A 45,543-nucleotide genomic window follows, 5' to 3' on the forward strand; every position below is an offset into this window, starting at 1 on the left:
GGACCTGTACACCCGGCCCGCCCACCCCTACACCCGCGGGCTGCTGGCATCGGTGCCGCGCCTCGACCGGCGCGGCGGGCCGCTCGTCCCGATCAAGGGCGCGCCGCCGGACCCGGCCGCGCTGCCGCCCGGCTGCCCGTTCCGGCCGCGCTGCCCGCGCGCGGAGGCGGTCTGCGCGGCGGAGGCGCCGCCGCTCGCCGCCGTCGCGCCCGGCCACGCCGCCGCCTGCCACTTCGCCGCGGAGGTCCACGGTGCCGCACTCTGACGAGGCCCCGATCCTGCGGGCGGAGGGGCTCGCCAAGCACTACCCGGTGACCCGCGGCGTCGTGCTGAAACGCACCGTGGGCCTGGTCAAGGCCGTGGACGGCGTCGACCTGGAGCTGCGCCGGGGCGAGACCCTCGGCGTCGTCGGCGAGTCCGGCTGCGGGAAGTCGACGCTGGCCCGGCTGCTGCTCGCCGCCGAGCGCCCCACGGCCGGGACGGTCCGCTTCGCCGGGCGCGACGTGTTCGCGCTGCCGAAACCCGAGCTGCGGGCGCTGCGCCGCCGCATCCAGATCGTGCTGCAGGACCCCTACTCGTCCCTCAACCCCCGCATGACGGTCGGGGACATCGTGGGCGAGCCGTTCGCGATCCACCCGGACGCCGTGCCGAAGGGGGCGCGGCGGGCGCGGGTGCGGGAACTGCTGGAGCTCGTCGGCCTGGACCCCGGCCACGCCGACCGGTACCCGCACCAGTTCTCCGGCGGGCAGCGCCAGCGCGTCGGGATCGCCCGCGCCCTGGCGCTGCGCCCCGACGTCCTCGTGTGCGACGAGCCGGTGTCGGCGCTGGACGTCTCCGTCCAGGCCCAGGTCCTGAACCTGCTCGGCGACCTGCGGCGGGAGCTGGGCCTGGCGCAGGTGTTCATCGCGCACGACCTCGCCGCCGTCCGGCACATCTCGGACCGGGTCGCCGTCATGTACCTGGGCAAGGTCGTCGAGACCGGCGGCGCGCCGCAGATCTACGAGCACCCGACCCACCCGTACACGCAGGCGCTGCTGTCGGCCGTCCCCGTGCCCGACCCGGACGCGCCCGGCTGGACGGACCGGGCCGGGCTGGAGGGGGAGCCGCCGTCGCCGCTGGCCCCGCCGTCCGGCTGCGGGTTCCGCACCCGCTGCCGGAAGGCCCGCGACGTGTGCGCCGAGCGGGAGCCCGCGCTGGTGGAGCGGGACGGCTCCGCGCATCCCAGCGCCTGCCACTTCGCCGCCGGGGAAGCCCCCACCGGACGGACCTGACGTCCGGCGGGCGCGCCGGCCGGGGTTCCGTAGGGTGGGGGCATGGCGCGCAAGGGCAGGCGGGACCCCCGGCCGAACGTCCACCGGGTCGACGGCGGCGAGGCCGAACTCCTCCGCGACGCCGACCGCGACGGCGGCTGGATGCTGCTCGTCGGCGGCGTGCCGCAGTCCTACGTGAACCTGTCCGACCCCACCTACCTCGACTTCGAGTACATGCGGCTCATGGGCGACGTCGTCGACGCGCTCGGGCTCGACGGCGAGGCGTTCGACGCCGTCCACATCGGCGGCGCCGGCTGCACGCTGCCCCGCTACATCGCCGCGACCCGGCCGGGGTCGCGGCAGATCGTCCTGGAACCGGACGCGGAACTGGTGCGGCTCGTCCGCGAGCGGCTGCCGGTCAAGGGCATCCCGGGCCTGCGGATCCGGATCATCGACGGGCGCTCGGGCATCGCCGCGCTCGCCGACGACGCCGACGACCTCGTCGTGATGGACGCGTTCGCCGAAGCGTCCATGCCGCCCGAGCTCGCCACCCGCGAGTTCGTGCAGGACGCCGCGCGCGTCCTGCGGCCCGGCGGCGTGTACATGGCCAACGTCGCCGACGGGTTCCGGCTGCCGTTCGCCCGCAGGGTCGCCGCCACCGTGCGGTCGGTGTTCCCGCACACGCTGCTGATGGCCGACCCGGGCGTGCTGCGCGGCCGCCGGTTCGGCAACCTCATCGTGGCCGGGTCCCCGGCACCGCTGCCGGTGGCCGAGCTGACCCGCAAGGCGGCGGGCGGTATCGTCCGGGCCCGGCTGCTGGCGGACGGCGACCTCGCCGCCTTCTGCGCCGGCGCGGCGCCGCTGCGCGACGGCGAGGAGATCGTCGCGCCCGTCCCGCCGCCGCAGGTCTTCGGAAGTTCCTGACCCGGCGGCGGCATGGCGGAGTAGCGGCAGAGGCGCGGCGGAGTCGCGAAGGAGGAATTTCCGGATGACCGCGACGCTGGAACACGGGCGACGGAATTCCCCGGCGGTTTCCCCCGCCGTATCGGCCGCACGCGGGCCCGCGATGTCCCATAATCGAGCGATGGAGTCGTCCACCCGAATTCTGATTCTCGGCATGGATTCGTCGGGGAGAATACTCCAGTTCGACCGCAACGCCGCCGCAGTTCTCGCCCCGGACGGCGACGACCTGCGCGGTGCCGACCTGGACGAGTTGATCCCCGGTGCGCGGGACCCGCTGCTGGAGGCCATCAAGGCCGGCCGGGAGCGGACCGCGATGCTCGCCGTGGACAACCCCGAGGGCGGCATGCTCGACGCGGTCGTCACCGTCCACCCGATGAACGGCGGCGGGCCCGACGTCGTCGCCCTCGCCGTCGTCCGGGTCCCGGTGCCGCTCGCCGACCGGTTCGTCGACCCGGCCGTGATCCGCCGGGCGCTGCTGGACGACGCGCTCCCGCGGATCGGCTCCACCCTCGACCTGGAGATGCTGGCGCGCGGCCTGATGGACGTGCTCGTCCCGCACTTCTGCAACTCCGGCGCCCTGCTGCTGGTCGAGAGCCACATCGACGCCGACGAGCCGCCAGACGGGCCCGAGGGCCCGCAGATGCGCCGGATGGCGATCGGCTTCGACGACGACGACCCGGCCTGGGACGCGACGTTCCCCACCGGCGAGTCCCTCGTCTACCCGGAGGGCACCCCCTACGCGCTGTGCATGGCCTCGGGCGAGCCGGTACTGCGCTCCCTCGGCCGCGACGGCGCCGCCCGGCTCGCGGCGGCCTGGCGCCGGCCGCCGGTCGCCGACCTGCTCAAGGGCGCCTCGATGCTGCTGCTGCCGATCACGTCCGCGGCGGGCGTCCTCGGCTTCTTCGTCTGCACCCGCAACGCCGCGCACCGCCCGTTCGACGCCTACGACGTCGAGATCGGGATGGACTTCGCCAACCGGGCGTCCATCTTCATCGAGAGCGCGCGGCAGTACTCGCGGGAGCGCGCCACCGCCCTCACCCTGCAGCGCAGCCTGCTGCCGACCGGGCTGTCCGCGCCGTCCACGGTCGAGGTGCACCACCGCTACCTGCCGGGCAGCCGGCTGATCGAGGTGGGCGGCGACTGGTACGAGTCGATCGCGCTGCCCGGCGCGCGGGTCGCGCTGGTCGTCGGCGACGTCGCCGGGCACGGCGTGAAGGCCGCCGTCACGATGGGGCGGCTCCGCACCGCCATCCACACCCTCGCCGGGCTCGAACTGCCGCCCGCCGAGGCCCTGGAGCGGCTCGACTCGCTGATGCGGACGCTCGGCGAGCGCGAGCCGCACTTCGCCACCTGCGCCTACGTCGTCTACGACGCGGTCAGCGGCCGCTGCGAGGTCGCCAGCGCCGGGCACCTGCCGCCGCTGCTCGCCCCGCCCGGAGCCGACTCGGAGTACCTGCCGGTGCCGCCCGCGCCGCCGCTCGGCGTCGGCGGCGACGGCCCCATCGTCAGCCGCGAGTTCACCGTCGAGGACGGGACGCTCCTGTTCCTCTACACCGACGGGCTCGTGGAGAACCGGGCCCGCGACATCGACGACGGCCTCGCCCGCCTGCAGGCCACGTTCGGGCCGGGCGCCGCCGCCCGGCCGCTGGAGGACCTGTGCCAGGCGGCGCTCGACGGCGTCTACGACGACCAGCACCGCGACGACATCGCGATGCTCGTGGCGCGGCTGGCGCGCATCCCCGCCGACCACCACGCGACCTGGGAGCTGCCCGCCGAGCCCGCCGCGGTCCGCCGGGCCCGCGGGCTCGTCCGCGACCGGCTCGCCCGCTGGGGCCTCGACGACATGGCCCACTCCACGATGCTGCTGGTGTCGGAGCTCGTCACCAACGCGATCCGGCACGCGGGCGGCCGGCTCACGCTGCGGCTCGTGCGCGAGGGCGGCCTGGTCTGCGAGGTCTTCGACTCGGCCGACGGCCGGCCCCGCATCCGCCACCACGACGACGAGGACGAGATGACCGAGTCCGGCCGGGGCCTGCACGTCGTGGGCCGGCTGGCGCAGCGCTGGGGCGTGCGCCGCACCGCCGGCGGCAAGGTCGTCTGGTGCGAGCAGGAACTGCCCTGACGGAGCCGCCCTGACAGAGCCGCCCTGGCCTGCCCCCCTGGGGCGCGCTAGCGCAGCACCGAGACGTGCACGTGGTCGTAGTGGTTCTGCGTGAGGCTCCCGCGGTCGGCCATCGGGCGCCAGCCGCCGCCCCGCACGTTCCAGATGTGCTGCCGCCAGATGACGTAGGAGACCCCGAGCCGCCGCGCGTGCTGGACGATGTACGCGGCGACCTGGTCGCCGTGCCGCATCGCCCCGTCGCTCGGCATGCGGCCGCCGGTGCTCTCCATGAAGTCGCAGGCGCGGCCGTGCCCGTGGTCCTGCGCGTCGGCGTTGCTGCGGTAGCAGCCGATCACCGGGAAGGGCCCGAACAGGCGGGCGATCTCCAGCACGAGCGCCCGCATGGTGGGCGTCATCCGGTTGCCGGTGATCGGGGTCGAGGCGCCCGTGACGCCGTCGGGCCGCCCGGTCAGCCGCACGCGGCCCCCGCGCCCGTCCTGCCGCTCCTGCTCGGCCGGCCGCCGCGCGGGCTTGGCCGGGGCGAGCGCCGCGACCTTCGTGCCGCGCGGGAGGATCTTCTTCAGCCGCGCGGCCAGCTTCGCGGTGTCGGTCTTCGGGGCGCTGATGATCAGCGCGTTGCCCGCGGGCAGGCCGAGCTCCCTGGCCCGCTCGCGGGACACGACCGCGTCGACGTCCCCGATGCCCATCGAGGCGTAGGCGCCGACGCGCACCCGGCCGGCGCGCTCGCTGCTGCCGGCCGGGACGACCGCGCCCAGCGGCAGCGCCCCGTCCTGGCCGTGCTCGAACGACACGGCGAGGCCGCCGGCCGCGATCGTTCGCCACAGCTGGTCGGACTCGGCCGTCGCCTCCGGTGCGAACGCCCGGAACTTCGACGGGTCGACGCCGAGCACCCCCATCCGGCGCCCGCCGACCCTGGCGCGCGCGGCGTCCACGACGGTGACCCCGGCGACCCCCTTGAGGCCCCGGGCGCGCTCGACGGCCTGGGGCGGCAGCGACGACGTCCCGGCGACCAGCAGGTGCGGGGTGTGGCGGCGGGTCAGCGGCGCGACCGACGGCGCCAGCGGCGCCTCGCCCTGGTCGACCGACACGAGGTCGTCGGTGCCGGAGTCCTCGCCGAGGTGCCCCGAGACGAGAACGGTGACGTCGGCCGCCAGCGTGAGCCCTACGGCTATCGCGATGACGGCGGGCAGCGCGCGTCCGCGCCTTCTCAGTACCACGGGCTCAATCCCACCAGAAGGACCAGTTGGTCTTGCCGCGGATCTCCTCGGCGTAGCCGGTGAGGGTCCCCGGCCCCTGGAACAGGATGTCAGGGCAGAACGCCCAGTGCTCGGCCGCGACGTGGACGGCGTGCCGGGTGGTGACCGGGGGAGCGGCGACGCTCAGCTCCAGCGTGTTGAAGCCGAGCCCGACGACCCGCGCGCCGAAGCGGTCCTCCCAGCTGCGCAGGACGGCGGCGAGCGGCGCCGTCCACTCGTTGTGGTTGAGGGCGCCCTGCCAGCCGGCGACGGCCGGCGCGTCCGCGCCGCGCTCCACCGCGACCAGGCCGAGCGGCATGCCGCGGGCGGCGAGCACGCGGGCGTACCGGTCGGCCATGGCATCGGGGTCGTCGAGCGGGACGCCGGGCGGGGCGAGCCCCGGGCAGTGGCGGCCGAAGGGGGCGAGGTCGGCGTGGTCGTCCTCGGCGGCCTGCTCGGCCCAGTCGGCCCACACCTCGGACATGAACGCGTGCGGGTGGTAGTTGCCGATCTCGGCCGCCGGCTCGGGCGCGATCTGCCCGGACGCCCAGGGCTGGTCGGTCTCGTCCATCAGCAGCGGCCACAGCCCCGACCGGGGGTGCTCGGCGCGGAGCCTGCACCACAGCTCGCCGTGGACGGGCTCGTCGCTCAGCCAGAACGCGGGACGCATGAGCAGCAGCCGCTGCGGGTAGCCCGGGTCGGGCCAGACGAGGTCACCCTCGGGCAGCGGCACCGACAGCGTCCGCCCGGCGGCACCGTCGGCGCCGTCGTCGAACAGCCGCGGCAGCTCGCCCGGCAGGTGCCGGACCTCCACATCATCCATTTCACGCCGTTCCGGTACAGAGCATGCCAACAGGATCTTGGCACTGGTGATGGTAACGGCGGAGGGGCCGCCGAGGGGACGAGCCGTACGGTTCGGTCGTTCCCGGGCGGGCGTCCATGGCGAAACGGCCCCGGCGGGCGATGCGGGTGCGGGACGATGGCGGGGTCCTCGCCGGCCGTCCGGAAACGTGAGGGGCCCGAACCCGTGAACGCGACTCCCCGGCTGCGGCGTACCGCGCGGGCCCTTCTGCTGGACGGCGACGAGCTCGTGCTGCTCCGGCGCACGAGGCCCGGCCGTCCCGTCTACTGGATCACCCCCGGCGGCGGGGTCGAGCCGGAGGACGCCTCCCCGGAGGCGGCGCTGCGGCGGGAGCTGGACGAGGAGCTGGGCGCCACCGCGGGACCCGTCCGGCAGGTTTTCGCCTGCGGTGAGCAGAGCCCCGGCGTGTACCGCCTCAGCACCTTCTACGTGTGCCGCCTGCTGTCGATGGACCTGTCCCGCAGGCACGGCCCGGAGTTCGACGACCCGGACAGCGGGCGCCACGACGTCGAGCGCGTGGCCTGCACCGCGGCCGCGCTGGCGTCCATCGACCTCTTCCCCTGGACGCTGGCCGCCTACCTCGGCGACCACGCCGCCGACCTCCCCGGATTGCTCCCCTGATCGCGAGGGCTTGTCAGATTCGTCGGTATATGCGAATTTTGCGGAGCCGCTGTGATCAAGGAGCCGCAATGTCGCGCCATCTCCCGCGTTCGGCCGGAACCGCCGCCTTCGGGGCCGTCCTCGGCGCCGTCCTTTTGACGCCCGTTCCCGCCTCCGCCGCCACCGAATTGCGTTCCGAACGCGGCATGTCGGCCACCATTCGCTACACCGAGTACGGCATTCCGCACATCACCGCGAAGGATTACGCCGGCCTCGGCTACGGCACCGGATACGCCGCGGCGAAGGACAACGTCTGCCTGATCGCGCAGGGTGTCGTCACCCTCAGCGGGGAACGCTCCAAGTACTTCGGGCCCGAGGCCGCCCCGGACGGCTCGCTGTCCTCGGCGTCGACGAACCTGGCCAGCGACGTGTTCTTCACGTCCGTCAACGACAGCGGCATCGTCGAGAAACTGATCGCCGCGCCCGCGCCCTACGGCCCCGCGGCCGAGGTGCGCGAGATGAGCCGCGGATGGGCGGCCGGGTACAACCGGTTCCTGCGCGAAGGAGAGATCACCGACCCGGCGTGCAAGGACGCCGCCTGGGTGCGCCCCGTCACCGAACTGGACGTCCACCGCCGCGGCTATGCGCTCGCCATGCTCGGCGCCTCGGGCAGGAGCACCGACCAGATCGTGGCCGCCGCCCCACCGGGCGATGAAACGGTGAGACGCAGCACGCAGTCGCCGCAGGAGGCCGCCGAGGCCGCCCGGAACCTGATTGCGGACAACGCCATGGGCAGCAACGCGATCGCCGTGGGGAGCGAGGCCACCGCGAACGGCCGCGGGATCCTCCTCGGCAACCCGCACTACCCCTGGCACAACGGTCGCCGTTTCTGGCAGGTGCACCAGACGATCCCCGGCAAGCTCGACGTCAGCGGCGCCGGACTCCTCGGCTCGCCCGCGATCAACATCGGCCACACCGCCACCTTCGCGTGGAGCCACACCGTCGCCACCGGCGTGCCGTTCAGCCTGACGGAACTGCGCCTGGTGCCCGGCGACCCGACGTCCTACTTCGTGGACGGCAAGAAGGAGAAGATGACCGAGCGGCGGGTCACCGTCCAGGTCAAGCAGGAGGACGGCTCCCTCAAGCCGGTGACGAAGACGCAGTGGCGCAGCCGCTACGGCCCCATCGTCACGAGCGTCCCGCCCGTCGACCTGCCGTGGACGACGTGGAACGCCTACGCGCTCACCGACCCGAACGCCACCAACGTCCGCCTCGCCAACACCTCGCTCGCCCTGAGCAGGGCCCGCACCACCGACGACGCAGTCCGCGCGCTGAAGCAGACCCAGGGCCTGCCGTGGGTCAACACGATCGCCGCCGACTCGCGCGGCAGCGCCCTGTTCGCGCAGATCCAGGTCCTCCCGAACGTCACCGACGAGTTCGCGGACCGCTGCAACAGCCTTCTCGGCCACCTGACGTTCCGCCAGGCCGGCCTCGCGATCCTGGACGGCACCCGCTCGTCCTGCGCGCCGGGCAAGGCCCCCGGCACCGTGCAGCCGGGCATCCTCGACCCCGGCCGCTACCCGGTGCTGCACCGCACCGACTACGTCACCAACTCCAACGACAGCCACTGGCTGTCGAACCCCGCGAAGCCGCTGTCCGGGTACGACCGCATCATCGGCGACGAGAACGCGGCACGCACCCTCCGCACCCGAAGCGGCCTGGTCGCCGTCCGGGACCACCTGGACGAGGGCCGGTTCACCCGCACGGACATGCAGGACCTGGTCTTCGCCAACCGCAACCACGCGGGCGAACTCGCCGCCGAGGGAACCGTGAAAATGTGCCGCGAGATGCGGCTCGGCGAACCCTGCGAGATCCTCGCCGAGTGGGACAGGACCGCCGACACCGGCAGCCGCGGCGCCCTCCTGTTCGACCGCTACTGGCGCAAGGCCACCGCCGCCTGGGACCTGTGGAAGACGCCGTTCGACGTGTCCGACCCGGTCAACACGCCCCGCGACTTCAACACCGCCTCCTGGGCTGCCCGCAAGGCCCTGATCGACGCGGTCGACGAACTGCGGAAGTCGAACATCCCCCTGGACGCGCCCCTCGGCGACCACCAGTACGTCACCCGTGACGGCGAGAAGATTCCGATCGGCGGCGGCACGGAGAACCAGGGCGTCCTCAACAAGATCGAGGCCACGTGGACGCCCGGTGAGGGCTACACCGAGGTCAGGACGGGCTCCAGCTACGTCCAGGTGGTCTCCTTCGACGGCGACCGGTGCCCCGACACCCGGACCCTCATGACGTACTCGCAGTCCGCCGACCCGACGTCCCCCCACTACGCCGACCAGACCCGCCTCTTCTCGAAGAAGGGCTGGGTCACCGGACGCTTCTGCCAGGACGAGATCACCAGAGCCCCCGGCCTGAAGGTCGTCCAGCTCAACGGAGGCTGACGCCCTCCCGGGTGGGCCCGCAGGCCCACCGGGCGTCGCTTCCGTGCATCAGGGCTCGGTGCGGGCCACGCCGTCCAGGATGTAGCCGAGCCCTTGAAGGAAGGCGGCGTCCCACTCGCCGCCGCTGAGATGACCGTGCGCGGCGAGATGCGGGTACCGGTCGCGGTGGCCGGCGAGATGCTCCTCGGCGGCCTTCTCCGCCTCGGGCCCGTCGCCGCGCCGGGCTCCGACCTCCATGAGCGCCGAGCCGATGACGTAGTTCGCGACCGCGTACGCGGCGCCCGCGAGCCGCGTGCCGGTCAGCCCGGTCCCGGACAGGGCGGCGTACAGGAAGTCGGTCCGGGCCATGACCTCCGGGCCGAGGAGCGGGCGGCCTCCGAGGACCGACGCCGACCAGGGGTGGCGCAGCATCGCCGCCCGCCAGCCCGACATGAGCGCGGTCACGTCGGCGCGCCAGTTCGTCCCGGCCTCGGGTACGGGCACATCTCCGAAGACGGCGTCGAGCGCCAGCTCCAGGACGTCGTCCTTCGTCTTGACGTGCCAGTACAGCGTCGTGGCCCCGGTGTCGAGACGCTCGGCTAGCCGGCGCATCGTCAGCCGGGCGGCGCCCTCCTCGTCCAGCAGTGCCACGGCCTCGGCGACGATCCGCTCCTGCGTCAGGGGCGGCGCCTCCTGCCGGGGCCGGTTCCGCCGCAGCCACACGCTCTCGATCATGCCGCCACTCTAGTACATTGAACGATAACTAGACCGCTGATCCAGTGACTCGAACAATGTACGAGTGAGGGTATGGGCCATATCGAAGTGAGCCGGCTGACCTACGCGCTTCCCGACGGCCGGCTGCTCCTGGACGACGTCTCCTTCCGCGTCGGGGACGGGGTGGTCGCCGCGCTCGTCGGGCCCAACGGGGCCGGCAAGACGACGCTGCTGCGCCTGATCGCGGGGGACATCGAGCCGTCAGGGGGCGTGGTGACGGGCTCCGGCGGCCTCGGCGTCATGCGCCAGTTCATCGGCGGCGTCCGCGACGGGCGGACCGTCTACGACCTGCTGCTCTCGGTGGCGCCGGACGGGGTCCGGATCGCGGCGGAGCGGCTGGCGCGCGCCGAGCGGGAGCTGGACGACGACGAACCCAGCCAGCTCGCCTACGCCGAGGCCATCACCGGCTACACCGACGCGGGCGGCTACGACATGGAGGTCGTCTGGGACGCCTGCACCACGATGGCGTTCGGCCTGCCCTTCGACGAGGCGCGAACCCGCGGAGTGAACACGCTGTCGGGCGGCGAGCAGAAGCGCCTCGTCCTGGAGGCCCTCCTGCGCGGCCCGGACGATGTCCTGCTGCTGGACGAACCCGACAACTACCTCGACATCCCCGGCAAGGAGTGGCTGGCCGAGAAGCTGCGCGCGACGAGCAAGACCGTCCTGCTGGTGTCCCACGACCGGCAACTGCTCGCCGACGCGGCCGAGCGCATCGTCACGGTGGAGTCGCGTGACGTCTGGGTGCACGGCGGCGGGTTCGCGGGCTACGCGCAGGCCCGCCGCGACCGTACCGAACGCCTCCACGAGCTGCGCCGCCGCTGGGACGAGGAGCATGCACGCCTCAAGCAGCTCGTCCACGTACTCCGCCAGCGCGCGGCGAACAACGACGCGGTCGCCTCTTCCTGCCAGGCCGCCCGCACCCGCCTGCAGCGCTTCGAGGAGGCCGGGCCGCCCCAGAGCGCCCCCAAGGAGCAGAATGTGCGGATGCGCCTGCGCGGCGGCCGAACGGGCAAGCGGGCGCTCATCTGCGAGTCCCTCGAACTGACCGGCACGACCCGGCCGTTCGACACCGAGATCTGGTACGGCGAGCGCGTCGCGGTCCTGGGCTCCAACGGCTCCGGCAAGTCGATGTTCCTGCGCCTGCTCGCCGGCGCGGCGATTCCGCACACCGGGACCTACCGCCTCGGCGCCCGGGTCGTCCCCGGCCATTTCGTCCAGACCCACGCCCGCCCGGACCTGCACGCCCGTGCGCCCGTGGAGACCGTCATGTCGGAATACGCGCTCACCCGCAACGACGCCATGGCCGCCCTGGCCCGGTATGAACTGGCCCCCGCCGGTGCCCGCCCGTTCGAAACCCTCTCCGGCGGCCAGCAGGCCCGGCTGCAGATCCTCCTCCTGGAGCTGTCGGGCGCGACGCTGCTCCTTCTGGACGAGCCCACCGACAACCTCGACCTGGCCAGTGCCGAGGCCCTGCAGGAGGGGCTGGCCTCGTACTCGGGAACGGTTCTGGCCGTCACCCACGACCGCTGGTTCGCCGACGACTTCGACCGCTATCTGATCTTCGGGCCGGACGGCACTGTCGATGAGTGCGATACCCCGCGGTGGCGTGGGCCGGTGGGGGATCGGGGGTAGATCCTGGACGCTGCCCGGGAGTGGAGGTGGACGCTGGTGGACGGTGACTGGCTTGGGAGCGGGTTGAGCGACGAGGAGCTGGACGTCGCGTACAACGTGCGGCGGAAGGCGGGGGAGGAGCTGTTCGCCCGGCACATGGCGCGTTACAAGGACGAGTCGGCGCGTGCCGTGGACGGCCTGCCGGGGCATCCCGGCATCGTCTACGACGAGGTGAGCGGGGAGCGGCTGGACGTCTGGGGGACCGGCGAAGGGCTGCGGCCCGTGTTCATCTTCCTGCACGGCGGCTACTGGATGGCGCTGTCGCGGGGCGTGTCGTCGTTCATGGCGCGGGGGCTCTACGAGCAGGGCGCCGCCACCGTGGTGCCCGACTACACGCTCGCGCCCAACGCTTCGCTTGAGGAGATCGTCCGGCAGGTGCGGGCGTGCATCGCCTGGGTGTACCGGCACGGGCCTGAGCACGGGCTCGATCCCGAGCGGATCGTGGTCGGGGGCAGTTCGGCGGGCGGGCATCTGACCGGGATGACGATGGTCGGCGGGTGGCAGGAGGCGCTGGGGCTGCCCAGCGACGTGGTCAAGGCCGCGATGCCGGTCAGCGGGCTGTTCGACATCCGGCCCATCACGCGCGTGTACGTGAACGAGGCCGTGCGGCTTGATCTCGCGCGGGCGGCGGCGCTGAGCCCGGCGCTGCTGCCGGTGGCGCATCGGTGCCCGGCGGTGTTCGTGGTCGCGGAGCACGACGGGGACGGGTTTCTGGAGCAGTCCCGGTCGTTCCAGCCGGTGTGGGGCAACGGGGAGCTGCTCGTCGCGCCCGGACGCGACCACTTCGACGTCGTCCACGATCTCGCGGATCCGGAGTCGCCGGTCGGCGCGGCGCTGCTCGGCCTGCTCAGGCGGTGAGCGCGGCGGCCTCCTCGCGCAGGTGGTCGAGCATGATCCGGGCGGACGGCGTCGGGGCGCGGTGCGCGGGCAGGGTGACGCCCACCTGGCGGCGGACGGTCTCCAGCGGGACGGGCAGGGGCGCGATGTCGGCGTCGGTGCGCGCGACGAGTTCGGGGAGCGCGGCGATCATGTCGGTGTCGCGGACGAGGGTCCGGACGGTCAGCACCGACGTGCACTCGACGAGGTCGCCCGGCAGGGCGAGACCCTCCGCGCGGAACACCTGCTCCAGCTCCGCGCGCAGCGCGGTCTGCTCCAGCGGCAGGACCCACGGGTAGCCGAGCAGGTCGGCCAGGCCGAGGTCCGGCAGCGAGCGCGCGGGGTGGCCGCGCCGGCCGACCAGGCGGACCGGCTCCCCGTAGAGGGTGATCTGCCGGAGGCCGTGCAGGTCGTCGATGGGGTTGAGGCGGCCGAGGATCAGGTCGATCTCGCCGTCCAGGAGGCGGGGGACCTGGGCGTCGAACGTGGCCTCCTGGACGATCACCGTGATGCCCGGCCTGTCCTTCTTCAGCGCGGCGATCGCGCGGGGGAGCAGGACGTTGGAGCCGGCGAGCAGGGTGCCGATCGTGACGGTGCCGACCTCGCCGTCCGCGAGGCCGGTGATGCGCTCGCCGGCGCGGCGCAGTTCGGCGAGGGCGGCGCGGGCGTGCTCGATGAACGCGTCCCCGAACAGGGTGGGCGTCACGCCCCGCGGGCCGCGGGTGAACAGCTCGACGCCGAGGATCCCCTCGACCTCGCGGAGGCTGCGCGTCACGGCGGGCTGCGCGAGATGCAGGTGCTCGGCGGCGCGCAGGACGCTGCCCTGGTCGGCGATCGCGACGACGAGGACCAGGTGCCGGAGCTTCAGCCGTCCGTTGAGCAGGTCGAGCGGGCGCATGCGCCCTTGCTATCACAGGATCGTGATAGCTCCATGGTCGATTGGTATTTGTCAGGCATAGCTCGCCGGGCGGAGGATCGCGGTATGAAGGCCGAACACTACGTCGGCGGGACGTTCCGCACGGACGGGACGTCCTTCCCGCTCATCGCGCCCGCGGATGGCTCCGAGCTGGGCACCGTCCCGGAGGCCACGCGGGAGGTCGTGGACGACGCGGTGACCGCCGCGAAGTCCGCCTTGAAGGGGCCGTGGGGCGCGCTCGGCGTCCAGGAGCGGGCCGCTGCGCTGCGGACGGTCGCCGACGGGATCCAGGCCCGATTCGAGGAGTTCGTCGAGGCGGAGGTCGCCGACACCGGCAGGTCCCGGGAGTTCGCGACCACCGTGGACGTCCCGCGGGCCATCGGCAACTTCCGCGCCTATGCCGACCTGCTGTACGGGCGCCCGGAACGCGCCTACATGACGCAGGTGCCCGGATGGAGCTCCGGGACGGGGGAGGCGCTCAACTACACGGTGCGCAGGCCGCTGGGCGTGGTCGCGGTCATCTCGCCGTGGAACCTGCCGCTGCTGCTGTCGACATGGAAGATCGCCCCTGCGCTGGCGTGCGGCAACACCGTCGTGCTCAAGCCGTCCGAGGAGACGCCGTCCACCGCGACGCTGCTCGCCCGCGTGGTCCACGACGCCGGGCTGCCGGACGGCGTGTTCAACGTCGTCCACGGGCACGGCGCGGGCGCGGCGGGCGAGTTCCTCACCGGCCACCCGGGCGTGGACGCGATCGCGTTCACCGGCGAGTCCGCGACCGGCGCCGCGATCATGCGCAACGCCGCCGACCACGTCACGCCGCTGTCGTTCGAACTGGGCGGCAAGAACCCGGCGCTCGTGTTCGCCGACGCCGACCTCGACGCGGCCGTGGACGGCACGGTCCGCTCGACGTTCACCCACTCCGGGCAGATCTGCCTGTGCACCGAGCGCGTCTACGTCGAGCGTCCCGTCTTCGAGGAGTTCACCGCACGGTTGGCCGAACGCGCGAACGCCCTCGGCGGCTACGGCCCGATGATCTCCGCCGGGCACCGCGACAAGGTCCTCTCGTACTACCGCCTCGCCCGAGAGGAGGGCGCCGAGGTCGTCGCGGGCGGCGGTGCCCCGGAGTTCGGCGACGCGAGGGACAACGGCTTCTACGTCCAGCCGACCGTCATCACGGGCCTCCCGGAGACGGCCCGCACGGTCAAGGAGGAGATCTTCGGGCCGGTCTGCCACGTCGCGCCGTTCGACACCGAGGACGAGGCCCTCTCCCTCGCCAACGACAGCGCCTACGGGCTCGCCTCGACGCTGTGGACGCGCGACCTGTCCAGGGCGCACCGCGTGGCGCCCCGCATCGAAACGGGAATCGTCTGGGTGAACTGCTGGAACCTGCGCGACCTTCGCACTCCGTTCGGCGGTGTGAAAGCGTCCGGGATCGGGCGGGAAGGGGGAGAGTACTCCTTGGACTTCTTCTCCGAGCCCGTCAACGTGTGCGTCCAGATCTGAGAGCGAGCCCAGTGACAACGAACATCGAAGCCGCCGCCGAGCGGCTCCTCGGCGCCTACGCCGCCGGCACGCCGTGCGAACCCGTCCGCGACCTGATCGGCACGGCCGACGAGGCCTACGCCGTCCAGGAGCGGCTGACCGAGCGCTGGCTCACCGAGGGCCGCCGCCTCGCCGGGCGCAAGATCGGCCTGACGTCGCGGGCCGTGCAGGCGCAGATCGGGGTCGACAGCCCCGACTTCGGGATGCTGTTCGCCGACATGGCCGTCCCGGACGGGGACGAGATCCCCGCGGGCGCGGTGCTGCAGCCGCGCGCCGAGGCGGAGGTCGCGCTCGTCCTGGAGCACGACCTCACCCACGAGCGGCACACCGCCGCCGACATCATCCGCGCGACCGCGTTCGCGCTGCCCGCCATCGAGGTCGTCGGCAGCCGGGTCCGCGACTGGGACATCACGCTCGCCGACACCGTCGCCGACAACGCCTCGTCCGGCATGTACGCGCTCGGCAACCGGCCCGTCCCGCTCGCGGACGTCGACCTGCGCCTCTGCGGGATGGTGATGGAGCGGCGCGGCGAGCAGGTCTCCACCGGCAACGGCGCCGCCTGCCTGGGGCACCCGCTGAACGCCGCGCTGTGGCTCGCCGACACCCTCGTCCGCGTCGGGCGGCCGCTGCGCGCGGGCGACACCGTGCTGACCGGCGCGCTCGGCCCGGTCGTCCCCGCCGCGCCCGGTGACGTGTTCGAGGCCCGCATCGACGGACTGGGCGACGTGCGCGTCGCGTTCGGCCGCGCCGAATCGAATGGGGAGGAGTCCTGATGGCGGACGTGCACGCTCTCGCGGCGAGGCTGGACGACGCGGCCCGGGACGTCCGCGCGATCCCGCGGCTCACCGAGGAGGCGCCGCTCGACGAGGCCGCCGCCTATGCCGTGCAGCGCGCGGGGATCGAGCTGCGCCGCCGCAGGGGCGAGCGGCTCGCCGGGGTGAAGATGGGCTTCACCAGCCGGGCCAAGATGGTGCAGATGGGCGTGGACGACGTCATCTGGGGCCTGCTCACCGACCGGATGCTCGCCGAGTCGTCGGTGGACGTCTCCGGCCTCATCCACCCCCGGATCGAGCCGGAGATCGCCTACCTGATCGGGCGGGAGGTCCGTTCCCCCGCCGAGGCCGAGTCGGCCGTGGCCGGCGTCGCGGTCGGGTTCGAGGTGCTCGACTCCCGGTACGCCGACTTCAAGTTCACGCTCCCCGACGTCATCGCCGACAACGCGTCCGCCGCGCGGTTCGGGTTCGGCGCCTGGCACCCGCCCCGCGACGTGTCGAACATCGGCCTGCTCGTGGAGATCGACGGGCGGACCGTGCAGACCGGCTCGTCCGCCGCGATCCTCGGCGACCCGGCGCGGTCGCTGCGGGCGGCGGCGCGGGTCGCGCTCGGCGCCGGGATGACGCTCGAACCGGGCTGGATCGTCCTCGCGGGCGCCGCGACGGCCGCGGTGCCGCTGCCGAAGGACGCGCACGTCCGCGTCACCGGAGCTGGGCTGGGCGCCGTGGAGGTCACGACGTGATGGGCGACGCGATCCTCGTCGAGGGCAAGGCCGCGCCGCGCGGCCGGTTCCCGCACGTCCGGCGCGCCGGCGACCTGGTGTTCGTGTCCGGGACGAGCTCCCGCCGCCCCGACGGGACGTTCGCAGGGGCGCGCGCCGACGCGATGGGCGTCACCGACCTCGACATCCGCGCGCAGACCCACGCCGTCATCGGCAACGTCCGCGACCTGCTGGAGGCCGCGGGAGGAGGGCTGTCCGACATCGTCAACGTCACCGCGTACCTGGTGAGCATGAACGACTTCGGCGGCTACAACGAGGTGTACGGGGAGTACTTCGACGAGACCGGCCCGGCCCGCACGACCGTCGCCGTCCACCAGCTCCCGCACCCGCACCTGCTCATCGAGATCGCGTGCGTGGCCCACATCCCCCGGGACCGCGCAGCCGGTAAGGAGGCCGGAGCATGACCCTGCCCCAGCTGTCGTTCGGAACGCCGATCAACCTCGAGTCCTGGATCGACGAGCACCGCGACCTGCTCAAGCCGCCGGTCGGCAACGTGCAGGTCTTCGACGACGCCGGGCTGATCGTCATGGTGGTCGGCGGTCCCAACCAGCGGACCGACTTCCACGACGACCCCACCGAGGAGTTCTTCTACCAGCTCAAGGGCAACATGGTCCTGCGCGTCATGGAGGAGGAGGGCCGCCCGCCGAACGACGTGCAGATCAACGAGGGCGACGTGTTCCTGCTGCCCCCGCACGTGCGGCACTCGCCGCAGCGGCCCGAGGCCGGGTCGATCGGCCTCGTCGTGGAGATCCCGCGGCCGGAGGGGCTGCGGGAGGCGTTCGAGTGGTACTGCACCGAGTGCCACCACCTCGTCCACCGCGCCGAGCTGCAGGTCCGCTCGATTGTGGACGACCTGCCGCCCGCTTTCCAGGGCTTCTACGACAGCGACCGCAAGTGCCCGAACTGCGGCGCCGTCCACCCGGGGAAGACGTGGCCGCAGACGATGACCCCGGCCACCGCGCCCCGGGTCTGACGGTGATCCCGTGACCGTCATCGACGTCCACGCCCACGTCTTCCCGCGGCTCGGCCGCGACGAGGGCCGCGTGCTCACCGGTGAGGGCGAGCCGTGGCTGCGCGTCGACGGCGCCGGCACCGGCATGATGATGTGCGGCGACGAGGAGTACCGGCCGGTCCGGGAGGGGCTCTGGGAGCCCGCCCGGCGGCTCGCCGACATGGACGCCGCGGGCGTGGACGTCCAAGCGGTCTCGTCCACGCCGCTGATGTTCGGGTACGCGGCCGAGCCGTCCCGCGCCGCCGACTGGTGCGACCTGGTGAACGACCGCATCCTCGCGTTCTGCGCGGACGCCCCCGGCCGGCTGCTGCCGCTGTGCCAGGTCCCGCTGCAGGACCCGGCGCTCGCCTGCGAGGTCGCGTCCCGCGCGGCGGCGGCCGGGCACCGCGGCGTGCACATCGGCAACCACGTCGGCGACCGCAACCTCGACGACGAGGGGATCACCGCGTTCCTGGCGCACTGCGCCCGGATCGGGCTGCCGGTCCTGGCGCACCCGTGGGACATGCTCGGCGCGGACCGGATGCGCGGCCACATGCTGCCGTGGCTGTCGGGGATGCCCGCCGAGACGCAGCTGAGCATCCTCGGGCTGATGCTGTCCGGCGCGTTCGAGCGCATCCCGGCGTCGCTGCGGCTGTGCTTCTGCCACGGGGGCGGCAGCTTCGCCTTCCTGCTCGGCCGGGCCGACAACGCCTGGCACCGGCGCGACATCGTCCGCGCCGACTCGCCGCGCCCCCCGTCGGAGTACGTCGACCGCTTCCACGTCGACTCCGCCGTGTTCGACCCCCGCGCGCTCCGCCTGCTCATCGACGTGATGGGCGTGGAGCGCGTGATGCTCGGCACCGACTACCCGTTCCCGCTGGGGGAGGAGGACCCGGGCGCGGCCATCCGGGCCTGCCCCGGGCTGGACGACGCCGAACGCGCGCTCCTGCTCGGCGGCAACGCGCGGGACTTCTTCGCGCCGGCGGAGCTGCCCGCCGCGACGATGACGGCGCCTTGAACGACGACGCTTGAACAAGGACACCTCGATGACGACCCAGGGGAGGGGCGAGTGACGGCCGAGGAGGAGGCGCGGCGGCTCGACGAGACCGACCCGCTGCCCACGCTGCGCGGTGAGTTCCTCGTCCCGCCCGCCCCCGGCGGGGAGTACGAGGAGGCCGCCTACTTCGCCGGCAACTCCCTCGGGCTTCAGCCGAGGGCCGTGGCCGGACGGCTCCGCGAGGAGCTCGACGACTGGGCGCGGCTCGCCGTGGAGGGCCACACGCGGGCACGCCGCCCCTGGGTGGACTACCACGAGCTGCTGCGCGAGCCCGCGGCCCGCCTCGTCGGCGCGCTGCCGCACGAGGTCGTCGCCATGAACTCGCTGACGGTCAACCTGCACCTGATGATGGCGAGCTTCTACCGGCCCGCCGGGGACCGCACCCGCATCGTGATCGAGGACTCGGCGTTCCCCTCCGACTCCTACGCCGTCGCCAGCCAGGCGGTCCACCACGGCCTCGACCCGGCCGCGACCGTGGTCCGGCTGGAACCCCGCCCCGGCGAGGACGAGCTGCGCACCGAGGACGTCGTCGCCTTCCTCGAACGCGAGGGCGGCACGGTCGCGCTCGTCCTGCTCGGCGGCGTCAACTACCTCACCGGGCAGCTCATGGACATGCCCGCGATCACCAAGGCGGGCCGCGCCGCCGGCGCCGTGGTCGGCTGGGACCTCGCGCACGCCGCCGGGAACGTCCCGCTGCGCCTGCACGACTGGGACGTCGACTTCGCCGCCTGGTGCACCTACAAGTACCTCAACTCCGGGCCGGGCGCGGTCGCCGGGTGCTTCGTCCACGAGCGGCACGTCCGGGACGCGTCCGTGCCGAAGCTGGCCGGCTGGTGGGGCACCGACCCGGCCGTCCGGTTCCGGATGGACCCCGCCATCGCCCCGCCCGCCTCCGCCGACGCGTGGCAGCTGTCCAACCCGCCGATCATGGCTCTCGCGCCGGTGCTGGCGTCCCTGGAGATCTTCGACCGGGCCGGGATGGACGCGCTGCGCGCCAAGAGCGAACGGCTCACCGGCTACCTCGCCGCCCGCCTCGCGGAGACCGGCGCGCGGATCATCACCCCGGCCGACCCGGCGGCGCGCGGCGCCCAGCTCTCGCTGCGGGTGGCCGACGCGGGCGGGCTCGTCCGGCGGCTCGCCGAGGCCCGCGGGGTGGTCGCCGACGCACGCGAACCCGATGTCGTCCGCCTCGCGCCCGCCCCGCTGTACTGCACCTTCCACGACTGCCACCGCGCCGCCGAGGCCCTGCGGGATCTTGTTTAGGAGTGTCGGTGCATAGGGTGCCCCCGCATCGGGTAGGTTCGGTTCCGTTGCACGATGGCGCCCGGTCAGGCCGGCCGGGAGTCAGGCAGTCTCAATGCGTTTTCTCCGGGTGACCGGCGGACGTGAGATGAGTCCGCTTGCAGCCCGGTCCGCCGCCCGGCGGGCCGGTGAGTAACACCCGAAGGGAAAGACCATGGCCGAAGGCACCGTGAAGTGGTTCAACTCCGAGAAGGGCTTCGGGTTCATCGCGCCCGACGGCGGCGGCCCGGACGTGTTCGTCCACTACTCGGCGATCACCACCAACGGCTACCGCAGCCTGGACGAGAACCAGCGGGTCTCGTTCGAGATCACCCAGGGCCAGAAGGGCCCGCAGGCCGAGGGCGTCTCCCCGCTCTAGGACCCGCGCGAGTTCACTGAGGCCGGGGACGCACGCCGTCCCCGGCCTTTCGCGTGCCCGCCGTGCCCGCCCCGGGGCTACTCCCTGGGGAGCCGCTCGCCGGTGCGCAGCCGGTCGAGGCCGAGCCAGATGAACTCGATCGCCATCTGCTCGGCGCGCTCGCGCGGGGTGTCGGGGTGCTCCAGCCACCACGACACCATCGACAGCATCGACCCGTACATTAGGGGGACGAGGAGCCGCGCGCGCCGCTCGTTCACCGCGAGCGCCGCCGGGGACAGCTTCGGGTCGGCGCGGCGGCGGCGCAGCAGCAGGTCGGCGAACGCGCCGCCGAGGCGGTCGCGGAGCTCGCGCAGCTCGACCCCGACGTCGTCGGGCTTGTCGAGGTGCCGGATCACCAGCGCCCACGCGTCCGGCTCGTCGGTGGCGTAGTCGAACAGCACCCGGATCATCGCCCGGATCCCGTCGGGCGAGCCGCGCTCGGCGAGCACCGCCTCGTTCAGCCGGGCCGTCAGCTCGGCGACGATCGCCTCGGTGACCTCGGCGAACAGCTCCTCCTTCGAGGTGAAGTGCTGGTACAGCAGCGCCTTGGACACCTGCGCGGCGGCGGCCACGTGCTCCATCTGCGTCAGGTGGTAGCCGCGGCGGCCGAACTCCTCCAGCGCCACCTGGAGCAGCTGCTCGCGCCGCCGGGCGTACGGCATCCGCCGCCGCACGCCCGGCTCGCGCTCCCCCGTGCCGTCGGTCATGCGTCGGCGTACTTGCCCAGTTCGGCGCGGGCCACGGAGCGGACGTGGACCTCGTCGGGGCCGTCGGCGAGGCGCAGCGTCCGCAGGCCCGCCCACATGGCGGCGAGCGGGGTGTCGGCGCTGACGCCGGCGCCGCCGTGCACCTGGATCGCCCGGTCGACGACCTCCAGCGCGACCCGCGGCGCGATCACCTTGATCGCCGCGACCTCGGACCGGGCGGCCTGCACGCCGTGCTTGTCGATCAGCCAGGCGGTCTTGAGGGTGAGCAGCCGGGCCTGGTCGATCGCCATCCGCGACTCGGCGATCTGCTGGCGGACGACGCCCTGCTTGGCGATCGGCCCGCCGAACGCCTCGCGCGACAGGGCACGCTTGCACATCAGCTCCAGCGCCCGCTCCGCGGCGCCGAGCGCGCGCATGCAGTGGTGGATGCGGCCGGGGCCGAGGCGCGCCTGGGCGATGGCGAAGCCGCCGCCCTCCTCCCCGATGAGGTTCTCCACCGGGACGCGGACGTCGGTGAAGGTGATCTCGCAGTGGCCGTGCTGGTCCTGGTACCCGAACACGGGCAGCGACCGGATGATCTCGACCCCCGGCGTGTCGAACGGCACCAGCACCATCGACTGCTGCCGGTACGGGTGCCCGTCCGGGTCGGTCTTGCCCATCAGGATCATGATCTTGCAGCGCGGGTCGGCGGCGCCGGTGGTCCACCACTTGCGGCCGTTGATGACGTAGTGGTCGCCGTCGCGGACGATGCTGGTGGAGATGTTCTTGGCGTCGGAGCTGGCCACGTCCGGCTCCGTCATGGCGAACGCGCTGCGGATCTCGCCGTTCAGCAGCGGCTTGAGCCAGCGCTCCTTCTGCTCGGGCGTCCCGAACAGGTGCAGGACCTCCATGTTGCCGGTGTCGGGGGCCGCGCAATTGACGGCCTCGGGCGCGAGCTCGACGGACCGGCCCGTCACCTCGGCGAGGGACGCGTAGTCGGTGACCGACAGGCCGTGGGCCGGGTCGTCGCTGTCGGGCAGGAAGAGGTTCCAGAGGCCGCGCTTGCGCGCCTCGGCCTTGAGTTCCTCCACGATCTGGGGCAGGTGGTGCTCGCGCCCCGCGGCCCGCAACTCCGCCCGCTGGGCCTCGTACACCGGCTCCGCCGGGTACACGTGGGAGTCCATGAAGTCATTGAGGCGGCCGAGGTGCTCCTGGGCGCGCTCGCTCAAACCGAAGTCCATTCCGCTAGAGTAACTGACGAGTCAGTTACTTGGTGAGGGGAGTCCCATGGCAGTCGACGACCGCGGCTTCGACGGCACCGGCAAGGTCGCGCTGATCACGGGCGGAGCCAACGGCATCGGGGCCGCGGTGGCGCGCCGGCTGGCCGCGGACGGCGCCCGGGTGGTGCTGGCCGACGTCGACACGGAGGCCGGGACGGAGCTCGCGAAGGAGCTGGACGGCGCCTTCGTCCGCTGCGACGTCCGCGAGCCCGAAGAGAGCGAGGCCGCCGTCGCGGCCGCCGTCGAGCGCTTCGGCGGCCTGGACGTGGCGTTCCTCAACGCCGGCGTCGCCGGCGGGGGCGGGGTCGGCGACGCCTTCGACCTCGCCGCCTACCGGCGGGCCATGGGCATCAACCTCGACGGCGTCTTCTTCGGCGTGCACGCCGCGCTGCCCGCGCTGCGCGCCCGCGGCGGCGGCGACATCGTCGCCACCGCCAGCATGGCCGCGCTCACCGCCACGCCGTTCGACCCCGTCTACGGGGCGAACAAGGCGGCCGTGGTCGGGCTCGTCCGCGCGCTCGGCCCCACCCTCGCCGAGGAGGGCATCCGGGTGAACGCGCTGTGCCCCTCGTTCGCCGACACCGACATCCTCGCCTCGCTGAAGGGGCATCTCCAGGAGACCGGGTTCCCCATCCTGGAGGTGGCCGACGTCGTCGAGGCGTTCATGCGCGTGCTCGCCGCGGACGGGACGGGGGAGGCCTGGTACGTGGTCCCGGGGCGCCCGTCCGAGCCGTTCAAGTTCCGCGGCGTCCCCGGCCCGCGCTGAACACCGGACCACCGACCGCACAGGAGAACCATGCGCGCCATACAGATCACCGAGTTCGGCGGGCCCGAGGTGCTCACCGTCACCGAGCTGCCCGACCCCGAGGCCGGGCCGGGCCACCTGCTGATCGACGTGTCGCGGGCCGGGGTCAACTACGCCGACACCCACCAGGCCGAGAACAGCTACCTCGCGGAGTCCGCGCTGCCGCTGGTCCCGGGCGGCGAGGTCGTCGGCACGACCGCGGACGGCCGCCGCGTCGTCGCGCTCGTCGGCACCGGCGGCTACGCCGAGAAGGCCGTCGCGCCCGAGGCACGCGCCTGGGACGTCCCGGACGGCATCGACGACCGCACCGCCCTGGCCATGGTCGTCCAGGGCGCCTCGGCGTGGATCCTGCTCCGCCGCAGCGTCCACCTCGCACCCGGGGAGTCCGTCGTCGTGCACGCCGCCGCGGGCGGTGTCGGCAGCCTCGCCGTCCAGCTCGCCAAGGCATGGGGCGCGGGGCGCGTCATCGCGACCGCGTCGTCGCAGGACAAGCGCGACCTCGCCCTCGAACTCGGCGCCGACGCCGCGGTCGACCCCGGCGAGCCCGACCTCAAGGCCGCGCTCATCGAGGCCAACGAGGGCAGGCGGGTGGACACCGTCCTGGAGATGACCGGCGGGAGCGTCACCGACCAGAGCCTGCGCGCCCTCGCCCCGTTCGGGCGCCTCGCCTTCTACGGCATGGCGTCGCGGAAGGAGCCGTCGCCCGTGCGGCCCGCCACGCTGATGAGCCACTCCACCACGATCGCCGGCATGTGGCTGGCGCACGTCTTCCAGCTCCCCGGGGACGTGATGCGGACCGCCCTCGGCGAACTGTTCGGCCTTGCCGCGGACGGGCGGCTCCGCGTGGTCGGCGGCGGCGAGTACGGCCTCACCGAGGCCAGGCGCGCCCACGAGGACATGCGCGCCCGCCGCACGACCGGCAAGCTCGTCCTCGACCCGTCGCGCTGAGAACCCCCCGGGTCAGCCCACGAGACCGTTCTCGTAGGCGTACACGACGGCCTGCGTCCGGTCGCGCAGCGCGAGCTTGGTCAGCACGTGCCCGACGTGCGTCTTGACCGTCTGCTCGGCCAGCACCAGCTCCGCGGCGATCTCGGCGTTGGACAGCCCGCGCGCCATGAGCCGCAGGACGTCCAGCTCGCGCGGCGTCAGCCCCGCGGTCGCGTTCGGGCTGGGCCGCTGGTGCCGCCGCCGGCGCGCGAAGTCGCCGATCAGCCGCCGGGTGATCGACGGGGCGAGCAGCGCGTCGCCGGACGCGACGACCCGCACGCCGTTCACCAGGTCGGCGGCGGAGGCGTCCTTCAGCAGGAACCCGCTGGCCCCGGCGCCGAGCGCCTCGTAGACGTACTCGTCCAGGTCGAACGTCGTCAGCACGAGGACCTTCGGCCGCACGTCGGCGGGGTCGGTGCCGGGGACCGGCGCGCCGATCAGCTCGGCGGTCGCGGCGAGCCCGTCCATCTCCGGCATCCGGATGTCCATCACGACCACGTCGGGGTCGAGCCGGCGGGCCATCTCCACCGCCTCGCGGCCGTCGCCCGCCTGCCCGATCACCTCGATCCCCGGGTCGGAGGACAGCAGCGCCGCGAGCCCGTCGCGGATCATGACCTGGTCGTCGGCGATCAGCACCCGAATCGTCACGGCAACACCCTAGAGCGCCGGGGATCAGGCCGGGTCGCCGTAGGGCAGTTCGGCCACGACCGACCAGCCGCCGCCGTCCCGCGGGCCGGCGGTCAGCACGCCGCCGAGCATCGTCACGCGCTCGCGCATCCCCACGAGCCCGTGCCCGCCGCCCGGCGACGGCTCCGGCGAACTGCGGGCGCCGTCGTCGTCGACCGTGACCGACAGCGTCTTCGCGCCGTACCGGACCTCGATCCGGACGCGCGAGCCGGGCGCGTGCCGCGACGCGTTGCTCAGCGACTCCTGGACGATCCGGTACGCCGACAGGTCGACGCCCGCGTTCAGCGGCCGCGGCACCCCGGCGACCGAGACCGCGACCGACAGGCCGGACCGGCGGGCCGCGCCGACCAGGTCGTCCAGCCGCTCCAGCCCCGGCTGCGGGGTGCGCTCGGCGTCCTCGTCGTCGGCGCGCAGCAGCCCCACGACGCGGCGCGTCTCGGTGAGGGCCTCCCGCGCGGCGTCCCGCACCACCCCGAACGTCTGCCGCGCCGCGTCCGGCAGGTCGGGGATCTTGTAGGGGGCCGCCTCCGCCTGCATCGCGATCACCGACATGTGGTGCGCGACCACGTCGTGCAGCTCGCGGGCGATGCGGGCGCGCTCCTCCAGCACCGCCTGCCGCGCCAGGTCCTGCCGGTGCTGCTCCTCGCGCCTGCGCAGCTCCTCCACGGCCGAGTGCCGGCCGCCGACCGCGTCGCCGAAGGTCAGCGCGAGGCCCGCGAGCCCGGCGAGGATCATGGCGAACCAGCCGGGCATGCCGAACAGCACGGCGGGCAGCAGCACCCCGGCGATGGTCACGGCGCCGACGCCGAGGGTGGTCTGCCGGTCGGCGCCGACCCCGGTGAAGAACAGGATGACGATCAGCGCGAGGATCGCGGTGACCGGCCAGGGCATGAACCCCTCGCCGTGCCGGACGAAGACCATCAGCAGCAGCCCCGCCGCGGCGACCCGCCACGCCGCCAGCGGCCACCGCGCCGCGAACAGCAGCGGCGCCGCCTGCAGCACCCCGAGCGGCCAGGCGAGCCTCGTGTCGACGCCGTCCTGGGTGACGGAGATGGCGATGGACCCGCCCGTGAAGCCGATCGTCAGCCCGAGCAGGAGCAGCAGGAGGGGGATGCGCAGCGCGTTGCGCTCGGGCAGCAGCGTGACGGCCGGCTCGTCCCCGCCCGGCAGGAGCGCCGAGCGGACGCCGGCGAGCAGCCGGGGGCGGCCCCCCGGCGCGAAGCGGTCCGGTTCGTTCATCACCCGGAGCCTAGAACCCGCCGGTGACGGACCGCCTGACCCCGGCGGGGGAGTTTCCGCCCGCCCCGCTGGTATCAGCCCGCCCGGCCTTCCCCGGACGGCGATCTTGCGGTGGTCGCCCGGGGCGGCGGACACTGCGTTGATGACCGACCTGAGGCATCCGATCTTCGCCCGGCTGTACCCGCGGCTGGACGCCGCCACCGCCCGGGCCGGCGGGTCCGAGCACCGCGCCGAACTGCTCGCCGGGGCGTCCGGCCGCGTCCTGGAGGTGGGCGCCGGATACGGGGCCAACTTCGCGCACTACCCGCCGGAGGTCACCGAGGTCGTCGCGGTCGAGCCCGAGCCGCGGCTGCGCGCGCGGGCGGCCGAGCTCGCCGCCGGGGCGCCCGTCCCCGTCACCGTGCGGCCCGGCGTAGCCGAGGACATCGAGGCCGGCGACGCGTCCTTCGACGTGGCGGTGGCCTCGCTCGTGCTGTGCTCGGTGCGCGACCCGGCCCGCGCGCTGGCCGAGCTGCGGCGCGTGCTGCGGCCGGGCGGCGAGCTGCGCTACTACGAGCACGTCCGCGGGAGCACGCCGGGGAAGGCGCGGTTCCAGCGCTGGACCGACGTGGTGTGGCCGCTGCTCGCCGGCGGCTGCCACGTGTCCCGCAGGACCGACGAGTTGATCGCCGGCTCCGGCTTCACTGTGCGGACCGAGCGGCGCTTCGAGTTCCCGGACACGCGCGGCAATCCGGCGTCGCCGCACGTGCTCGGAATCGCCGTACGCGACTGACCTGCCGCGCTCCGCCGGGGAGGAGTAACTTTCCTTCTCCCGGGAAGCTGACGGGCATGACCGCATCGGGTGGGACCTCGAAACCCCAGCGCGGCCCGGAGGACAAGGGGCCGGCCAATCCCACAGTCGTCGCCGTGTTCCTCGCGACCGCGGCCGCCGTCGGCGGGTTCCTGTTCGGCTTCGACTCCTCGGTGATCAACGGTGCGGTCGACGCCATCCAGGACGACTTCGGCGTGAGCGACTTCCTCATCGGGTTCGTGGTGTCGTCCGCGCTGCTCGGCTGCGTCGTCGGCGCCTGGTTCACCGGCCCGGTCAGCGACCGCATCGGCCGGGCGCGGACCATGCTCCTGCTGGCGGTCATCTTCGCGGTCAGCTCGATCGGCGCCGCGCTGGCGGTCGGGCCGGCCGACCTGATCGCCTGGCGGCTGTTCGGCGGCCTGGCGATCGGCGGGGCGTCGGTGATCGTGCCCGCCTACATCGCCGAGATCGCGCCCGCCCACATGCGCGGCCGGCTCGGCTCGCTCCAGCAGATGGCGATCGTCCTCGGCATCTTCGCCGCGCTGGTCACCGACTACGTCATCGCCCGGGTCTCCGACGGCGGCGCCGGCGGGGAGTTCCCGCTGGGCGGCACCGCCTGGCGGTGGATGTTCGGCAGCGAGCTGCTGCCGGCCGCCCTCTACGCGGTCATCGCGCTGATCCTGCCCGAATCGCCCCGGTACCTGGTGAAGCGGCGGCGGACGGAGGAGGCCCGGCGGGTGCTCACCCGGGTGATGCCCGCCGAGCAGGTCCAGACCAAGCTCGACGAGATCCGGGCCTCGCTCGCCGAGGACCGGCCCGTCCGGCTCGGCGACCTGCGCGGCGACCGCCTCGGCCTGCGGCCGATCGTCTGGATCGGCATCCTGCTGGCGGTGTTCCAGCAGTTCGTCGGCATCAACGTCATCTTCTACTACTCGACGTCGCTGTGGCAGTCGGTCGGGGCCGACGAGGGCGACGCGATGTTCACCTCCATCATCAACTCGCTGGTCAACGTCGTGTTCACGGTGGTCGCGATCGCGCTGATCGACCGGGTCGGGCGGCGCCGGCTGCTGATCGTCGGCGCCGCCGGCATGGCCGTCTCGCTGGGCACCCTCGCCGTCTGCTTCAGCACCGCGGCCGTGGTGGACGGCGAGCCGGTCCTCGGCGACCTCGCCGGCCCGCTCGCGCTCGTGGCGGCGAACACGTTCGTCGCCTCGTTCGCGGTGTCGTGGGGACCGGTCATGTGGGTGATGCTCGGCGAGATGTTCAACAACTTCATCCGCGCGTCCGCGCTCGCCGTGGCCGCGGCCGTCAACTGGCTCGCCAACTGGGTGATCACCACGACGTTCCCCGCGCTGTCCGGGTTCTCGCTCACCCTGGCCTACGGCCTGTACACGGCGTTCTCCGTCCTGGCGCTGCTGTTCGTCCTGCGCTACGTGCCCGAGACGAAGGGCATCGAGCTGGAGGACATGGACAGGCTCTCGTCGCCTCGCGCCACCGCGTGAACCCGATGCTCGGCTAGCATGGAGGCGTGCCGCACGCCTTCCATATGACGACGACGCCGGGTCACTCCCGGCGCGGCGGCGGCATGTCCTGACATTGCACGCGGCAGGGCCCCGGGAGCGATCCCGGGGCCCTGCCGCTTCCCGGCGGCCTTCCGGGACCGCCCCGGGCCCTCCACCGAACGAGAGGAGCGGCCCATGGCACCGCCGATGCCGCCGGATGCGTCCGGCGCACATCCCGACTCGATAGCATCGGAACCCGCCGATCCCAATCCATCATCGCGAGGAGTACCCGTGTCGACCGTGTCGGAGCTGCGCATCACCCTCGACGGCAGCGAGCGGGCGGTGCCGGCGGGCACCACCGCGGGGCAGGCCCTCGACGCCGACGGGCGCACCGTGATCGCGGCCAGGGTGAACGGCGAGCTGCGCGACCTCGCCGGCGAGCTGGCCGACGGGGACGCCGTCGAACCCGTCGAGATCGGCTCGGACGACGGCCGGGCGATCATGCGGCACTCCGCCGCGCACGTGCTGGCGCAGGCCGTCCAGGAGCTGTTCCCGGAGGCGAAGCTCGGCATCGGCCCGCCGGTGGAGAACGGCTTCTACTACGACTTCGACGTCGCCGAGCCGTTCACCCCCGACGACCTCAAGCGCATCGAGAAGCGCATGCGGGAGATCGTCAAGCAGGGGCAGCGGTTCGCCCGCCGGGCCGTCTCCGACGACGACGCCCGCGCCGAGCTGGCCGGCGAGCCCTACAAGCTGGAGCTGATCGGCCTCAAGGGCGCCGGGTCCGCCGAGGACGCCGCCGAGGGCGCGGGCGTCGAGGTCGGCGCCGGCGAGCTGACCATCTACGACAACCTCGACGCCAAGTCCGGCGACCTGCGCTGGAAGGACCTGTGCCGCGGGCCGCACGTGCCGTCCACCCGCGTGATCCCGGCGTTCAAGCTGATGCGCACCGGCGGCGCGTACTGGCGCGGCAGCGAGAAGAACCCGCAGCTCCAGCGGATCTACGGCACCGCGTGGGAGTCCCGCGAGAAGCAGGACGAGTACCTGCGGCTCCTGGCGGAGGCCGAGAAGCGCGACCACCGCCGGCTCGGCGCCGAGCTCGACCTGTTCTCGTTCCCGAGCGAGATCGGCAGCGGTCTCGCCGTCTTCCACCCCAAGGGCGGCGTCGTCCGCCGCGTCATGGAGGACTACTCCCGCAGGCGCCACGAGGAGGGCGGGTACGAGTTCGTCAACACCCCGCACATCACCAAGGGCGACCTGTTCGAGGTCTCCGGGCACCTCGGCTGGTACAAGGACGACATGTTCCCGCCGATGGAGGTCGACGGCGGCGACTACTACCTCAAGCCGATGAACTGCCCGATGCACAACCTGATCTTCGGGGCGCGCGGGCGGTCCTACCGCGAGCTGCCGCTGCGGCTGTTCGAGTTCGGCTCGGTGTACCGGTTCGAGAAGTCCGGCGTGGTGCACGGCCTCACCCGCGTCCGCGGCATGACCCAGGACGACGCGCACATCTACTGCACCAAGGAGCAGATGGGCGACGAGCTGAAGAACCTGCTCGGCTTCGTCCTGGACCTGCTGCGCGACTACGGGCTCAGCGAGTTCTACCTGGAGCTGTCCACCCGCGACGACTCGCCGAAGTTCATCGGGGACGCCGCCGACTGGGAGGAGGCGACCGAGGCGCTGCGCAAGGCCGCGGACGAGTCCGGCCTCGACCTCGTCGCCGACCCGGGCGGCGCGGCGTTCTACGGCCCGAAGATCTCCGTGCAGGCCAAGGACGCGATCGGCCGCACCTGGCAGCTGTCCACCATCCAGGTCGACTTCAACCAGCCCAAGCGCTTCGATCTGGAGTACCAGGCCGCCGACGGGACCCGGCAGCGGCCCGTCATGATCCACCGGGCGCTGTTCGGGTCGATCGAGCGGTTCTTCGGCGTGCTGCTGGAGCACTACGCGGGCGCGATGCCGCCGTGGCTGGCGCCGGTCCAGGCCGTCGGCATCCCCATCGCGGACGCGCACGTCCCGCACCTGGACAAGGTCGCGGCGATGCTCCGCGAGCGCGGCGTCCGGGTCGAGGTCGACACCTCCGCCGACCGGATGCAGAAGAAGATCCGCAACGCGCAGAAGCAGAAGATCCCGTACATGCTCCTCGCGGGGGACGACGACGTCGCCAAGGACGCGGTGTCGTTCCGGTACCGCGGCGGCGAGCAGAAGAACGGGGTCCCGGTCGCCGAGGCCGTCGAGGAGATCGTCAAGGCGATCGAGGCCCGCGTCCAGATCTGATCTCCCCGGCCGGCCCCACCGGGCGCAGCCGGGGCCACGCCGCCCCCGTGCGGCGTGGCCCCGGCCCGTTCCGGCACGGGGCCGGTCAGTCCGCGGAGATGACCAGCGGCTTCCCGCCGTCCTGGAACCCGACGGCCCAGACGGAGTCCGTACCGGGGACGCGCGTGATCCCCTGGACCGCGCCCTTCACGCCGGGAAGGGTCTGCTCCAGCCGCCAGGCGCCGTCCGTGTAGTGCAGGAGGCGCGGATCGCTGTAGGCGCCGCTCGCCGACGGGACGGCCCAGAGCCCGCCCTCACCGTCCGCGATGAGGCCGTCGGGCGCGTAGTAGCCGGTGTCGGCGTCCGGGCCGAAGGTGTGGTGCTGCCCGCCTCCGAAGCGGCCGCCCGGGGGGAGGACGTCCTCCCGCCAGGTGGACCCGTTCCAGTGGTACGAAGCGTCCTTGCGGACGCCGTTCTCCTCGACGTACCCGGTGACCCACACGTCGTCGGCGGCCAGCGGGAGGACCGCCCCGAGGCGCCCCTTCTTCCCCTCGGCCTGCGGCGGCGTCACGGTCTGCCAGGTGGATCCGTCGAAGCGGGCGGCGTAGGCGAGCCCTTGACCGTCCGCGGTGGCGGTACGGCCGACGGCCCAGACGTCGCCGGGAGTCCGCTGCCGGATGCCCTGGATCGAGGCGCCGAGCGTGTGGGGAACCCACGTCCCGGCCGAGTGGCGGTAGACCGAAGGCTCGTCCGGCGAGACCGGCATGCCCGCCACCCACGTGTCCTGCGCGCCGGCGTCCAGCGCCTCGATGGTCCTGAGGGTGGCCGGTGCGGTCACCTCACTCCAGTTCTGATTCGTGGCGTGCGCCAGGTAGGGCGTGCCCTCGCTCGTGCCGGCCGGGGCGTCGCGGGAACCGGCCGCCCACGCCTCGCCGGCCGATACCGCGTCCAGGAACTTGATCTGCCCGTGCCCGGTCATGCCGGGCGTGCCCGCCCAGGACCAGCCGCTCCCCGTCCAGCGCTGCAGGGTCGGATTCTGGTGGACGCGCACGGTGCACGGCCCGGTCTCCAGGCATGACACGATCTGGCTGCTGTGCCACTGGTAGCCGCCGATCCACAGTGAGTCCGGCCCGGCCGCCGACACTCCCAGCAGCCTGCTGAAGCCGAGGGTGAACGGGGACTGCCGGACGGTCCACGCGGTCTCGGCCCGCGCGGCGGGCCCTACGGCGACGGTCAGGGCGAGTGCGGTGGTGACGGCGGCGATCGCGGCCGGGACACGGTGCCCGGCGGATCTTCGTATGATCTTCACCTGACGCACTATGCGGCAGGGGGCCCCGGCGTCTCTTGTCCGGCGGATGACAACACCGGAGGGGCGGGGCGTGGCGGGGGATGGGCGAAATCGCCGAATGTGTCAACAGGGCTCCCCGCGCGAGCGGCTCCTCGACGCGGCCTACGCGATCGTGGAGGACGGCGACTGGGAGGCCCTGCGGCTCGCGCAGGTCGCCCGGTCGGCCGGGGTCAGCCGCCAGACCGCCTACAACGAGTTCGGCAACAAGATCGGGCTGGGCCGCGCCCTCGTCGAGCGCGAGATCGACATGCTCGTGGGCGGCGTCCAGGAACGCCTGGACCGGCACTTGGACGACCTCCCGGCGGCGGTGCAGTCCGCGCTGGGGTTCGTCTTCGCCGAGGCGCGGCGGCGGAGGCTGCTGCGGAGCATCATGGGGGCCGGCCGGTACCGGGACGACGACCTCGTCGCCCTCGCCACCCGGGGCGCCGAGCCGATGCTCGCGGAGGTGATCGCCATGTTCGGTTCGTACGCGGACCGGACCTGGCCCGCCGTCCCCGCCGGTGTCAGGGGCGTGCTGGTGGAGACGCTGCTGCGGGTGACGATCAGCCACGTCGTCGCGCCCCTGCACGAGCCGGAGGCGGTCGCCCGCGACCTCGGCGCCCTGACCCGGCGGCTCGTGGCCCCGGCGAACGTCTGCGGGACGTGAACCGGACATGTCCGGAGTTGGTAACCTCAACGCTCACGTGCCACGAACGGGGAGACGGCGGACATGAGGGCCAGGAAACGAGCGCGGCCTTCGCGGTCCCTCCCGGCCCGCATCGCCGGCTACGCCGGCACGATGCTGCTGGTGGCCGCGGCCGTGGTCGTCCTGCTCATCCCGCTGATCGACGACGGCGAGGGCGCCGGCGGCGCGGGCGCCCAGAACTCACCCGACCCGGCCGCGTCGCCCGGCGCGCCGGCCGGCGTCCCGGGGGACCCGGTCCTGCCCGGCGCGCCGACCGGGGCGGCGCCCCAGCAGGACGGGAGCGGCCTGCCCGCCCCGGGCGGGCAGCAGGACGGCGGCGGCCAGGGCGGCGGGCAGGGCGGCGGGCCCGCGCTCCCCGGCCAGGGCGGCACGGGGGAACTGACGTGGTGCCCGGACGGCACCGCGTCCTACCGCGCCACGGAGACCGGCATCGACGTCGTGATCACGGTGGCCTCCAGCGGAGCGATCCGGGCGGAGCTCGTGCTGCAGGGGCGGGCGCCGGTGTCCCAGCAGACCACCGTCCCGGGCGGCCGGCCCCACACGTTCCGCTTCCGCGGCATCTCACCGGCCATCGTCGAGCGCGTGAAGGTCACCACCGTCTCGGTCGGGGTGAACATGCAGACGTGCTACGCCCGCATCGGGTGACGCGTCTCAGCGGCGCGGGCCTGCGGGCCTGCGGACGTCGCCGACGGCCACGTTGACCGCCGCGACCCGCGACCCCAGCATCAGGCCCGCGACCCTGGCCACGTTGGCCTTCACGGCGTCGGCCACGTCGCGGATCACGCAGCCGTACTCGACCGCTATGCCGAGGTCGAGCGTCACCTCGTCCTCGTCCGGATCGACGTGCACGCCCGTGCCGTCCCGCCCCGGGCCGGGCGGGGCGATCAGCGCGGCGACGCCGGCCACCTCCAGCGCGGCCAGCGCGGCGATCTTGCCGATCACCTCGTCCGCGATCGTGATGCGCCCCTCCACCCCCGTGGTGATGTCGGACGACGACCCGCGCAGCGTCATCGGCACCGCGCCGGCCCCGGCGGCGGGCGGTGCGGGCAGCGGCGTCCCCGGCGGCGGCACCGTGCCCCGGTGGGCGGCCGAGTGCGCCGCGCGGCGGGCGGCCGGCCCGGGGAAGAACGGCGCGGATCCGGCCTCCGGCCCCGGCTCGCCGTTCCCGGTGCGGCCTTCGTCGAGCCCGGTCATGATCGCTCCCTGCGGTCGGTTCGGGACCATGGTGGCGGAGCGACCCGCGCGGCGTCACGCAACGGGCCGCCGGCGGGCGCGGCGCGCGGCGGGATCCCGGCTGCGGGCCACCGGGAAACTCTCTCTATGCTGCTGGTCAGGACGTGAGCAAAAGGAGACCGCCGCCTTGAGCGCAGAGCCGGAGGAGTCCGTGGTGCAGCAGGGGCGCGACGAGGGCGCGTCCGGTACCGGGAGCGGGCGCACGCCCCGCTACGAGGAGGAGAGGGGCGGCGCCGGCACGCCCGACAACTTCCAGCGGCTGTGGACCCCGCACCGGATGGCCTACATCAAGGGCGAGGGCAGGCCGACGGGGGCGGGCGAGGACGACGGCTGCCCGTTCTGCGAGATCCCGCGCATGCCCGACGACGAGGGGCTCGTCGTGGCACGCGGCACGTCGGTGTTCGCGGTGCTGAACCTCTACCCGTACAACTCCGGGCACCTGATGGTCGTCCCGTACCGGCACGTCGCCGACTACGGCGAGCTGGACGACGCCGAGTGCGGGGAGCTGGCCTCGTTCACCCAGCGGGCCCTCGCGGCGCTGCGCAAGTGCAGCGGCGCGCAGGGCTTCAACGTCGGGATGAACCTCGGGCTGGTCGCCGGCGCCGGGATCGCGGCGCACCTGCACCAGCACGTCGTCCCGCGCTGGGGCGGCGACACCAACTTCATGCCGGTCGTGGGGCACACCAAGGTGCTGCCGCAGCTGCTGCGCGACACCCGCCGGATGCTCGCCGACGCCTGGCCCGCGTCATGACCCGGCAGGCGGCGCAGGCGGTGGCGCGGCGGGAGCGGCCGGTGCTCGTCTACGACGGCGACTGCGGTTTCTGCACGTCCTCGGTGCGGTTCATCGAGCGGTACGTGCCCGTGCGCGCCGACATCGTCGCCTTCCAGTACGCCGACCTCGGTGAGCTGGGCACCACGGTCGAGCGGGCCGAGCACGAGGTCCTGTGGGTGGACCGCGCCGGGCGGGTCAGCGGCGGCGCGGAGGCCGTCGGGCGGCTGCTCACCGCCGCGGGCGGCCCGTGGCGGGCGCTCGGGGTGGTCATCCGGGTGGCGCCGGTCAGCTGGGCCGCGCACGCCGCCTACCGGCTCGTCGCGCGCAACCGGCACCGGCTGCCGGGCGGGACGGCGGCGTGCGCGGTCCAGCCGCCGGTCCCGCCCCGGGGCCGGCCCGGCGGCGGCTGAGCCCGGGCCCCGCCGGCGGCGGACGGGGCCCGGTGCGGGGAAGGGGCCGTCAGCCGTCCTTCGCCCCGCCGGCGAGCTTCTCGGCCAGATGCGTCGGGAGCGGCTCGTAGCGCAGGAAGGAGCGGCTGAACGTGCCCGTGCCCTGCGACATGGAGCGCAGGTCGATCGCGTAGCGGATGATCTCCAGCTGCGGGACCTCCGCCTTGATCACGGTGCGGCCGCCGGGCACCGCCTGGGAGCCCTGCACCCGGCCGCGCCGCGATGTCAGGTCGGACATGACCGGGCCCACGTACTCGTCGGCGATCAGCACGTCCACCTCGTCGACCGGCTCCAGCAGCAGGATCGGCACCTGGCCGGCCGCGTCCTTGAGCGCGAGCGCGCCGGCCGCCTGGAACGCCATGTCGGACGAGTCGACCGAGTGGGCCTTCCCGTCGTGCAGCGTGACCTTGATGTCGACCAGCGGGTACCCGGCGGACACGCCGCGCGCCATCTGCTGCCGGACGCCCTTCTCGACCGACGGGATGAACTGCCGCGGCACCACCCCGCCGACGATCCGGTCGACGAACTCGAAGCCCTCGCCGGACGGCAGCGGCTCCACGTCGATGTGGCAGATGCCGTACTGGCCGTGGCCGCCGCTCTGCTTGACGTGGCGTCCGAGGCCCTTGGCCTTCCCGCCGAACGTCTCCCGCAGCGGGACCCGCATCTCGATCCGCTCGACCTCGACGCCGTACCGGGTCCGGAGGCGCTCGATCAGCACGTCGGCGTGCGCCTCGCCCATGCACCACAGCACCAGCTGCCGCGTCTCGGAGTTGTTCTCCAGCCGCAGCGTGGGGTCCTCGGCGACGAGCCGGCCGAGCGCCTGGCCGAGCTTGTCCTCGTCGGCCTTGGACCTGGCGCGGATCGCCACCGGGAGCAGCGGGTCCGGCATCGTCCACGGCGTCATCACCACCGGCGCGCCGGGGTCGGACAGCGTGTCGCCGGTCTCGGCGCGGGTCAGCTTCGCCACCGCGCAGATGTCGCCGGCGATGCAGGACGACGCGGTGCGCTGCGTCTTGCCCAGCGGCGAGGTCAGCGCGCCGACCCGCTCGTCGACGTCGTGGTCCTCGTGCCCGCGGTCCGCCATGCCGTGCCCGGAGACGTGGACCGTCATGTCCGGGCGCAGCGTCCCGGAGAACACCCGCACCAGCGAGATCCGCCCGACGTACGGGTCGGACATCGTCTTGATGACCTCGGCGACCAGCGGCCCGTCCGGGTCGCAGGCGACCTCCCGCGGCGGCCCCCCGTCGACGGGGGTCACGGTGGGGATGGCGTGCTCCAGGGGCGAGGGGAACGCCTGGGTGATGACCTCCAGCAGCTCCGGCATGCCGATGACCGGGCCGGGGTGGTCGCCGTGCGGGACCGACGTCGCGAGGACGGGGTAGAAGCTGCCGCGCGCCACCGCGGTCTCCAAGTCGCCGATGAGGGCCTTGACGTCGAGGTCCTCTCCGGAGAGGTACCGCTCCATGAGGGTCTCGTCCTCGCTTTCCTGGATGATCCCCTCGATCAGCGTCGCGCGCTGCTCGGCGATCTGCTCCAGGTACCGCGGGTCGGGGTCGCACTCGGTCCGCCGCCCGGTGGAGTAGTCGAAGCAGCGCTGGGTCAGCAGCCCGATCAGCCCGTGCGGCACGTCCCCGCCGCCGGCCGGGAAGTACAGCGGCGCGACCCCCTCGCCGAAGACGTCCTGGCAGGTCAGCACCACGTCGTCGAAGTCGCCGCGCTGCTGGTCGATCTTGGTGATGACGACCGCGCGGGGCATCCGGACCGCGGCGCACTCCTCCCAGAGCATCCTGGTCAGCCCGTCGATGCCGTCCACCGCCGAGATGACGAACAGCGCCGCGTCGGCGCCGCGCAGCCCGGCGCGCAGGTCGCCGACGAAGTCGGCGTAGCCGGGGGTGTCGATGAGGTTGATCTTCAGGCCGTCGTGGGCGAACGGCGCGAGGGCCAGGTTCACCGAGCGCTGCTGCCGCACCTCGACCTCGTCGTAGTCGCCGACGGTCGTGCCGTCCTCGACGCGTCCCGCCCGCTGCACCGTGCCGGTGGCGGCGAGCAGCGCCTCCACCAGCGTCGTCTTGCCGGCACCGGAATGGCCGACCAGCGCGACGTTGCGCACCTTGTCGCACCCGCCGGCCTCCGGTGCCCTGCCGTGGCCTCCCGGGTGGCCTCCCTTGTCCGCCATGACTACCTCCTCGGACGGGTCTCCGCGCGGAGGCCCGCGTGGGTGGGGGCCCGGCCATGCGGGCGGCCCGGCCCTGCGTCCGAGTGCGGCGTCCGGCCTCGTCCAACGTGCGTGACCGACGTCACACCCGTATCACCACCTTTTCCCGGGACGGGCGGGACCACAAGGGGTGAACGGCAAACAACCGCGATCCGTGCGCGGCGCCCGGCCGCCGCGCCCGTCCCGGTCGCGCCGGGGCCCCCGCGGGGACGCCTCCGCACTACGATGGGCGCGCTGCGCGGCGGCCCGCGGAAGCACACCCCCCGGAGAACCACGAGAACGGACGGCGATGCTCAACAGAATCAGGCCCGCGCTGGGGCGCGTCCTCACCCCGGTCGGACACGCGGTCGCGCGGACCGGGGTCTCGCCCAACGCCATCACGGTCATCGGGACGCTGGGCGTCGCCGCCGGCGCGCTCGCGCTGTTCCCCCGCGGCGAGTTCTTCTGGGGCACGCTGGTCATCACCGCGTTCGTGCTGTTCGACATGCTGGACGGCGCGGTCGCCCGCGTCACCGGGAAGATCTCCAAGTTCGGCGCGTTCCTGGACTCCACGATGGACCGGGTCGCCGACGCCGCGATCTTCGCCGGGCTGATGATCGGGCTGTCGCGGGACGGGCAGGAGCCGCTCGCCGGCGTCGCCCTGTACTGCCTCGTCGCCGGGGTCGTGGTGTCCTACGCCAAGGCCCGCGCCGAGGGGCTCGGCTACACCTGCGACGTCGGCATCGCCGAGCGCGCCGAACGGCTGATCGTCGCGCTGGTGGCCGCCGGGTTCCACGGGCTCGGCGTGCCCTACATCCTCGCCATCGCGCTGTGGCTCCTCGCGGCGCTGAGCACGGTCACCGTCGCGCAGCGGTTCGCCACCGTCCACGCCCAGGCGAAGGACGCGGCCGGGGCCGCGCCGGAGGCGAGCCCATGAGCGACCCCGCCGCGGGCGGGCGCCGCGCGGGCACCCGCTCCGCGCGCGGCGCGGACCGCACCGGCCTGCGGGACGAGGTGATGGACGCCGCGTACGCCGCGGGCTGGACGGTCGTCCGCAAGATGCCCGAGCCCGCCGCGCGGCTCGCGTTCGCCGCCCTCGCCGACCGCACCTGGCACCGCCACGGCGCCGGCGTGCGGCAGCTGGAGAAGAACCTCTGCCGCGTCCTCGGCAAGGACGCCGTCGACGACGAGGTCCGCATCCTCAGCAAGAAGGTCCTGCGCTCCTACTTCCGCTACTGGCTGGAGGTGTTCCGGCTGCCCGAGTACAGCCGGGCGCGGATCCTCGGCCGGATGCGGGTGACCGGCGAGAAGAAGATCTTCGCCAACCTCGAAGCGGGGCGCGGCGTCATCCTGGCCCTGCCCCACATGGGCAACTACGAGCACGCGGGCGCGTGGCTCGTCCACCGCGGATACCCGTTCACCACCGTCGCCGAGCGGCTCAAGCCCGAGTCGCTGTTCGACCGGTTCGTCGCGTTCCGGGAAGGGCTCGGCATGGAGGTCCTCGCCCACAAGGGCGCCTCCGCGTACGGGCGGATGGCGCAGCGCCTGCGCGCGGGCAGGCCGGTGTGCCTCGTCGTCGACCGCGACCTCACCGAGAGCGGAATCGACGTCGAGTTCTTCGGCGCCACCGCCCGGATGCCCGCGGTGTCCGCCGCGCTGGCCCTGCAGACCGGCGCCGCGCTCATCCCCGTGACACTCTGGTACGAGGGGGAGTACTGGGCGGCGCGCGTCCACGAGGAGATCCCGGCTCCCGGCGAGGGCGGCAGACAGGAGAAGATCCAGGCCATGACCCAGGAGCTCGCACGCGTCTTCGAGGCGGGCATCGCCGCGCACCCGGAGGACTGGCACATGCTGCAGAAGGTCTGGGTGGACGACATCGCCGACGGTACGGACGGCACCGGATGAGAATCGGCATCGTCTGCCCCTACACATGGGACGTCCCGGGGGGCGTCCAGCAGCACATCGGCGACCTCGCCGAGGCGCTGACCGCCCTCGGCCACCACGTGTCGGTGATCACGCCCGCGGACGACGACGCGGAGCTGCCGCCCTACGTCGTGTCCGCCGGCCGCGCGGTCCCGGTCCCCTACAACGGCTCGGTGGCGCGGCTGGCGTTCGGGTTCCTGTCGGCCGGTCGCGTCCGCCGCTGGATCAACGACGGCGCCTTCGACGTCCTGCACGTCCACGAGCCCGCCGCGCCGTCGCTCGGGCTGCTGGCCTGCTGGGCGGCGGACGGCCCGATCGTCGGCACGTTCCACGCGTCCTACGAGAAGTCGCGCGTGGTGTCGGTGACGGCGCCGATCCTGCAGAGCGCGCTGGAGAAGATCACTGGCCGGATCGCGGTGTCGGAGGCGGCGCGCACCACCCTCGTCGAGCACCTCGGCGGCGATGCCGTGCTGATCCCCAACGGCGTCGCGACCGAGCGGTACGCGATGGCCGACCCGCTGCCGGGCTGGCCCGGCCGGGGCGCGCCGGCCGGGGGAGTCGCGCCGGAGACCGCGGACGGGGGAGCACTGGGCTTCCTCGGCCGGATGGACGAGCCCCGCAAGGGCCTGCACGTGCTGCTGCGCGCGTTCGAGATCCTCGGGCGGCGGCGCCCCGGCCTGCGGCTGCTGCTGGCCGGCCCCGGCGACGCCGACGACGTCGTGTCGCGCGTCTCCCCGGACCTGCGCGACCGGGTCGTCGTCCTCGGCATGGTCAGCGAGGAGGACAAGGTCCGCGCCTACCACTCGGTGGACGTGTTCGTCGCGCCCAACCTCGGCGGCGAGAGCTTCGGCATCGTGCTCGCCGAGGCCATGGCGGCCGGCGCGCCCATCCTGGCCAGCGACATCGAGGCGTTCGACCGGGTGCTGCGCGGCGGGCGCGCCGGCGCGCTGTTCCCCGTCGGCGACCACGAGGCCCTCGCTGCGGCGGCCGGCGAGCTGCTCGACGACCCCGCACGCCGCAAGCAGCTGTCGGCGGAGGCCCGCGCCGCCGTCCGCGCCTACGATTGGTCGTCGGTCGCCCGCGACGTGCTGCGCGTGTACGAGACCGTCGCGTTCGCGAGCGCCGGCGTCGTCGAGTCCGGCCCGGCCGGGCTCCGGGACGGGGCCTAGGAGACCGCCGAGTGTACGACTGGATCATCGACGTCCTGTTCTGGATCGCCGTCGTCTTCCTGGTGGGCGTGTACGTCTCGTGGCGCGCGACCCGGCTCGACCGGCTGCACGTCCGCGTCGAGACCGCCCGCGCCGGGCTGGACGCGGCGCTGGTCCGGCGGGCCGCGGCGGCGCTGGAACTGGCCGCCTCCCGCCTGCTGGACCCGGCGACCAGCCTGGTGCTCGCCACCGCCGCCCACGAGGCCCGCACCGCGGGCGCCGAGCATCGCGAGTTCGCCGAGAGCGACCTGTCGCGGGCGCTGCGCGCGGTCTTCGACCAGCCCGGCTTCGCGGGCGCGCTCGCCGAGAGCGGGGCCGGCGAGGGGGTGCTGGACGAGCTGTCCGCCGCCGCGGCGAAGGTCGCCTACGCCCGCCGCTTCTACAACGACGCCGTCGCGCAGGCGCGGACCGCCCGCCGCAAGCTGCTCATCCGCGTCCTGCCGCTCGCCGGGCGCGCGCCGCTGCCCGACTTCTTCGAGATCGACGACGATCCGCCCGGGATCTGACCGGCGGGACCGCTGGGACGGCCCCGCATTGATCACATCCGGGTCCGGCGGCCGTACCGCTGGGCGGGCGGGCGCATCCGATCGCGTTCGCTACCCTCGGGCAGAGCGGTCAAGGGGAGGCTCATCGTGCGATCCGCCCGGGACACCGGCATCGGCGGCCGTGCGGCCGCGGTGCTCGGTTCCCTCGTCCTCGGCGCCGGCCTGGTGTCCTGCTCCGGGTCCGGCGAGCCGGCCACGGCGCCGCCGCCGCGCAGCACGGCCGCGCCCGAGCCGAGCGAAACGCCGCCGCCCCCCGCGCACCCCTTCACCGGCGAGCGGAAGGGGCTGGACAACCCCGTCCTCGCCGTCAAGATCGAGAACACCCGGCCCGCGATGCCGCAGAGCGGGGTGCAGGCCGCCGACATCGTCTACGTCGAGCAGGTCGAGGGCGGCGAGACCCGGCTGATGGCGGTCTACTCGTCCGAGCTGCCGAAGCGGGTCGGGCCCGTGCGCAGCGCCCGCATCTCCGACCTGCACATCCTGCCGCAGTTCGGGAAGCCCGCGTTCGCGTTCTCCGGCGTCCAGAGCAAGATGAAGAAGCACGTCCGCAAGGCGCCGGTGTACGACATCTCACAGGAGAACGCCGGGAGCGCCTACTTCCGGGGCGGCGGCAAGCCGATCCCGTACAACCTCTACGCCGACCCGAAGGACCTGCTCAAGAAGGCGCCGAAGGCCAGCGGCCCCCGCGACATCGGCTTCCGGTTCGGGGACGCCCCGGCGGGCGGCGAGCCCACGAAGGGCTTCACCGCGCGGTGGCCGTCGGCCAGCATGGGGTTCACCTGGTCGAAGAAGCAGAAGCGGTGGCTCGCCAGCTTCGGCGGCCGGCCCGACCGCGCCGCCGAGGGCGGGCGCCTGGGCGGTCGGACGGTCGTCATCCAGTACGCGAAGACCACGCGCTCGAAGTTCCGCGACTTCCTCGGCAGCTACACGCCGCTGATCCACACCACCGGGAAGGGCAAGGCGCTCGTGCTCCGCGACGGGAAGTCGTACAAGGCCGAATGGTCGAGGCCGTCGGAGAAGAAGGGCACCACCTTCACGACCGCCGAGGGCGAGCCGATGACGTTCGCGCGGGGCCAGGTCTGGGTGGTCATCGTCAACGACGGCAAGCCCTACATCCCCTAGCGGCGCGGGCCCGGCGGCGCGGCGGCGGCCCCACCTCGCGTCGGCCGGCACTCTGTAAACGATCGCCCGCCCGCGTTGACACCATGGCATGTCGAGCGGTCGCCCTAGCAGGCAATACCATGGAACGGACTTGTCGTACTTCCATGTGAGGAAAACCCGTGTCCACTTCCAGTCCCGCCCCCGAGAACGCCACGCCCGAGACCGGGACGGCCCGCGTCAAGCGCGGCATGGCGGAGATGCTCAAGGGCGGCGTGATCATGGACGTCGTCACGCCCGAGCAGGCGAAGATCGCCGAAGACGCGGGCGCGGTCGCCGTCATGGCCCTGGAGCGGGTGCCCGCCGACATCCGCGCCGAGGGCGGCATCTCCCGGATGAGCGACCCCGACATGATCGACGGGATCATCAGCGCGGTGTCCATCCCGGTCATGGCCAAGGCCCGGATCGGCCACTTCGTCGAGGCGCAGGTGCTGCAGGCCCTCGGCGTCGACTACGTGGACGAGTCCGAGGTCCTCACCCCGGCCGACTACGACAACCACATCGACAAGTGGGCGTTCACCGTCCCCTTCGTCTGCGGCGCCACCAACCTCGGTGAGGCGCTGCGCCGCATCACCGAGGGCGCGGCCATGATCCGCTCCAAGGGCGAGGCCGGAACCGGCGACGTGTCCAACGCCACCACGCACATGCGCCAGATCCGCCAGCAGATCCGCCGCCTCCAGAACCTCGCGGAGGACGAGCTCTACGTCGCCGCCAAGGAGCTCCAGGCACCCTACGAGCTCGTCAAGGAGGTCGCGGCCGCCGGCAGGCTGCCGGTCGTGCTCTTCACCGCGGGCGGCATCGCGACCCCCGCGGACGCGGCCATGATGATGCAGCTCGGCGCCGAGGGCGTCTTCGTCGGCTCCGGCATCTTCAAGTCCGGGAACCCCGCCCAGCGCGCCGAGGCCATCGTCAAGGCCACCACGTTCTACGACGACCCCGGTGTGATCGCCAAGGTGTCCCGCGGGCTCGGCGAGGCCATGGTCGGCATCAGCGCCGCCGGGCTCGGCGAGGACCAGAAGTTCGCGGGCCGCGGCTGGTGAGGTGAAACCCGCCGGGTTACCCTGGCGGCGCGGCCGGTGCGGGACGGCGTCCCGGCGAGGGGGGCGGCCCCCGGGCGAGGCCCGGCGGCGGGAGGGGAGAGCATGGCTTGGTCGGTCGCGCTGGCCTGCGCGAGCGCGGGGGAGCCCGCCGAGGTGTTCCGGCCGGGCCTGGTGCCCGACCCGGACGCCGCCGCGGCGATCGCGCGGGGCCTCTACCCGGCCGACACCCTGACCGAGACCGGTGACACGGTCCTCGACTTCGCGCTCTGGCCGTACGAGGACGAGCTGTTCGTCGGGGCGTTCGAGCGGGCCCTGCTGCTGTGCGACCGGCGGCTGTTCTGCCTCGACGACGACGCCCGCCGCATCGCCGACACCGCCGCGGCCGCGCTGCCCGGATCGCACTGCGGCGTCCTCGTGCTGCACAACGTCATCCGCGGCTGCTGGTTCCGCTGGTACGAGTCCGGCGAGCTGCTGCGCGACGTGTTCGTCACCGCCGAGGACGGCGTCGTCGTCGACCAGGGCGAGCGGCTCCCCGCCGAGCGGCCGTTCTGGCGCTCCATCGACGCGGGCGCCCCCGACGTCCCGCTGCCGTTCGACCCGGAGGAGTTCGGCCTCGCCCTCGCCGGGGAGCACATGTTCGGCCGCGGCATCGCCGACCGGGGCAAGGACGGGTTCCTGCCGCTGGAACTGCCGCTGCGCCGCTTCAAGCACGTCTGAGCCGCCGGGCCCGGGGAAGACGCGCCGTGGCGAGCGGCGTTGTACCGAACGTCTAGGCTTGGACGGCCCCCAGCACCCCCGGAAGGTTCTCGCGTGACCGCTGTGCCGACGATCGGTGTCCTCGCCCTGCAGGGCGACGTGCGCGAGCACGTCCGCGCGCTGGAGGCCGCCGGGGCCCGCACCCTGAACGTGCGCCGCCCCGACGAGCTGGAACGCGTCGACGGCCTCGTCCTGCCCGGCGGCGAGTCCACCACCATGTGGCGGCTGGCCCGCTCGTTCGAGCTGCTGGAGCCGCTGCGCAAGCGGATCGAGGCGGGGCTGCCCGCCTACGGCTCCTGCGCCGGCATGATCATGCTCGCCGACCGCATCGTGGACGGCGCGCCGGGCCAGGAGACGGTCGGCGGCATCGACATGACCGTCCGGCGCAACGCCTTCGGCCGGCAGGTCGACTCGTTCGAGTCCGACGTCCCGCTGACCGGCATGGGGGACACGCCGTACCACGCCGTCTTCATCCGCGCTCCCTGGGTCGAATCGGTCGGCGACGGCGTCGAGATCATCGGACGCGCCGACGGCGGCCCGAACGCCGGTAGGATCGTCGCCGTCCGCCAGGGGCGCCTCATGGCGACCGCGTTCCATCCGGAGTTGACAGGCGATTTCCGCGTGCACCACTACTTCGCCGATCTGGTGCGCCGGACCACAGTGGAGGAGTGACAGATGTCCGGCCATTCCAAGTGGGCGACGACCAAGCACAAGAAGGCGGCCCTCGACGCCAAGCGGGGCAAGCTCTTCGCGAAGCTGATCAAGAACATCGAGGTGGCGGCCCGCACGGGCGGTGGCGATCCGGACGCCAACCCGACCCTCTACGACGCCATCTACAAGGCGAAGAAGAACTCGGTCCCCAACGACAACATCGAGCGCGCGCGCAAGCGCGGCGCCGGTGAGGAGGCCGGCGGCGCCGACTGGCAGACCATCACCTACGAGGGCTACGCGCCCGGCGGGGTCGCCGTCCTGATCGAGTGCCTGACCGACAACCGCAACCGCGCGGCCTCCGAGGTCCGCGTCGCCCTCACCCGCAACGGCGGCTCGCTCGCCGACCCGGGCTCGGTGTCCTACATGTTCAACCGCAAGGGCGTCGTGATCGTCCCCAAGGCGGGCACCAGCGAGGACGACGTGATGCTCGCCGTGCTGGACGCCGGCGCCGAGGAGGTCAACGACCTCGGCGACGAGAGCTTCGAGGTCGTCAGCGAGGCGGGCGACCTGGTCGCGGTCCGCAGCGCGCTGGTGGACGCCGGGATCGACTACGAGTCGGCCGAGAGCAAGTTCCTGCCGAGCGTCACGGTCCCCCTGGACGAGGAGAACGCCAAGAAGGTCTTCCGCCTTCTGGACGCCCTTGAGGACTCCGACGACGTCCAGGAGGTCTACGCCAACTTCGACGTGTCCGACGACGTCCTCGCCACCCTGGACTGAGCCCGGCCCCGCCCCGCGTCTCGCTGGAAC

45 protein-coding genes are annotated in these 45,543 nt (G+C 73.5%); 34 read left to right on the forward strand and 11 right to left on the reverse strand.

Going from position 1 to position 45,543, the window contains the following annotated elements:
- The 4 genes from E1200_RS05195 to E1200_RS05210 all read left to right on the forward strand — a co-directional run.
- Positions 1 to 265, forward strand: a 265-nt coding sequence (locus E1200_RS05195) for an oligopeptide/dipeptide ABC transporter ATP-binding protein (protein ID WP_347813199.1), incomplete at its 5' end; no start/stop codon positions are given.
- Positions 252 to 1,271, forward strand: coding sequence for a dipeptide ABC transporter ATP-binding protein (locus tag E1200_RS05200; RefSeq protein WP_131950633.1), 1,020 nt, complete (start codon positions 252 to 254; stop codon positions 1,269 to 1,271). The genes E1200_RS05195 and E1200_RS05200, both read left to right, overlap by 14 nt.
- 42 nt (positions 1,272 to 1,313) lie before the next feature.
- Positions 1,314 to 2,174: a fused MFS/spermidine synthase gene (locus E1200_RS05205; RefSeq protein WP_131950634.1), complete on the forward strand. Its 861-nt coding sequence runs from the start codon at positions 1,314 to 1,316 to the stop codon at positions 2,172 to 2,174.
- Between the two features lie 193 nt (positions 2,175 to 2,367).
- Positions 2,368 to 4,335, forward strand: coding sequence for an ATP-binding SpoIIE family protein phosphatase (locus E1200_RS05210; RefSeq protein ID WP_131950635.1), 1,968 nt, complete (start codon positions 2,368 to 2,370; stop codon positions 4,333 to 4,335).
- A 47-nt stretch (positions 4,336 to 4,382) separates the two neighbouring features.
- Here the strand turns inward: E1200_RS05210 and E1200_RS05215 are convergent, their stop codons facing one another.
- Together E1200_RS05215 and E1200_RS05220 are read right to left on the reverse strand one after the other, a co-directional pair.
- Positions 4,383 to 5,552, reverse strand: coding sequence for a hypothetical protein (locus E1200_RS05215; RefSeq protein WP_243708347.1), 1,170 nt, complete (start codon positions 5,550 to 5,552; stop codon positions 4,383 to 4,385).
- Between the two features lie 4 nt (positions 5,553 to 5,556).
- Positions 5,557 to 6,393 (reverse strand): DUF4253 domain-containing protein, encoded by an 837-nt coding sequence (locus tag E1200_RS05220; RefSeq protein WP_131950636.1) that lies wholly within the window; start codon positions 6,391 to 6,393, stop codon positions 5,557 to 5,559.
- A 204-nt stretch (positions 6,394 to 6,597) separates the two neighbouring features.
- Here E1200_RS05220 and E1200_RS05225 point away from each other — a divergent pair, with 204 nt between their 5' ends.
- Both E1200_RS05225 and E1200_RS05230 read left to right on the forward strand, forming a co-directional pair.
- Complete coding sequence (locus tag E1200_RS05225; protein ID WP_243708348.1) at positions 6,598 to 7,053, forward strand: NUDIX hydrolase; 456 nt, start codon at positions 6,598 to 6,600, stop codon at positions 7,051 to 7,053.
- A 68-nt stretch (positions 7,054 to 7,121) separates the two neighbouring features.
- The gene (locus tag E1200_RS05230; protein WP_131950638.1) at positions 7,122 to 9,482 is read left to right on the forward strand and encodes a penicillin acylase family protein; all 2,361 of its coding nucleotides are present in this window, start codon (positions 7,122 to 7,124) and stop codon (positions 9,480 to 9,482) included.
- A 48-nt stretch (positions 9,483 to 9,530) separates the two neighbouring features.
- Here E1200_RS05230 and E1200_RS05235 read toward each other — a convergent pair whose 3' ends face one another.
- Positions 9,531 to 10,196 carry a TetR/AcrR family transcriptional regulator gene (locus E1200_RS05235; protein ID WP_131950639.1) on the reverse strand — a complete coding sequence of 222 codons (666 nt, stop codon included), beginning with the start codon at positions 10,194 to 10,196 and terminating at the stop codon, positions 9,531 to 9,533.
- A 72-nt stretch (positions 10,197 to 10,268) separates the two neighbouring features.
- On the opposite strand from E1200_RS05235, the gene E1200_RS05240 reads away from it, so the two are divergent.
- Both E1200_RS05240 and E1200_RS05245 read left to right on the forward strand, forming a co-directional pair.
- Complete coding sequence (locus E1200_RS05240) at positions 10,269 to 11,867, forward strand: ATP-binding cassette domain-containing protein (protein WP_131950640.1); 1,599 nt, start codon at positions 10,269 to 10,271, stop codon at positions 11,865 to 11,867.
- A 36-nt stretch (positions 11,868 to 11,903) separates the two neighbouring features.
- A complete protein-coding gene (locus E1200_RS05245; protein WP_243708349.1) occupies positions 11,904 to 12,764 on the forward strand; it encodes an alpha/beta hydrolase in 861 nt (286 codons plus the stop codon).
- Here E1200_RS05245 and E1200_RS05250 read toward each other — a convergent pair.
- Positions 12,754 to 13,680 carry a LysR substrate-binding domain-containing protein gene (locus tag E1200_RS05250; RefSeq protein ID WP_131950641.1) on the reverse strand — a complete coding sequence of 309 codons (927 nt, stop codon included), beginning with the start codon at positions 13,678 to 13,680 and terminating at the stop codon, positions 12,754 to 12,756. The genes E1200_RS05245 and E1200_RS05250 overlap by 11 nt on opposite strands.
- 84 nt (positions 13,681 to 13,764) lie before the next feature.
- On the opposite strand from E1200_RS05250, the gene E1200_RS05255 reads away from it, so the two are divergent.
- From E1200_RS05255 to E1200_RS05290, 8 genes are all read left to right on the forward strand, one after another.
- Positions 13,765 to 15,201, forward strand: coding sequence for a 2-hydroxymuconic semialdehyde dehydrogenase (locus tag E1200_RS05255; RefSeq protein ID WP_207933188.1), 1,437 nt, complete (start codon positions 13,765 to 13,767; stop codon positions 15,199 to 15,201).
- Between the two features lie 11 nt (positions 15,202 to 15,212).
- Positions 15,213 to 16,013: a fumarylacetoacetate hydrolase family protein gene (locus E1200_RS05260; protein ID WP_279483918.1), complete on the forward strand. Its 801-nt coding sequence runs from the start codon at positions 15,213 to 15,215 to the stop codon at positions 16,011 to 16,013.
- On the forward strand, positions 16,013 to 16,756 hold the full coding sequence (locus E1200_RS05265) for a fumarylacetoacetate hydrolase family protein (protein WP_131950643.1): 744 nt from the start codon (positions 16,013 to 16,015) through the stop codon (positions 16,754 to 16,756). Before E1200_RS05260 ends, E1200_RS05265 begins: the two co-directional genes overlap by 1 nt.
- Positions 16,756 to 17,199, forward strand: coding sequence for a RidA family protein (locus E1200_RS05270; protein ID WP_131950644.1), 444 nt, complete (start codon positions 16,756 to 16,758; stop codon positions 17,197 to 17,199). The genes E1200_RS05265 and E1200_RS05270 overlap by 1 nt, the downstream gene beginning before the upstream one ends.
- On the forward strand, positions 17,196 to 17,768 hold the full coding sequence (locus E1200_RS05275; protein ID WP_131950645.1) for a 3-hydroxyanthranilate 3,4-dioxygenase: 573 nt from the start codon (positions 17,196 to 17,198) through the stop codon (positions 17,766 to 17,768). The genes E1200_RS05270 and E1200_RS05275 overlap by 4 nt, the downstream gene beginning before the upstream one ends.
- A gap of 10 nt (positions 17,769 to 17,778) precedes the next feature.
- Positions 17,779 to 18,804, forward strand: a complete 1,026-nt coding sequence (locus E1200_RS05280; RefSeq protein ID WP_131950646.1) for an amidohydrolase family protein — start codon at positions 17,779 to 17,781, stop codon at positions 18,802 to 18,804.
- 51 nt (positions 18,805 to 18,855) lie between these two features.
- Complete coding sequence (gene kynU / locus E1200_RS05285) at positions 18,856 to 20,106, forward strand: kynureninase (RefSeq protein ID WP_131950647.1); 1,251 nt, start codon at positions 18,856 to 18,858, stop codon at positions 20,104 to 20,106.
- 193 nt (positions 20,107 to 20,299) lie between these two features.
- Positions 20,300 to 20,503 (forward strand): cold-shock protein, encoded by a 204-nt coding sequence (locus E1200_RS05290; protein ID WP_131950648.1) that lies wholly within the window; start codon positions 20,300 to 20,302, stop codon positions 20,501 to 20,503.
- Positions 20,504 to 20,580: 77 nt separating this feature from the next.
- Here the strand turns inward: E1200_RS05290 and E1200_RS05295 are convergent, their stop codons facing one another.
- The gene (locus tag E1200_RS05295) at positions 20,581 to 21,249 is read right to left on the reverse strand and encodes a TetR/AcrR family transcriptional regulator (protein ID WP_131950649.1); all 669 of its coding nucleotides are present in this window, start codon (positions 21,247 to 21,249) and stop codon (positions 20,581 to 20,583) included.
- The gene (locus tag E1200_RS05300; protein WP_131950650.1) at positions 21,246 to 22,469 is read right to left on the reverse strand and encodes an acyl-CoA dehydrogenase family protein; all 1,224 of its coding nucleotides are present in this window, start codon (positions 22,467 to 22,469) and stop codon (positions 21,246 to 21,248) included. Before E1200_RS05300 ends, E1200_RS05295 begins: the two co-directional genes overlap by 4 nt.
- Before the next feature lie 46 nt (positions 22,470 to 22,515).
- Between E1200_RS05300 and E1200_RS05305 the strand changes: the two genes are divergently transcribed.
- Together E1200_RS05305 and E1200_RS05310 are read left to right on the forward strand one after the other, a co-directional pair.
- Positions 22,516 to 23,274, forward strand: a complete 759-nt coding sequence (locus E1200_RS05305) for an SDR family NAD(P)-dependent oxidoreductase (RefSeq protein ID WP_131950651.1) — start codon at positions 22,516 to 22,518, stop codon at positions 23,272 to 23,274.
- A 30-nt stretch (positions 23,275 to 23,304) separates the two neighbouring features.
- On the forward strand, positions 23,305 to 24,261 hold the full coding sequence (locus tag E1200_RS05310; RefSeq protein ID WP_131950652.1) for an NADPH:quinone oxidoreductase family protein: 957 nt from the start codon (positions 23,305 to 23,307) through the stop codon (positions 24,259 to 24,261).
- Positions 24,262 to 24,273: 12 nt separating this feature from the next.
- Here E1200_RS05310 and E1200_RS05315 read toward each other — a convergent pair whose 3' ends face one another.
- Both E1200_RS05315 and E1200_RS05320 read right to left on the reverse strand, forming a co-directional pair.
- Entirely contained in the window at positions 24,274 to 24,948 is a 675-nt protein-coding gene (locus E1200_RS05315) for a response regulator transcription factor (protein ID WP_131950653.1), read from the reverse strand.
- A 24-nt stretch (positions 24,949 to 24,972) separates the two neighbouring features.
- A complete protein-coding gene (locus E1200_RS05320) occupies positions 24,973 to 26,226 on the reverse strand; it encodes a sensor histidine kinase (RefSeq protein ID WP_131950654.1) in 1,254 nt (417 codons plus the stop codon).
- Positions 26,227 to 26,368: 142 nt separating this feature from the next.
- Here E1200_RS05320 and E1200_RS05325 point away from each other — a divergent pair, with 142 nt between their 5' ends.
- From E1200_RS05325 to thrS, 3 genes are all read left to right on the forward strand, one after another.
- Positions 26,369 to 26,998, forward strand: a complete 630-nt coding sequence (locus E1200_RS05325) for a class I SAM-dependent methyltransferase (RefSeq protein ID WP_131950655.1) — start codon at positions 26,369 to 26,371, stop codon at positions 26,996 to 26,998.
- A 56-nt stretch (positions 26,999 to 27,054) separates the two neighbouring features.
- Complete coding sequence (locus tag E1200_RS05330; protein ID WP_131950656.1) at positions 27,055 to 28,518, forward strand: sugar porter family MFS transporter; 1,464 nt, start codon at positions 27,055 to 27,057, stop codon at positions 28,516 to 28,518.
- Between the two features lie 291 nt (positions 28,519 to 28,809).
- Entirely contained in the window at positions 28,810 to 30,795 is a 1,986-nt protein-coding gene (gene thrS / locus E1200_RS05335; RefSeq protein WP_131950657.1) for a threonine--tRNA ligase, read from the forward strand.
- Between the two features lie 85 nt (positions 30,796 to 30,880).
- On the opposite strand, the gene E1200_RS05340 is transcribed toward thrS, so the two are convergent.
- On the reverse strand, positions 30,881 to 32,083 hold the full coding sequence (locus E1200_RS05340) for a hypothetical protein (RefSeq protein WP_131950658.1): 1,203 nt from the start codon (positions 32,081 to 32,083) through the stop codon (positions 30,881 to 30,883).
- A 97-nt stretch (positions 32,084 to 32,180) separates the two neighbouring features.
- Between E1200_RS05340 and E1200_RS05345 the strand changes: the two genes are divergently transcribed.
- Together E1200_RS05345 and E1200_RS05350 are read left to right on the forward strand one after the other, a co-directional pair.
- On the forward strand, positions 32,181 to 32,768 hold the full coding sequence (locus E1200_RS05345) for a TetR family transcriptional regulator (protein WP_165950201.1): 588 nt from the start codon (positions 32,181 to 32,183) through the stop codon (positions 32,766 to 32,768).
- A 63-nt stretch (positions 32,769 to 32,831) separates the two neighbouring features.
- Positions 32,832 to 33,452: a hypothetical protein gene (locus E1200_RS05350; RefSeq protein ID WP_131950660.1), complete on the forward strand. Its 621-nt coding sequence runs from the start codon at positions 32,832 to 32,834 to the stop codon at positions 33,450 to 33,452.
- 6 nt (positions 33,453 to 33,458) lie between these two features.
- Here E1200_RS05350 and E1200_RS05355 read toward each other — a convergent pair whose 3' ends face one another.
- Positions 33,459 to 34,001 carry an Asp23/Gls24 family envelope stress response protein gene (locus tag E1200_RS05355; protein WP_165950202.1) on the reverse strand — a complete coding sequence of 181 codons (543 nt, stop codon included), beginning with the start codon at positions 33,999 to 34,001 and terminating at the stop codon, positions 33,459 to 33,461.
- 298 nt (positions 34,002 to 34,299) lie between these two features.
- Here E1200_RS05355 and E1200_RS05360 point away from each other — a divergent pair, with 298 nt between their 5' ends.
- Together E1200_RS05360 and E1200_RS05365 are read left to right on the forward strand one after the other, a co-directional pair.
- Positions 34,300 to 34,791, forward strand: coding sequence for an HIT domain-containing protein (locus E1200_RS05360; protein WP_243708352.1), 492 nt, complete (start codon positions 34,300 to 34,302; stop codon positions 34,789 to 34,791).
- Complete coding sequence (locus E1200_RS05365) at positions 34,788 to 35,222, forward strand: DUF393 domain-containing protein (RefSeq protein ID WP_131950662.1); 435 nt, start codon at positions 34,788 to 34,790, stop codon at positions 35,220 to 35,222. The genes E1200_RS05360 and E1200_RS05365 overlap by 4 nt, the downstream gene beginning before the upstream one ends.
- A 49-nt stretch (positions 35,223 to 35,271) precedes the next feature.
- On the opposite strand, the gene E1200_RS05370 is transcribed toward E1200_RS05365, so the two are convergent.
- Positions 35,272 to 37,437, reverse strand: a complete 2,166-nt coding sequence (locus E1200_RS05370; protein ID WP_131950663.1) for an elongation factor G-like protein EF-G2 — start codon at positions 37,435 to 37,437, stop codon at positions 35,272 to 35,274.
- Positions 37,438 to 37,765: 328 nt separating this feature from the next.
- Here E1200_RS05370 and pgsA point away from each other — a divergent pair, with 328 nt between their 5' ends.
- The 9 genes from pgsA (at position 37,766) to E1200_RS05415 (ending at position 45,513) form a co-directional block, all read left to right on the forward strand.
- The gene (gene pgsA, locus E1200_RS05375) at positions 37,766 to 38,392 is read left to right on the forward strand and encodes a phosphatidylinositol phosphate synthase (RefSeq protein ID WP_131950664.1); all 627 of its coding nucleotides are present in this window, start codon (positions 37,766 to 37,768) and stop codon (positions 38,390 to 38,392) included.
- Complete coding sequence (locus E1200_RS05380; RefSeq protein WP_131950665.1) at positions 38,389 to 39,360, forward strand: phosphatidylinositol mannoside acyltransferase; 972 nt, start codon at positions 38,389 to 38,391, stop codon at positions 39,358 to 39,360. Before pgsA ends, E1200_RS05380 begins: the two co-directional genes overlap by 4 nt.
- Entirely contained in the window at positions 39,357 to 40,547 is a 1,191-nt protein-coding gene (locus E1200_RS05385) for a glycosyltransferase family 4 protein (protein ID WP_131950666.1), read from the forward strand. The genes E1200_RS05380 and E1200_RS05385 overlap by 4 nt, the downstream gene beginning before the upstream one ends.
- Before the next feature lie 11 nt (positions 40,548 to 40,558).
- Positions 40,559 to 41,092 carry a hypothetical protein gene (locus tag E1200_RS05390; protein WP_131950667.1) on the forward strand — a complete coding sequence of 178 codons (534 nt, stop codon included), beginning with the start codon at positions 40,559 to 40,561 and terminating at the stop codon, positions 41,090 to 41,092.
- A gap of 126 nt (positions 41,093 to 41,218) precedes the next feature.
- On the forward strand, positions 41,219 to 42,253 hold the full coding sequence (locus E1200_RS05395; RefSeq protein ID WP_131950668.1) for a DUF3048 domain-containing protein: 1,035 nt from the start codon (positions 41,219 to 41,221) through the stop codon (positions 42,251 to 42,253).
- 158 nt (positions 42,254 to 42,411) lie between these two features.
- The gene (gene pdxS, locus E1200_RS05400) at positions 42,412 to 43,329 is read left to right on the forward strand and encodes a pyridoxal 5'-phosphate synthase lyase subunit PdxS (RefSeq protein WP_131950669.1); all 918 of its coding nucleotides are present in this window, start codon (positions 42,412 to 42,414) and stop codon (positions 43,327 to 43,329) included.
- A 102-nt stretch (positions 43,330 to 43,431) separates the two neighbouring features.
- Positions 43,432 to 44,046: a hypothetical protein gene (locus E1200_RS05405; RefSeq protein ID WP_131950670.1), complete on the forward strand. Its 615-nt coding sequence runs from the start codon at positions 43,432 to 43,434 to the stop codon at positions 44,044 to 44,046.
- A gap of 93 nt (positions 44,047 to 44,139) precedes the next feature.
- Positions 44,140 to 44,757, forward strand: a complete 618-nt coding sequence (gene pdxT / locus E1200_RS05410) for a pyridoxal 5'-phosphate synthase glutaminase subunit PdxT (protein WP_131950671.1) — start codon at positions 44,140 to 44,142, stop codon at positions 44,755 to 44,757.
- Positions 44,758 to 44,760: 3 nt separating this feature from the next.
- The gene (locus E1200_RS05415; protein ID WP_131950672.1) at positions 44,761 to 45,513 is read left to right on the forward strand and encodes a YebC/PmpR family DNA-binding transcriptional regulator; all 753 of its coding nucleotides are present in this window, start codon (positions 44,761 to 44,763) and stop codon (positions 45,511 to 45,513) included.
- Positions 45,514 to 45,543 lie beyond the last annotated feature (30 nt).

This window comes from Actinomadura sp. GC306, assembly GCF_004348665.1.
Lineage (GTDB): Bacteria > Actinomycetota > Actinomycetes > Streptosporangiales > Streptosporangiaceae > Spirillospora.

What these genes read in the sequence shown, in the direction of transcription:
- E1200_RS05205 (WP_131950634.1), top strand. Translation starts at nt 1,314, where the DNA reads ATGGCGCGCAAGGGCAGGCGGGACCCCCGGCCGAACGTCCACCGGGTC.
- E1200_RS05210 (WP_131950635.1), top strand. Translation starts at nt 2,368, where the DNA reads ATGGATTCGTCGGGGAGAATACTCCAGTTCGACCGCAACGCCGCCGCA.
- E1200_RS05220 (WP_131950636.1), bottom strand. Translation starts at nt 6,393, where the DNA reads ATGGATGATGTGGAGGTCCGGCACCTGCCGGGCGAGCTGCCGCGGCTG.
- E1200_RS05230 (WP_131950638.1), top strand. Translation starts at nt 7,122, where the DNA reads ATGTCGCGCCATCTCCCGCGTTCGGCCGGAACCGCCGCCTTCGGGGCC.
- E1200_RS05235 (WP_131950639.1), bottom strand. Translation starts at nt 10,196, where the DNA reads ATGATCGAGAGCGTGTGGCTGCGGCGGAACCGGCCCCGGCAGGAGGCG.
- E1200_RS05240 (WP_131950640.1), top strand. Translation starts at nt 10,269, where the DNA reads ATGGGCCATATCGAAGTGAGCCGGCTGACCTACGCGCTTCCCGACGGC.
- E1200_RS05250 (WP_131950641.1), bottom strand. Translation starts at nt 13,680, where the DNA reads ATGCGCCCGCTCGACCTGCTCAACGGACGGCTGAAGCTCCGGCACCTG.
- E1200_RS05255 (WP_207933188.1), top strand. Translation starts at nt 13,765, where the DNA reads ATGAAGGCCGAACACTACGTCGGCGGGACGTTCCGCACGGACGGGACG.
- E1200_RS05265 (WP_131950643.1), top strand. Translation starts at nt 16,013, where the DNA reads ATGGCGGACGTGCACGCTCTCGCGGCGAGGCTGGACGACGCGGCCCGG.
- E1200_RS05270 (WP_131950644.1), top strand. Translation starts at nt 16,756, where the DNA reads ATGGGCGACGCGATCCTCGTCGAGGGCAAGGCCGCGCCGCGCGGCCGG.
- E1200_RS05275 (WP_131950645.1), top strand. Translation starts at nt 17,196, where the DNA reads ATGACCCTGCCCCAGCTGTCGTTCGGAACGCCGATCAACCTCGAGTCC.
- E1200_RS05290 (WP_131950648.1), top strand. Translation starts at nt 20,300, where the DNA reads ATGGCCGAAGGCACCGTGAAGTGGTTCAACTCCGAGAAGGGCTTCGGG.
- E1200_RS05295 (WP_131950649.1), bottom strand. Translation starts at nt 21,249, where the DNA reads ATGACCGACGGCACGGGGGAGCGCGAGCCGGGCGTGCGGCGGCGGATG.
- E1200_RS05300 (WP_131950650.1), bottom strand. Translation starts at nt 22,469, where the DNA reads ATGGACTTCGGTTTGAGCGAGCGCGCCCAGGAGCACCTCGGCCGCCTC.
- E1200_RS05305 (WP_131950651.1), top strand. Translation starts at nt 22,516, where the DNA reads ATGGCAGTCGACGACCGCGGCTTCGACGGCACCGGCAAGGTCGCGCTG.
- E1200_RS05310 (WP_131950652.1), top strand. Translation starts at nt 23,305, where the DNA reads ATGCGCGCCATACAGATCACCGAGTTCGGCGGGCCCGAGGTGCTCACC.
- E1200_RS05320 (WP_131950654.1), bottom strand. Translation starts at nt 26,226, where the DNA reads ATGAACGAACCGGACCGCTTCGCGCCGGGGGGCCGCCCCCGGCTGCTC.
- E1200_RS05325 (WP_131950655.1), top strand. Translation starts at nt 26,369, where the DNA reads ATGACCGACCTGAGGCATCCGATCTTCGCCCGGCTGTACCCGCGGCTG.
- E1200_RS05330 (WP_131950656.1), top strand. Translation starts at nt 27,055, where the DNA reads ATGACCGCATCGGGTGGGACCTCGAAACCCCAGCGCGGCCCGGAGGAC.
- E1200_RS05345 (WP_165950201.1), top strand. Translation starts at nt 32,181, where the DNA reads ATGTGTCAACAGGGCTCCCCGCGCGAGCGGCTCCTCGACGCGGCCTAC.
- E1200_RS05350 (WP_131950660.1), top strand. Translation starts at nt 32,832, where the DNA reads ATGAGGGCCAGGAAACGAGCGCGGCCTTCGCGGTCCCTCCCGGCCCGC.
- E1200_RS05355 (WP_165950202.1), bottom strand. Translation starts at nt 34,001, where the DNA reads ATGACCGGGCTCGACGAAGGCCGCACCGGGAACGGCGAGCCGGGGCCG.
- E1200_RS05365 (WP_131950662.1), top strand. Translation starts at nt 34,788, where the DNA reads ATGACCCGGCAGGCGGCGCAGGCGGTGGCGCGGCGGGAGCGGCCGGTG.
- E1200_RS05370 (WP_131950663.1), bottom strand. Translation starts at nt 37,437, where the DNA reads ATGGCGGACAAGGGAGGCCACCCGGGAGGCCACGGCAGGGCACCGGAG.
- pgsA (WP_131950664.1), top strand. Translation starts at nt 37,766, where the DNA reads ATGCTCAACAGAATCAGGCCCGCGCTGGGGCGCGTCCTCACCCCGGTC.
- E1200_RS05380 (WP_131950665.1), top strand. Translation starts at nt 38,389, where the DNA reads ATGAGCGACCCCGCCGCGGGCGGGCGCCGCGCGGGCACCCGCTCCGCG.
- E1200_RS05385 (WP_131950666.1), top strand. Translation starts at nt 39,357, where the DNA reads ATGAGAATCGGCATCGTCTGCCCCTACACATGGGACGTCCCGGGGGGC.
- E1200_RS05405 (WP_131950670.1), top strand. Translation starts at nt 43,432, where the DNA reads ATGGCTTGGTCGGTCGCGCTGGCCTGCGCGAGCGCGGGGGAGCCCGCC.
- E1200_RS05415 (WP_131950672.1), top strand. Translation starts at nt 44,761, where the DNA reads ATGTCCGGCCATTCCAAGTGGGCGACGACCAAGCACAAGAAGGCGGCC.